The 56,659-nt window shown below is 45.5% G+C and carries 48 protein-coding genes (1 of these 48 running past the window's edge); 28 read left to right on the top strand and 20 right to left on the bottom strand.

Going from position 1 to position 56,659, the window contains the following annotated elements:
* The 3 genes in view from ttcA to S2091_RS03805 are tightly spaced (at most 34 nt apart) and all read right to left on the bottom strand, a layout consistent with a single transcriptional unit that may run on beyond the window.
* A protein-coding gene (gene ttcA, locus S2091_RS03795; protein WP_105530522.1) for a tRNA 2-thiocytidine(32) synthetase TtcA crosses the window boundary here: on the bottom strand, positions 1-28 show its beginning. 893 nt of this gene lie to the left of the window's left edge; the window shows 28 of its 921 coding nt (coding positions 1-28); its start codon is at positions 26-28; its stop codon lies beyond the left edge, outside the window.
* A gap of 4 nt (positions 29-32) precedes the next feature.
* On the bottom strand, positions 33-428 hold the full coding sequence (locus S2091_RS03800) for a dihydroneopterin aldolase (protein ID WP_105530455.1): 396 nt from the start codon (positions 426-428) through the stop codon (positions 33-35).
* Between the two features lie 34 nt (positions 429-462).
* Positions 463-1,251: an SDR family oxidoreductase gene (locus S2091_RS03805; protein WP_105530456.1), complete on the bottom strand. Its 789-nt coding sequence runs from the start codon at positions 1,249-1,251 to the stop codon at positions 463-465.
* A 79-nt stretch (positions 1,252-1,330) separates the two neighbouring features.
* On the opposite strand from S2091_RS03805, the gene S2091_RS03810 reads away from it, so the two are divergent.
* From S2091_RS03810 to S2091_RS03825, 4 genes are all read left to right on the top strand, one after another.
* A complete protein-coding gene (locus tag S2091_RS03810; RefSeq protein ID WP_105530457.1) occupies positions 1,331-2,482 on the top strand; it encodes a class I SAM-dependent methyltransferase in 1,152 nt (383 codons plus the stop codon).
* Positions 2,483-2,509: 27 nt separating this feature from the next.
* Positions 2,510-2,707 (top strand): DUF2905 domain-containing protein, encoded by a 198-nt coding sequence (locus S2091_RS03815; RefSeq protein WP_105530458.1) that lies wholly within the window; start codon positions 2,510-2,512, stop codon positions 2,705-2,707.
* 114 nt (positions 2,708-2,821) lie between these two features.
* Positions 2,822-4,438, top strand: a complete 1,617-nt coding sequence (locus S2091_RS03820; RefSeq protein WP_105530459.1) for a tetratricopeptide repeat-containing response regulator — start codon at positions 2,822-2,824, stop codon at positions 4,436-4,438.
* Between the two features lie 44 nt (positions 4,439-4,482).
* The gene (locus S2091_RS03825; RefSeq protein WP_105530460.1) at positions 4,483-6,063 is read left to right on the top strand and encodes an HDOD domain-containing protein; all 1,581 of its coding nucleotides are present in this window, start codon (positions 4,483-4,485) and stop codon (positions 6,061-6,063) included.
* Between the two features lie 3 nt (positions 6,064-6,066).
* Here S2091_RS03825 and S2091_RS03830 read toward each other — a convergent pair whose 3' ends face one another.
* The 4 genes from S2091_RS03830 to yihA all read right to left on the bottom strand — a co-directional run bounded on the left by S2091_RS03830 (position 6,067) and on the right by yihA (position 9,707).
* Entirely contained in the window at positions 6,067-6,393 is a 327-nt protein-coding gene (locus S2091_RS03830; RefSeq protein WP_105530461.1) for an ArsC/Spx/MgsR family protein, read from the bottom strand.
* Positions 6,390-7,643: a sterol desaturase family protein gene (locus S2091_RS03835; protein ID WP_105530462.1), complete on the bottom strand. Its 1,254-nt coding sequence runs from the start codon at positions 7,641-7,643 to the stop codon at positions 6,390-6,392. The genes S2091_RS03830 and S2091_RS03835 overlap by 4 nt, the downstream gene beginning before the upstream one ends.
* Before the next feature lie 205 nt (positions 7,644-7,848).
* On the bottom strand, positions 7,849-8,865 hold the full coding sequence (gene hemB / locus S2091_RS03840) for a porphobilinogen synthase (protein WP_105530463.1): 1,017 nt from the start codon (positions 8,863-8,865) through the stop codon (positions 7,849-7,851).
* 140 nt (positions 8,866-9,005) lie between these two features.
* Positions 9,006-9,707: a ribosome biogenesis GTP-binding protein YihA/YsxC gene (gene yihA / locus S2091_RS03845; RefSeq protein WP_105530464.1), complete on the bottom strand. Its 702-nt coding sequence runs from the start codon at positions 9,705-9,707 to the stop codon at positions 9,006-9,008.
* A gap of 195 nt (positions 9,708-9,902) precedes the next feature.
* Here yihA and S2091_RS03850 point away from each other — a divergent pair, with 195 nt between their 5' ends.
* From S2091_RS03850 to ccsB, 3 genes are all read left to right on the top strand, one after another.
* Complete coding sequence (locus S2091_RS03850) at positions 9,903-10,556, top strand: c-type cytochrome (protein WP_105530465.1); 654 nt, start codon at positions 9,903-9,905, stop codon at positions 10,554-10,556.
* A 79-nt stretch (positions 10,557-10,635) separates the two neighbouring features.
* Positions 10,636-12,783: a cytochrome c biogenesis protein ResB gene (locus tag S2091_RS03855; RefSeq protein WP_423828227.1), complete on the top strand. Its 2,148-nt coding sequence runs from the start codon at positions 10,636-10,638 to the stop codon at positions 12,781-12,783.
* A gap of 17 nt (positions 12,784-12,800) precedes the next feature.
* Positions 12,801-13,946, top strand: a complete 1,146-nt coding sequence (gene ccsB, locus S2091_RS03860) for a c-type cytochrome biogenesis protein CcsB (protein WP_105530466.1) — start codon at positions 12,801-12,803, stop codon at positions 13,944-13,946.
* Positions 13,947-14,360: 414 nt separating this feature from the next.
* On the opposite strand, the gene S2091_RS03865 is transcribed toward ccsB, so the two are convergent.
* Positions 14,361-15,830 (bottom strand): peptide MFS transporter, encoded by a 1,470-nt coding sequence (locus S2091_RS03865; protein ID WP_207769601.1) that lies wholly within the window; start codon positions 15,828-15,830, stop codon positions 14,361-14,363.
* A gap of 380 nt (positions 15,831-16,210) precedes the next feature.
* Between S2091_RS03865 and msrP the strand changes: the two genes are divergently transcribed.
* From msrP to S2091_RS03880, 3 genes are all read left to right on the top strand, one after another.
* Positions 16,211-17,185, top strand: a complete 975-nt coding sequence (gene msrP / locus S2091_RS03870; RefSeq protein WP_105530467.1) for a protein-methionine-sulfoxide reductase catalytic subunit MsrP — start codon at positions 16,211-16,213, stop codon at positions 17,183-17,185.
* 8 nt (positions 17,186-17,193) lie between these two features.
* Positions 17,194-17,823 carry a protein-methionine-sulfoxide reductase heme-binding subunit MsrQ gene (locus S2091_RS03875; RefSeq protein ID WP_105530468.1) on the top strand — a complete coding sequence of 210 codons (630 nt, stop codon included), beginning with the start codon at positions 17,194-17,196 and terminating at the stop codon, positions 17,821-17,823.
* Positions 17,824-17,905: 82 nt separating this feature from the next.
* Positions 17,906-18,514 carry a 1-acyl-sn-glycerol-3-phosphate acyltransferase gene (locus S2091_RS03880; RefSeq protein ID WP_105530469.1) on the top strand — a complete coding sequence of 203 codons (609 nt, stop codon included), beginning with the start codon at positions 17,906-17,908 and terminating at the stop codon, positions 18,512-18,514.
* Here the strand turns inward: S2091_RS03880 and S2091_RS03885 are convergent.
* Positions 18,511-18,744, bottom strand: a complete 234-nt coding sequence (locus S2091_RS03885; RefSeq protein WP_105530470.1) for a hypothetical protein — start codon at positions 18,742-18,744, stop codon at positions 18,511-18,513. The genes S2091_RS03880 and S2091_RS03885 overlap by 4 nt on opposite strands.
* A 56-nt stretch (positions 18,745-18,800) precedes the next feature.
* On the opposite strand from S2091_RS03885, the gene cyaY reads away from it, so the two are divergent.
* Positions 18,801-19,130 carry an iron donor protein CyaY gene (gene cyaY, locus S2091_RS03890; RefSeq protein WP_105530471.1) on the top strand — a complete coding sequence of 110 codons (330 nt, stop codon included), beginning with the start codon at positions 18,801-18,803 and terminating at the stop codon, positions 19,128-19,130.
* 588 nt (positions 19,131-19,718) lie between these two features.
* On the opposite strand, the gene S2091_RS03900 is transcribed toward cyaY, so the two are convergent.
* Together S2091_RS03900 and S2091_RS03905 are read right to left on the bottom strand one after the other, a co-directional pair.
* On the bottom strand, positions 19,719-22,022 hold the full coding sequence (locus tag S2091_RS03900) for a penicillin-binding protein 1A (protein WP_105530473.1): 2,304 nt from the start codon (positions 22,020-22,022) through the stop codon (positions 19,719-19,721).
* Between the two features lie 83 nt (positions 22,023-22,105).
* Positions 22,106-24,490 (bottom strand): penicillin-binding protein 1A, encoded by a 2,385-nt coding sequence (locus S2091_RS03905; RefSeq protein ID WP_105530474.1) that lies wholly within the window; start codon positions 24,488-24,490, stop codon positions 22,106-22,108.
* 389 nt (positions 24,491-24,879) lie between these two features.
* On the opposite strand from S2091_RS03905, the gene S2091_RS03910 reads away from it, so the two are divergent.
* The 10 genes from S2091_RS03910 to S2091_RS03950 all read left to right on the top strand — a co-directional run bounded on the left by S2091_RS03910 (position 24,880) and on the right by S2091_RS03950 (position 36,449).
* Positions 24,880-25,959 (top strand): pilus assembly protein PilM, encoded by a 1,080-nt coding sequence (locus S2091_RS03910; RefSeq protein WP_105530475.1) that lies wholly within the window; start codon positions 24,880-24,882, stop codon positions 25,957-25,959.
* The gene (locus S2091_RS03915; protein ID WP_105530476.1) at positions 25,959-26,591 is read left to right on the top strand and encodes a PilN domain-containing protein; all 633 of its coding nucleotides are present in this window, start codon (positions 25,959-25,961) and stop codon (positions 26,589-26,591) included. The genes S2091_RS03910 and S2091_RS03915 overlap by 1 nt, the downstream gene beginning before the upstream one ends.
* 34 nt (positions 26,592-26,625) lie before the next feature.
* Positions 26,626-27,273: a type IV pilus inner membrane component PilO gene (locus tag S2091_RS03920; RefSeq protein WP_105530477.1), complete on the top strand. Its 648-nt coding sequence runs from the start codon at positions 26,626-26,628 to the stop codon at positions 27,271-27,273.
* Complete coding sequence (locus tag S2091_RS03925; protein WP_105530478.1) at positions 27,270-27,800, top strand: pilus assembly protein PilP; 531 nt, start codon at positions 27,270-27,272, stop codon at positions 27,798-27,800. The genes S2091_RS03920 and S2091_RS03925 overlap by 4 nt, the downstream gene beginning before the upstream one ends.
* Before the next feature lie 14 nt (positions 27,801-27,814).
* Complete coding sequence (locus S2091_RS03930; RefSeq protein ID WP_105530525.1) at positions 27,815-29,968, top strand: type IV pilus secretin PilQ; 2,154 nt, start codon at positions 27,815-27,817, stop codon at positions 29,966-29,968.
* Positions 29,969-29,986: 18 nt separating this feature from the next.
* A complete protein-coding gene (locus S2091_RS23950) occupies positions 29,987-30,139 on the top strand; it encodes a hypothetical protein (RefSeq protein ID WP_165794900.1) in 153 nt (50 codons plus the stop codon).
* Positions 30,140-30,271: 132 nt separating this feature from the next.
* Positions 30,272-32,908, top strand: a complete 2,637-nt coding sequence (locus S2091_RS03935) for a beta strand repeat-containing protein (protein ID WP_105530479.1) — start codon at positions 30,272-30,274, stop codon at positions 32,906-32,908.
* Between the two features lie 20 nt (positions 32,909-32,928).
* On the top strand, positions 32,929-34,608 hold the full coding sequence (aroKB, locus tag S2091_RS03940; RefSeq protein ID WP_279337136.1) for a bifunctional shikimate kinase/3-dehydroquinate synthase AroKB: 1,680 nt from the start codon (positions 32,929-32,931) through the stop codon (positions 34,606-34,608).
* Positions 34,609-35,745, top strand: coding sequence for a deoxyguanosinetriphosphate triphosphohydrolase (locus S2091_RS03945; RefSeq protein WP_105530481.1), 1,137 nt, complete (start codon positions 34,609-34,611; stop codon positions 35,743-35,745).
* 23 nt (positions 35,746-35,768) lie between these two features.
* Positions 35,769-36,449 carry a DUF4197 domain-containing protein gene (locus tag S2091_RS03950; protein WP_105530482.1) on the top strand — a complete coding sequence of 227 codons (681 nt, stop codon included), beginning with the start codon at positions 35,769-35,771 and terminating at the stop codon, positions 36,447-36,449.
* A 145-nt stretch (positions 36,450-36,594) separates the two neighbouring features.
* On the opposite strand, the gene S2091_RS03955 is transcribed toward S2091_RS03950, so the two are convergent.
* The 8 genes from S2091_RS03955 to S2091_RS03990 all read right to left on the bottom strand — a co-directional run bounded on the left by S2091_RS03955 (position 36,595) and on the right by S2091_RS03990 (position 43,392).
* Entirely contained in the window at positions 36,595-37,689 is a 1,095-nt protein-coding gene (locus tag S2091_RS03955; RefSeq protein ID WP_105530483.1) for an enoyl-CoA hydratase/isomerase family protein, read from the bottom strand.
* A gap of 78 nt (positions 37,690-37,767) precedes the next feature.
* Positions 37,768-38,157 carry a ribosome hibernation-promoting factor, HPF/YfiA family gene (gene hpf, locus S2091_RS03960; RefSeq protein WP_105530484.1) on the bottom strand — a complete coding sequence of 130 codons (390 nt, stop codon included), beginning with the start codon at positions 38,155-38,157 and terminating at the stop codon, positions 37,768-37,770.
* Between the two features lie 103 nt (positions 38,158-38,260).
* A complete protein-coding gene (locus tag S2091_RS03965; protein ID WP_105530485.1) occupies positions 38,261-39,769 on the bottom strand; it encodes an RNA polymerase factor sigma-54 in 1,509 nt (502 codons plus the stop codon).
* Positions 39,770-39,790: 21 nt separating this feature from the next.
* Positions 39,791-40,534, bottom strand: a complete 744-nt coding sequence (gene lptB / locus S2091_RS03970; RefSeq protein WP_105530486.1) for an LPS export ABC transporter ATP-binding protein — start codon at positions 40,532-40,534, stop codon at positions 39,791-39,793.
* Complete coding sequence (lptA, locus tag S2091_RS03975; RefSeq protein ID WP_105530487.1) at positions 40,527-41,165, bottom strand: lipopolysaccharide transport periplasmic protein LptA; 639 nt, start codon at positions 41,163-41,165, stop codon at positions 40,527-40,529. Before lptA ends, lptB begins: the two co-directional genes overlap by 8 nt.
* 20 nt (positions 41,166-41,185) lie before the next feature.
* On the bottom strand, positions 41,186-41,806 hold the full coding sequence (gene lptC, locus S2091_RS03980; RefSeq protein WP_105530488.1) for an LPS export ABC transporter periplasmic protein LptC: 621 nt from the start codon (positions 41,804-41,806) through the stop codon (positions 41,186-41,188).
* 18 nt (positions 41,807-41,824) lie between these two features.
* A complete protein-coding gene (locus S2091_RS03985) occupies positions 41,825-42,361 on the bottom strand; it encodes a KdsC family phosphatase (RefSeq protein WP_105530489.1) in 537 nt (178 codons plus the stop codon).
* Complete coding sequence (locus S2091_RS03990) at positions 42,361-43,392, bottom strand: KpsF/GutQ family sugar-phosphate isomerase (RefSeq protein ID WP_105530490.1); 1,032 nt, start codon at positions 43,390-43,392, stop codon at positions 42,361-42,363. Before S2091_RS03990 ends, S2091_RS03985 begins: the two co-directional genes overlap by 1 nt.
* 99 nt (positions 43,393-43,491) lie before the next feature.
* Between S2091_RS03990 and S2091_RS03995 the strand changes: the two genes are divergently transcribed.
* From S2091_RS03995 to S2091_RS24635, 3 genes are all read left to right on the top strand, one after another.
* A complete protein-coding gene (locus S2091_RS03995; RefSeq protein ID WP_105530491.1) occupies positions 43,492-45,477 on the top strand; it encodes a monovalent cation:proton antiporter family protein in 1,986 nt (661 codons plus the stop codon).
* Between the two features lie 307 nt (positions 45,478-45,784).
* On the top strand, positions 45,785-47,344 hold the full coding sequence (locus S2091_RS24630) for a methyl-accepting chemotaxis protein (RefSeq protein ID WP_105530492.1): 1,560 nt from the start codon (positions 45,785-45,787) through the stop codon (positions 47,342-47,344).
* Positions 47,345-47,465: 121 nt separating this feature from the next.
* Entirely contained in the window at positions 47,466-49,025 is a 1,560-nt protein-coding gene (locus S2091_RS24635) for a methyl-accepting chemotaxis protein (protein WP_105530493.1), read from the top strand.
* A gap of 114 nt (positions 49,026-49,139) precedes the next feature.
* Here the strand turns inward: S2091_RS24635 and uvrA are convergent, their stop codons facing one another.
* Entirely contained in the window at positions 49,140-52,103 is a 2,964-nt protein-coding gene (gene uvrA / locus S2091_RS04010; RefSeq protein ID WP_105530494.1) for an excinuclease ABC subunit UvrA, read from the bottom strand.
* A gap of 329 nt (positions 52,104-52,432) precedes the next feature.
* On the opposite strand from uvrA, the gene ssb reads away from it, so the two are divergent.
* The 4 genes from ssb (at position 52,433) to S2091_RS04035 (ending at position 56,453) form a co-directional block, all read left to right on the top strand.
* Complete coding sequence (ssb, locus tag S2091_RS04015; RefSeq protein WP_105530495.1) at positions 52,433-52,927, top strand: single-stranded DNA-binding protein; 495 nt, start codon at positions 52,433-52,435, stop codon at positions 52,925-52,927.
* 605 nt (positions 52,928-53,532) lie between these two features.
* Positions 53,533-54,807: a site-specific integrase gene (locus tag S2091_RS04020; RefSeq protein WP_105530496.1), complete on the top strand. Its 1,275-nt coding sequence runs from the start codon at positions 53,533-53,535 to the stop codon at positions 54,805-54,807.
* A gap of 272 nt (positions 54,808-55,079) precedes the next feature.
* Positions 55,080-55,658, top strand: coding sequence for a glycosyltransferase (locus S2091_RS04030; protein WP_133166855.1), 579 nt, complete (start codon positions 55,080-55,082; stop codon positions 55,656-55,658).
* Between the two features lie 57 nt (positions 55,659-55,715).
* A complete protein-coding gene (locus tag S2091_RS04035) occupies positions 55,716-56,453 on the top strand; it encodes a radical SAM protein (RefSeq protein ID WP_105530499.1) in 738 nt (245 codons plus the stop codon).
* The last annotated feature ends 206 nt before the right edge of the window (positions 56,454-56,659 follow it).

Below are 56,659 nucleotides of genomic sequence, written 5' to 3' on the forward strand. Positions count from 1 at the left end.
GTTCAGCTGCTGAGAGTGTTGCGTTCATCATTTTATTGCTCTTTAATCTTAAAAATTTCTACGCCGACGCCAGCGCAATCGGGATAGACATCGGGCTTCATGGTGGAGATGCGTACTGCGCGCACTTTAGGGTGCGTCAACATGCTTTTGGCTAACTCATCGCATAGCGTTTCTTGCAAATGAATGTGGCCTTGGGCGATGCGGTTGGCGACTGTTGAGCGCATAAAATCGTAATCCACGACCTCTTCTAATAAATCATGCTGCGGCGTGGATGCTGCTAAGGGAATATATAAATCAATATTAATAAAAACCCGTTGCTCGCCTTTCTTTTCAAAGTCATGCACGCCGATGTTGATGAAGATTTCATAGTCACGTAAAAATAAGCGGCGGCAATCTTGTAATTGCGGGAGAGCTAGGTCGGAATTCATAAAGAGATTAAAAGTGTAAAAGGGTGAATTAGAACTAGTTCGTGTTGACGACATACATCACATCACGTGCTAAGGGAATTAAATGCTGGCCGCCATCTACCGCCAAAATTGTGCCGGTGACGGCGCGCGCAGAAGCCAGGTAATGCACCGCATCAGCAATGTCTTGCGGCGTACTGGACTGACCTAAGGCAGCGTGCTGATGGGTTTTTTCAAAGTTGCGCTGATCTTGATGAATAGACGCCAACGTCGTGCCCGGCGCTACGCCAACTACCCGTACTTTAGGTGCTAAGGCTTGCGCCAACGTGGTGGTCGCGCACTGTAAAGCGGCTTTGGATAAGGTGTAGGATAAAAAATCCGGATTTAAATTAAACAGTTTTTGATCGAGTAAATTCACTACGCAAGTTTGCTGGCCATCTGGCGTCGCATCAAATAACGCTTGGGCCAACAAGACGGGCGCGGCCAGGTTGATGTGCATGTGATGATCAAGCATTGCATGGCTAAAGTTAGCCGCCGTATCTACTTCAAAAGCCGATGCGTTATTGACGACGCATTGGATTGAGCCTAAACCGTTCACTACGCGCTGGACTAGTTTTTTGACTCCGGCTTCGTCAGTTAAATCGCATTGCAGGTAAATGGCGCGACGACCGAGGGCGGTAATTTCAGCCACTAATTCACGCGCTGGCTGTTCTGAATTATTAAAATGTACCGCAATGTCCCAACCACGCTGCGCCAGCGTCAACGCAATGCTGCGGCCAATGCGTACGGCTGCACCGGTGATTAATGCAACGGGCGCTTTTGTCGGCGATAAATTTTGAGTCGTCATGAAGATAAATTTTATGTTTTGCAGTTAATCTTAGATTTAATCTTAGATAATAGGTGAACTTAAATATAACGTGTTAGCAATGCAAAAACTTCAATTACCGCAACCAAGTCCAGAAGCGCAAGCGGCTTCACAGGCTTTACTGGAACTCATCGCACAAGAAATTAGCGCAAATGGCGGCTGGATTTCTTTTGCCCGCTATATGGAATTAGCGCTTTACGCGCCGCAGCTCGGGTATTACACCGGCGGTGCTGCCAAACTAGGTAGCGCGGGCGATTTTACAACCGCACCAGAAATTTCATCGCTGTTTGGTGCTGCTTTAGCCAACTTTGCCTTGCAGGTCTTACCGCAAACGGCCAATCAAATAATGGAATTCGGCGCTGGCACCGGCAAGCTGGCCTTTGATTTATTAACCGAATTGCATCATCAGGCGTCGCCTCCAGAGCGCTATTATATCGTTGAATTATCAGGCGAACTGCGCAGTCGGCAAGAGCAATTACTAAAAGATTTTCCTGAAGTGGTCTGGTTGCAGCAAATGCCTGCGTCATTTTCTGGCTTAATCCTGGGTAATGAAGTGCTGGACGCGATGCCGGTGCAGTTAGTTAAAAAAACGGCATCGGGTTGGAACGAGCTGGGCGTTAGCTGGCAAGCTGGGGCTTTGAAATGGACAGAGCAAGCGTTGGTGGAGTCGGCATTATTGGCGCAAATTCCTGACGAAGAGGCTTTGCCGGTCGGTTATTTAACCGAGTTGCACCCGATTGCCCAAGGATTTATGACCTCGGTTGCGCAGATGCTGAAAGCTGGGGGAGCTGGTATTTCGTTATTTATTGATTACGGTTTTCCCGCCGCAGAATACTATTTACATCAACGTGACCAAGGTACATTGATGTGCCATTACCGGCATCACTCACACACCGAGCCATTTTATTGGCCGGGTTTGCAAGACATCACATCGCATGTCGATTTTAGTGCGATGCAGCATGCGGGTCAGTTAGCTGGTCTGGAGTTGCTGTGTTATACCAGTCAGGCGGGATTTTTGCTGCATGCGGGCATAGGTGATGTGCTGTTACGTACTTCGCCAAGCGATGCAATGCGCTATCTGCCGCAGGCCAATGCCTTACAAAAATTGATTTCACCGGCAGAGATGGGTGAGCTTTTTAAAGTGTTGGCAATGGGCGTGAATGTGACTTTGCCTGAAAAGATACTACAGCAGGACCGTAGCCACCGACTATAAACTAAGAAGCAAACTAAGGAATAAAAAATGATTCGATGGGTATTTGCTATTTTTATCGGCTTGATCGTGTTTTCAGCGCTGCTTCCCTGGCTTGAAAAACTGGGAGTAGGGCGCTTGCCCGGCGACTTACGATTTAAACTTTTCGGACATGTCTTTTGTTTGCCCTTTGCATCGACTATCCTTATATCAATGGTAGTTTTATTGATTGCGAGATTATTAAAATAAAGTTAATAAGACGTCGTCAAATTAGCTAAATTAATTTGGGCAAACTAAGCTAAGTTAATTCAAGCGTAACAACACACCCAACCCAACGCTGCTTTTCGACCAGTCTGGAATGTGATGAGCGAGCTTACTGAAATCAGGGTTTTGTTAATAGAACCGCACTCAGGAATGCGCGCGAGCATCCACAATATGCTCAATTTATGTGGCGTCACCCGAATTGAGCACGGCATTTCTTCCGGGACTGGGCTTAGCAGTATCAAAGCTAAATACTTCGACCTGATTTTGTGTGAATATGAATTGGGCGCCGGTCAGGATGGACAGCAATTGCTGGAAGATATCCGGCATCACAAGTTGGCGCCACTTTCTACTATTTTCATCATGGTCACTGCTGAACGCAGCTACGAAAAAGTAGTGAGTGCGGCTGAATTAGCGCCGAATGATTATTTATTAAAACCGTTTACTCCCGATGGTCTGTTAGATCGCATTACGCGTGCATTAAAAAAACGCGCCAATTTTATGCGCATCTATCAATTAATGGATAACGGAAATTATCCCGGGGCCATCGCCGAGTGTATCGAAAGTGAGGAGCGTCATGAACGCGATCGCGTTGATTTTATGCGGTTGCGTGCCGAGTTGCATATCTTGATGGGCGAGCCAGAATTGGCTGAGCCCGTTTATAAGCAATTAACTGAAATGCGCACTGTTGCTTGGGCGCGTTTAGGTCTTGCCAAAAGTATGCATTTGCAAGGGCGTTATGAGGAAGCTGGCGACATTTTAAAAACGCTGGTGGTAGAAAATGACCGGTATATGGATGCGTTTGATTTACTAGCGAAAAATCATGAGGAAACCGGGCAATTAGAGTCTGCTAAAAACGTGTTGAGTGCCGCGGTAGAAATTTCACCGCATGGTGTGCGGCGGTTACGTAAATTAGGTGAAATCGCGTTAAGCACGGGTGATTTTTCCTGTGCAGAATTGAACCTTAAAAAAGTAGTCAGTAAAGTGAAATACTCTGACTTTAAAGACCCTGAAGATCATGTTAATTTGGTGCAGGCGCTGGTACAAACCGGGAATATTGATCAGGCAAAATCGGTTATACGTGATCTTGAAAAAACCATGCCTGACAAACTCAAAACGGCGGCTTGCAGGGCGATATCAACCGCGTTTATACATGCTAAAAATAATGACCCGCGTTTAGCAGAAGAGCTTATTAATGCCGTTGCGGCCAGCCGGGAAAATATCGGGCTTTCTACTTCGATGAAATTGGGTTTGGCTAAAAACTGTCTGGATAGCAATATGCATGAAGAAGCCAGTGAAGTTATTTTAGAAGTCATGCGCAATTCCACCAATAGCAATGAAATGCAACGCGCCATTGGTGTTTTTGAAAGTGCCGGGCAAGGTGAGTTGGGGAATAAACTGGCTAATCAAAGCCGTGCTGAGGTCATGGAACTGGTGGCTGCCGGAGTGCAAAAAGCGAAAATAGGGGACTACCGTGGTTCTGTCGAGTTGATGTCGGCAGCCGTGAAACAACTGCCGAATAATCCGCAAGTGGTGATGAATGCGGCGTTGGCGTATTTGAAGTATTTGGAGAATCACGGCTGGGAGCAAAAATTGGCTGAGCAAGCCCGTCGCTTGATTGATGCCTCATGTCGATTAGATCCGGCGAATGCTCGTAATGCAGCGTTGCGCAAGTTATATGAAGAATTACAGAAAAAATATGGGATTAGTCGCGGCTAAAACTGGCTTACCTTAACTGGCTTAATTGTGTGAGATGAAATGCAGTGAATAAAAATACTGTACCCGTATTGAATGACCAGCAAGTGCGTCAGCGGCGCGATCAATTGCTGTTTCAAATCAGCACGGATCAGCGCTTGCCAAGTTTGGGAATTGCTATTTCTACGGTGATAAAAATTGCGTCCACAGGAGAAGAATCGGTCAATAAATTAGCCAATTTTATTTTGGCCGATGTAGGGTTAACCAAAGACATCTTAAATCTGGCCAATTCAGTTTCTTATCGAAAATCTCAGGGAACTTCCGTCACCACCATTTCAAAAGCCATCTTCATTTTGGGCTTTGATGTGGTCAAAACCAGCGCGTTAGGTATGCTCATGCTGGAATGTTTTAATGAGCAAGACCAAAGCTTGTATTACGAACTGACGCACTCGTTATGCTCCAGCATTATTGCGCGGGAATGCGTGAGCCGGAGTATGTACCAGGATGCGGAAGAAGCGAGTATTTCCGCATTATTTAAAAATATGGGGCAGGTATTAATATCAGCGCAAGCTCCTGATCTTTATCGGGAAATTATGCAGCCGGTGAAAGACGGCACTGACACACTGCATCATTCTGCAGTACAGCATTTAGGGTGTAGCTTGGCGCATTTTGGGAGCATGGTTCTACAGCAGTGGAATATGCCCGACAGCATTGTGCAAGCAATTGGGGCGTTGCCTTTTGGTGAGATTAAGAAATCCCGGCATAGAAGTGAGTGGGTAAAGCAAGTGGCGGCGTTTAGCTCAGACGCGGCTGAGGTCGTTATGCGCAATACCCAATTTATGCCTGGGAGTACTAAGGAAATTAATTTTGAAAATGAAAAATACACGAAGGAATTAATGCAGCGCTATGGCGCTGCATTGGAATTAGACCCCAAAATATTACCGAGCTGGTTGGATAGGGCGGTAAAAGAAACGGAACAATTAGTGCTCAAACTGGGAATGCGTACGGTGACAGCTAACGCCTCAACCAAAGGCGGTGCAGCAACGAATACCGAAACAGTGTTGCCAGATGATTTGCTGATGTCAAGCGCCACAGAAGTTGAAGATAAACCGAATTACCCTAGCGGTAAACCGCATAATGCGCGTGATTTACTCTTGGCTGGTGTGATGGAAATGACCCAGACTATTTCGACTGGCAAGTTTCAATTAAATGATTTGGTACTGCAATTGCTAGAAATTTTGCATGGAAGTTTAGGGTTCCAGTTTGTGACAGCAAGTTTGAAAGACGTTAAAAGTGAACGTTATGTTGCGCGCATTTCGCTAGGTCAGGATTGGCATAATAAACAAAAAAACTTCAATTTTTCAAGTAAGGGCGCTGGCGATTTATTTCACTTGGCCTTAAAAAATAATGCCGATTTAATGATCGGAGATACCAGTAGTACCAAGATTCATGATCTACGACCAGAGTGGCATTTGACTCATTTCCCCGATGTGAAAAGTTTGATGATTTTGCCCTTGATCGTGAATGGCAAAGCCATTGGTTTAATCTACGCCGACCGGAATTGTGTCGCGCCAGAAGGAGTTCCGCCAGACGAAACTTCCTTGGTTAAAACCATGAAGGGGCAGTTGCTGGCGGCGATGAGTAAGTGAGCATTACTTTAGCAGTGCTTGTATGCTTTCGGGACTTCTTCCTATCACAGCGCGACCTTGGTAGCTGATGATTGGACGTTGTAGTAACTCCGGTTGGGCTAATAAAATTGCACACTGCTGTTCAGGTTCCAGTGCCCCATATTCCCGCACCATATCGCGGCTTTGTTCGCCTAATTGCTTTTGCAGAGCGCGCAACTCATCTAAATTTAACAGCGTTTTTAAATATTCGATCACGCTCAGTGCGAGCTGGTTTTGTTCTGCAAATTGTTGCGTTAGTTCCAATGCGGCGCGTGATTTAGAGCAGCGTGGATTGTGATAAATAGTGATCATGATTTTTGCTGTAAGTTTGAATTCAGATTAGCGCCTTTAAAAAGAACAACCAAACTGAGCAGTGAGCTCATGGTGACAAATAAAACGGCGCCTTGTCCCAGTGCTGGTAAAGCAAACTCACCAAACCAGTTGCCAGTGAACAGCACAAAGCCCGCCGTTAAAATAAGTCGAATTGATTCTAGCCAAAGGTAATTAGAGCGTCTCTCGGTTAAGCCGCCAAGTATCAACAAACCAGCGCCTAACCAAAATCCGTACAGCGCGCAATTGGCAAATGAGATAGTACGGTCAACCGCTAAAAAATGGGTTGTGATGGAAAGTATCAATAAAAATTGAGCGCCGCAATAGCATTTCCAACTGGTAGGTAATACCGGTTCAAAATTAGGGCGATGCAGTATAAACGGCGCATGTGGAAATTGTTGCGCAACATCGGTCGGCTGCCAGCCTGGGTGCTTAAACCAGATACGGATTTTGTCGGTCCAATTTGAAGCGCGTTTGGCGTCACGGATAATCGCTTGATATACCTCAATATTGGCTTTGACCGGATTCCAGCTGCGCAGTGGGCTGCGCGTGCCATACACGACTTTATGCTCGTCCATTTCTTCAATGAAGGTGCCGAATAATCTATCCCATAAAATTAAAATCCCGCCATAATTTTTATCGAGATAAATATCGTTAGTTGCATGATGAACGCGGTGGTTGGATGGCGAAACAAATACGCGGTCAAACCAGCCAAGTTTGCCGATCAGTTCGGTATGCACCCAAAATTGATAGAGTAAATCAATCAAGCTAATGGCGATAAACATTTCAATTGGCACGCCTAATATCGCCAATGGCAAATAGAATATCCACGCAAGGAGTGGGCCAGAACTAGTTTGACGTAAGGCGGTAGTTAAGTTGTAACGTTCGCTTTGATGATGTACGACGTGTGCTGCCCACAGTACCGCGATTTCATGGCCAGAGCGATGCAGCCAGTAATATAAAAAATCATATACCAACAAGCCGGCAACCCACACCCACCACGCATTCGGTAATTTAAACAGCGCAAAATTGTGCGCAACCCAAGCGTAAATGCCGATTAAAAACAGTTTTAAAAATGCTGAAGTGATTTGGCTCAGCATGCCCAAACTCATGCTGTTGATGGTGTCGCTGAAATGGAAATTAGATTTCCCACGTCGAAATGCGATGAACATTTCGATGATAATCAGGAGGATAAAAATCGGTGAAGCAATGGTGATGACTTGCTCTTGCATAAATTTCCTAAGGACAGAAGATTACCGGCACCTGTCACAGCGTATTGCGCAGGCGCTCTTTGTAATTTTTAACGAAACGCCAAGTGGTAATGAGTTACTGAGTAGGGTGGGCACGGTTTTGTGCCCACGCGTTACCTTCGATCAATCATATTCACACATAAATCCACTGTTGATCAACGGTAACGCGTGGGCAAAATTGCCCACCCTACATCTTTATGTTAAGTAAGCGCGCAATATCACGTGCAAAATAAGTCAGCACCCCATCTGCGCCAGCGCGTTTAAAAGACATCATCGCTTCCATCATAGTCTTGTCGTGATCTAGCCAGCCGTTTTGAGCGGCTGCTTTGATCATGGCGTATTCGCCACTGACTTGATACGCGAAGGTAGGTACTTTGAATTCATCTTTAACGCGTCGGACCACATCTAAATAAGGCATGCCGGGCTTAACCATTACCATGTCAGCACCTTCAGCTAAATCAAGCGCAACTTCACGCAGCGCTTCATCGCTATTGGCCGGATCCATTTGATAGGTAGCTTTGCTGCTTTTACCTAAATTACCGGCTGAGCCAACTGCATCGCGGAACGGGCCGTAAAACGCCGAAGCGTATTTAGCTGAATAAGCCATGATACGAGTATGAATATAGTGGTGTGACTCTAAAGCGGTACGAATGGCGCCAATCCGGCCATCCATCATGTCGGATGGCGCAACAATGTCTACGCCGGCTTTGGCATGGGTTAATGCCTGACGCACTAACATGGCACAGGTTTCATCGTTTAACACATAGCCATCGGCATCGATTAAACCATCTTGACCGTGGCTGGTGTAAGGATCTAAAGCAATGTCAGTGAGTACTCCCAATTCAGGGAAGCGGCTTTTTAATTCGTGCACGGCGCGTGGAATCAAGCCATCGGGGTTGGTGGCTTCAATGCCATCGGGCGTCTTTAAACTTGGGTTAATAACGGGGAACAAGGCAATAACCGGAATGCCAAGCGCGACACAATCTTCAGCAACCGTTAATAAAATATCGACTGAAATACGCTCAACCCCCGGCATCGACGCGACGGCCTCACGTTGGTTGACGCCTTCAACAATAAATACGGGATAAATTAAGTCAGATGAAGTGATGGTGTTTTCACGCATTAATGCGCGGGAAAATGCATCTTTACGCATACGGCGCAGGCGAATTGCAGGGAAATTTGAGGGTTTGTGTGAGTGTGGCATAACTATTTGAAAAAAATGATGGAACTTATTTAAATAGCCACACTCATATTTGGCGGATAAGTGATTATCCCCTGCTTCACTTCCCTGAGCGGGCACCTCTATGGTGTTAACCCCCAGTGCATTTATGTACTGGGGTTTTTTTATTCAGCAACGGCAGCATTAACGGTTGGTTCTGGTTCACGATCCAAACCTAACAATTCCCGAATTTTCGCATCGGCTTCTTCGAGGCCCACCCGTTTCAGTGCGGAGAACAGTTGCACGGTATAAGGGAACGGTTGTCCGTTTTCATCCACATAACTGGCTAGCACAGACTGAGTCAGGCGCAAAGCGTTGGTTGAATCATTGCGATTTAATTTATCTGATTTGGCTAATATGCAATGTACCGGACGACCAGTAGGTGCAAACCATTCAAGCATCTGTTTATCTAAATCAGTGAATGGACGACGTGCATCCATAATAAGAATCAATGCGCTAAGTTGATCGCGATTTTTTACATACGCGCCGAGCAATTCATTCCAATGATTTTTGGCCGCTCCCGGTACTTCAGCGTAGCCATAACCAGGTAAATCTACCAGCAAAGCGCGGATTTCTTCCACAATCGTCGGATCTTTACGATGTTGCGCAACATGCGCGCCGCCGATTGAAAAGTAATTAATATGCTGGGTTCGGCCTGGCGTTTTGGACGCAAAGGCTAATTTTTTTTGGTTGCATAAGGTATTAATGGCTGTCGATTTACCGGCATTGGAACGCCCGGCAAAAGCCAGTTCAGGAACTTGCAGATCAGGCAAGTTACGAAGATGGTTAACAGTAGTGAAAAAGCGTGCTTGCCAGAGGATGGACATAAATTGAACCGAAAAATGCTACAAAAAGGGCTAAAGCCTAAGAAAGCTATTGTACAATAACGGGCTATTGAATGTGGATCCATGGTACTAGGTATTTAGTTAGCTCAAGCAATTGGCCCGAATTAAGCAGTTGCGAGCCGAAACATTGGCATAATAATAAATTTCGCTTTTAACTTTCGTCTTCAAGGTGCGTGAATGAACCAAAAATCTTTTCTGAATTCAATACTCATTGCAATGTTGGCATTTTCTACGCTGGCATACGCTGCTGAAGAAAAGACCTTAGTTAAGGCTGATCCCGTAAAAGGTGAGGCGCTCTATACCAATGGCGACGCAACGCGCAACATTATCGCTTGTGTGTCTTGTCACGGTGCGGCAGGTAATTCAACCATTTCACAAAATCCTAAATTAGCTGGTCAGCATGCTGCTTATTTAGCGAAACAACTCGGCAACTTTACGGAACCTTCCCGCAATAACGCGGTGATGACGATGACAGCTAAAGCGTTGAGCCCTGAAGATATTAAAAATGTAACCGCCTACTTAAGCACGCAAGTGACTAAATCAGGCGCGGCTAAAAATAGTGATTTAGTCGAAAAGGGCAAAAAAATCTACCGCTCAGGTATTGCCTCAATTAATGTTCCAGCTTGTGCTGGTTGTCACGGTCCAAATGGTTCCGGCATCCCAGCCTTGTTCCCACGCTTAGCGGCACAGCATCAAGATTACACCGTGGCGCAGTTAACCAATTTCCGTTCTGGTGCGCGTACGAATAGCCCGGAAATGATCGCGATTTCTCATCGTATGTCAGATGAAGAAATTAAAGCAGTGGCTGATTATGTAGCTGGTTTGAAATAATTGCAGTGATTGCTTCTCAGCTATAAGCGGTACACTAAAAGGGTGGCGAATAGCTGCCCTTTTGTTTTTTTAAGACACTATGACAACTGAAACACCTGCCAATACTTCTTCAATGACTGAACCTCCAAGTGAGCAGAATCAGTCGCGTAGCAAAGTTAATCAGTTTGCCGAATTTGTTGAGCTGATTTCATCAATGCGTTTTGCGATCAGCTTATTAAGCCTGATCGCCATTACCTCCATTATCGGTACGGTGCTCAAGCAAAATGAACCGATGCCAAATTACGTGAATCAGTTTGGCCCTTTCTGGTTTGAGGTGTTTCGCCATTTGAGCTTGTACTCGCTATATAGCAGTTGGTGGTTTTTGCTGATTATGACATTCTTGGTGCTTTCCACTAGTTTGTGTCTGATCCGCAATACGCCAAAAATGTTGAAAGACATGCGTAGCTGGCGTGACAATGTACGTGAGCAATCGCTCACTAATTTTGCACACAAAATAGCCTGGAATAGTGCCTTGCCACGCCCTGCATTGGTTGCACAAGTGGTTAAGCAATTAGCGCAGCGCGGCTACAAAATTAAATTGGTCGAAAAAGATAACGCTACGCTGATCACCGCTAAACAAGGTGCAGCGAATAAATTAGGCTATATCTTTGCGCATAGCGCGATTGTGATTATTCTTATTGGTGGCTTGTTAGATTCCGATTTATCTATCCGCTTTGAACAATGGTTTATGGGTAAAGTGCCCTTTGACGGTAACGGGTTGATTAGTCAGATCGACGGTAAACATCGACTCAGTTTGAATAACCCGACCTTTCGCGGTAACACCATGATACCGGAAGGGAAAACCAGCGACGCCGCCATTATTCCGCAAGCGAATGGCGTGTTTATTCAAGATTTACCATTTTCAATTTACCTCAAAAAATTCATTATTGAATTTTATTCAACCGGTATGCCTAAGTTGTTTGCCAGTGAAGTTGAGGTGCAAGATCATGCTACCGGCAAGACTTTTCCCGCCACCATTAAGGTCAATGAGCCGCTGATTTATAAAGGCATCGCGGTTTATCAATCCAGCTTTGAAGATGGTGGTAGTAAGCTACGACTCGCAGCTTACCCAATGGCAGGCAATCATGCCGAGTCGTTTGAGGTAAAGGGCGAAGTAGGCGGAACGACGCCATTAGCTACCGACGATCAATACACAATTGAATGGTCTGGTTTCCGTCCGTTTAACGTGGAAAATATGGCGGCGAATGGGCAAGATTTGCGTGCGGTTGATACTAAGAAAAGTTTTAATCAACAACTTGCCACTAGCCTCGATCAACATTCAGGCTCGGCCGCAAAAGGTATTAATACCAAAGACCTTAAAAATGTGGGCGCCTCAGTACAATATAAATTACGCGATAAAAACGGTCAGGCACGCGAGTTTAATAATTATATGCAGTCGGTAAAAATGGATGATTCCTGGGTATTTTTGGCAGGTGTGCGTGAGTCGCCTTCAGAGCCATTCCGCTATTTACGTATTCCAGCTGACGACGATGATACTGTTCAGGACTGGATGCGTTTGCGTGCTGCATTATTGAACCCTGCACTACGCACCAAAGCAGCGGCAGAATACGCTAATCACGCTTTACCGAATGATGCTGCCGGTATGAAATTACGTGCGCAGTTACAAAGCTCTGCTGAAAAAAGTTTAGCCATTTTCGCTGGCGACGGTAAAGTTGCCGGATTTATGGCAGTGTCACAATTTTTAGAAAAAATTCCGGCTGAAGAGCAAGAAAAAGCGGCAAACGTTTTCATGAAAATTTTAAACGGAAGTTTGTGGGATTTATGGCAAGTGGCGAGGCAACAAGACGGCTTGCCAGTGGTAGATATCAATGAAAAACACGCCCACTTTTTACAGTTAGCCAGTAACGCGTTATCCGATGCATTTTTTTATAACGCACCAGTTTATTTGCAGTTAAAGTCGTATGATGAAGTGAAGGCCAGTGTGCTGCAAGTGACACGTTCACCGGGTAAAAATATTGTGTATTTAGGGTGTGTATTATTGGTACTAGGAATATTTTCGATGTTTTACATACGCGAACGGCGTGTTTGGGTTTGGATTAAAGACCAGCAGGAGGGTTCGGAACAAAGTGCGCACGCACTGTTAGCAATGAGCTCGCAGCGTAAAACGATGGACTTTGAAAAAGAATTCGTTCAATTGAAAACAGAATTACTCAATTCTTCTCATTAAAAGTAACGGAGAAAATGATGGAAATGACCCAAAACTACCAGCCCTACCAAGGTTTTTTTAAGCGCTTAACTGTGCTGGACTGGTTGTACGCAGTCGCTTTATTAACCGCGTCCGGCGTGGCTTTATTGAGATTTAGCCATCACATGGATTACTACGAACAAATCGTACTGGTATTGGCTGCACCGACTTTTGCCTTGTTAGGCTGGAACTGGAAATCGGTGCGCTGGTTAATTGCGGTGCTGGCGCTACTAAGCTGGTGTGCGATTAGCCAATATGGCGGTTCGCTGGAGCTCGCCAACAGTAAATTTTTATTGAAGTATTTGCTGTCTTCGCAATCGGCCATTTTATGGATGAGTTTTTTATTTTTCTTGTCCACGATTTTTTATTGGGGCGGTTTAATCGCGCGTTCCGCACTGGGTTATTCTATCGGATCCATGTTGTGCTGGAGCTCCGTTATTATGGGCTTTACCGGCATGATGGTGCGCTGGTATGAGTCGTATTTACTGGGCGCCGATATTGGCCATATTCCGGTTTCAAATTTATATGAAGTGTTCATTTTATTTGCAATGATCACGGCGCTGTTTTATTTGTATTACGAACATCAGTATAAAACCCGTCAATTGGGGCCGTTTGTGATGTTGGTTATTTCTGCAGCAGTTGGGTTTTTGTTGTGGTACACCGTTAAGCGTGACGCTGCTGAAATTCAACCGTTAGTGCCGGCGTTGCAAAGCTGGTGGATGAAAATTCATGTGCCGGCTAACTTTATTGGTTACGGTACGTTTTCACTGGCAGCGATGGTTGGTGTGGCATATTTAGTTAAATCCAAAGGTTGGTTGGTAGACCGTTTGCCTGCCTTGGAAGTGTTGGATGATGTGATGTATAAAGCGATTACCGTTGGGTTTGCTTTCTTCACTATTGCTACTATTTTAGGTGCGTTGTGGGCGGCGGATGCTTGGGGTGGATATTGGTCTTGGGATCCGAAAGAGACTTGGGCGTTGATTGTTTGGTTGAATTATGCGGCTTGGTTGCACATGAGGTTGATGAAGGGCTTACGTGGGCAAGTGGCGGCTTGGTGGGCGGTTATTGGGTTGTTGGTGACTACCTTTGCGTTTTTGGGTGTGAATATGTTTTTGTCTGGGTTGCATTCTTATGGGACGTTGTAGATAAGTCGCCGGATTGTTGGATTAAAAAATCGCCTTGTTGGCGATTTTTTTTGCTTAATATTTGTTGCTAGCGCAGCCTATTTTAGGCTTGGAGCCGGTGGTAGACCGGTAGCTACTCACTTTTTTTGTCTCGCCAAAAAAGAGTAAGCAAAAAAAGGCGACCACGCTGTTTCGGAAACCCCGATTATTTTACGGATAAATGGGAAAAGTTCGAAACTCGCTACGCTCAAACAGCGAACCTTTCTGATCCATTTATCCGTAAAATAACCGGCCGAACCAGAAGTGGAGGTAGGTCAAAATCAACTTCAACTTCAACTTCAAAAGCAGCATCAACAAGCTTTAATTAGCGTGGTTGACACATTCGTTGACCAAAAAAAATCGCCTTGCTAGGCGATTTTTGGGAGATTTAACTAATTAAGCAACCTCAGGCGCTTCCTTATCCTTGATCAGCTTACGCAGGAATGGTATCAACACTACCAGCACCACGCCAACGGCAACCGTGCCCCAGCCTAATTGGGAGAACAGGTGCGAATAGTCTGCATTGGTTGTCAGGGGTGTGCCTGCCGATGGCTCTGGGATCATGCCGGAGAAATCGCCTGCAAACAGCGACGCTACGCCGGTGATGAGCATCCAGCTTCCCATCATGATGCCTTGGTATTGGCGCGGTGCCATACGGCCGATCATGGCGTAGCCAACAGGGGAAATTAACAGTTCGCCTATGCTTTGTAATACATAGCTTAAGAACAGCCAGAAGAAGGGGACCATGCCTTTATCGTCGGCGAACAAGATGCCTAATGGCAAAGCCAGGAATCCCAAGCCCATTAAAATTAATGACGTAGAAAACTGTTTTGGTACGTCTATATTCCAGCCTTTGGCGCGCAGTCGTACAAATAATGCAGACATTAACGGGCCGCCAAACACGATAGTGACGGTATTGATATTTTGTATCCATTGCGGTGCAACGATGTGTCCCCAAACAACTAAATCCACATTGTTGACGGCAAATAATTGCAAGCCATTCGGCGCCATTTGATATAGAGACCAAAATACCAGGGAGCTCAGCGTGAGTATTAAATACGCCCACATATTATTTTTTTCACGCTTATCTTTATGAATGATGGTGAGGTAAAGCAAGGTGATTGCAACCAATAAGCAGATCGTTTTGACTAAATTCTCAGTCCATTCAGATTGCAATAAATACCAAACAACAGGTACTAAGCCAAGCAAGATCGCTATGCCAGCTATAAAACGTTTTTTATATTCTGTCGGTGTGGCATTGAGTAAAGGTGTGTTTAGGTCGACTAATGATTTCCAGTTGAAACTGGCGAGCACAATGGCCATGAAATTGCCTAAGGTGGCAAAGATAAACAAGCTGGCATAGGACTCGGTGAGTTGGTAATAACCAGCTACGGTAAAGCCGACAAAAAAACCAACGTTCATGCCAGCGTAGTTCCATAAAAACGCTCCTTCGCGGCGAATATCTTCCGGTTTAAAACGTTGCGTCAACATCATGTTGATGCAGGTAACATTGAGGCCACTACCGGTTAAAAAGAGCGCTAGTCCCCAGTAAAAAAGTTCGGTAGAACCTCCGGCGATACAAGCGCATCCGATGACTTGTAACACCATGCCGCCAACAAATAAATTGCGGTTGCTTAAAAAACGTCCACCCAAATAGCCGCCGAATAAATGCAGACCATAGTTAAAAGCACCAAATATACCCATGGCGGCGGCAGCCTTGGCAGTCGAAAAATGTAAATGCTTGCTGGCATAGAGCACTAATGACGAATAAAGTACGGCGAAGCCTAAGGTAGAGAACATTTGGATAAAAAATAGCGCGCCAGCTCCTTGTGGGATGTTGGATAGTTTGCTTTTTAACGATGACACTGGGGGTCTCCTGAGGATTTTAAATAGTCCAACTTTTATGTGCGGCAATTATCCTTAAAAAAGCATTTACCCGCTATCTATTCGTAAAACAATTTTAGTTAAGTATTTACTATACCCTAGTATCTTAATTAATAATTAACGTTTAAGGCAGTAAGCATATTGGGAATAAAATATACTATCAATTTTTTCATATTTTATGTTTCTAATAGCCATTGGATGCGTTAGATATTTTATAAAATATGGGGGAGTATATTAAAAGCAGTAAATCCCGTACTTTTAGACTCTTATTTTAAAAAATCACAATTATTTTCATCCTCGCTGTAAGCTTTCTACTGTGTATCCCGACCAAGCTCTATACCAAGAATCTATCTGGAGTTGCCATGCTTATCCGATCTAAACCCAGCAATATCATTTTGTCTTCAGAAATCACCCCGCGTGAAATTTTTGAAGCACGTCGGCAGTTTATTAAGCAATGCGCTGTGGGAGCAATTGGCAGTGCTGGTTTGCTTGAAATGGCGAATCGTAGCGCTTTTGCCCAGAATCCGGGTGCTCAAAAATTAGCTGCCGCGACTAACAGCAACTATGTGGTGATCGATAATAAAACTGCTTATAAAGACGCAACTACCTACAATAATTACTATGAATTTGGCACCGACAAATCAGAGCCGGCACAATCCGCAGGCAGCTTAAAAACACGCCCTTGGTCAGTAAGTATTGAGGGGGAAATTAACAAGCCGATGAAACTCGATTTAGATAGCTTGATGAAAATAGCGCCGTTGGAAGAACGCATTTATCGGCTGCGTTGCGTCGAAGGTTGGTCGATGGTGATCCCTTGGATTGGTTTTTCACTGTCTAATTTAATCAAAAAAGTGGAGCCAAACAGTAACGCTAAATATATTGAATTCACGACCTTGGCAGATAAAAGCCAAATGCCTGGTTTGCGTGAGGGTGTATTAGACTGGCCGTATGTGGAAGGCTTGCGCATGGATGAGGCAATGCATCCGTTAGCCTTGCTCACTTTTGGGATGTATGGCGAAGTACTGCCGAATCAAAACGGTGCGCCAGTGCGGATGGTGTTGCCATGGAAGTATGGATTTAAATCGCCAAAATCGATCGTCAAAATCCGCTTCACCAACAAGCAACCGAAAACTGCGTGGAATACTACGGCACCACGCGAATACGGTTTTTATTCCAATGTGAATCCCGAAGTAGATCACCCTCGCTGGTCGCAAGCCAGTGAGCGTCGGATTGGTGAGGATGGTTTTTTTACCAAAAAACGTAAAACCTTGATGTTTAATGGCTATAGCGAAGTGGCGTCACTGTATAGCGGTATGGACTTGAAAAAATATTACTAAGCACAATAATGACACCCACTTTAAAACAACAAAGCATCATCAAAGCCAGCCTTTTTGTGGCGGCTCTGCTCCCTTTTCTACGCTTGGTTTTGGCGGTGTTTACCGATCATCTTGGCGCGAATCCGTTGGAATTTATCACCCGTAATACCGGTGACTGGACGCTGTATTTTCTATGCATTACATTAGCCGTAACGCCGCTCCGGCGATTGACGGGTTGGTCCTGGATGGTTAAGTTGAGGCGGATGTTGGGCTTGTATGGATTCTTTTATGCCAGCCTGCATTTCCTGACTTTTTTATGGTTTGATCATTTTTTTGACGTCGCAGAAATGCTGAAAGATGTGGTGAAGCGCCCGTTTATTTTGGTTGGTTTTACGGCATTTATATTGCTGATGCCGTTGGCGCTGACCAGCACGAATAAAATGATTAAAAGAGTCGGGGCCAAGCGTTGGCAGCAATTACATAAATTAATCTACCTGATCGCTTCACTTGGGGTGTTGCATTACTTCTGGATGAAGGCCGGTAAGCATGATTTTAGCCAGCCGGTTTTATTTGGTAGCATTGTCGCAATCCTGTTGTTGCTACGCTTATTTTGGGCGATCCAAAAACGTCAACATGAGCAGCGTTTAAGTGTGGGGTGAAAAACGCTGCACTATATCCATGCGGAAATTTTAAAGGTATCATTTGAAAAAAACAGTACTTTACTAATTCAAATAATGCCTTATGCAGACGCCCATATTTACATCGCAACACGCACCTAACATCTTCTCTAAAATTTCTTTAGCAGCTTTAAATGCATTAGGTTGGACATTACGCTACGACGGGTTGCCGGCCACGCGCGGCGTGATGATTTTTTATCCGCACACCAGCAACTGGGATTTTTTTTACGGCATGCTGACTAAATGGGCGATAGCATTTCCATTGCGATTTCTAGTCAAAGAAAAACTATTTAAAGGCGTGAGTGGATTTTTTATCGGGAGTTTTGTGCGCTATTGGGGCGGCGAGCCGATAGAACGTGGTGTGTCTAGCGGGGCTATCCCGCATTTAGCGCAGCGCATGCAGCAAGCAGACTGGTTTTGGCTGGCGATCACGCCTGAAGGTACGCGCAGTTATACCCCATATTGGCGCAGCGGTTTTTATCATATTGCGCTCACCGCAAAAGTGCCATTAGTGTGCGCATTTATTGATTATCGTCGCAAAGAAATTGGCATTTGCCAAGCGATAGAATTAACGGGTGATGAAGCCGTTGATTTGGCACAAATTCAAATTGCCTACCAAGAAATGCAAGGAAAGCACCCGCAACAGCAGGGTGCGATTGAATTTAAACATTAATCTTTGTTTGGCGGAGTGCTGACTTCCGGAGTAGACGCGGCAGCTTCTGGTTTGATCTCTGAGTCCGCACCGTTCTCGGTGTTTTCTTTTGGTGTGGCTACAGGATATGGGGTTGACACGGCTGGCGGTTTGACTGGCACAACTAACCTGCCTTTTTGTCCGCATGCGCTGATGCAAAACATGATTCCAGCGACAAGCGCGATCCAGCTTAAACGAGAAAAAAACTTCATAGTGGTGATCTCTTAAATTCTTTTACAATGACGGTTTGCGAATCAGGGAGTGTAACATGACCGAAACAGAATTTTTGAGCTTGATCGATGCAACGTTGTCGCAGATTGAAGATGTTTTTGAGGGAGCAGGTCAGCGCGGTGATATCGATGTGGAATGCAGCCGCAATGGCTCTTTATTAGATATTGAATTCCTGCACAATAAATCAAAAATTATTATTAATAGTCAGGCAGCGCTTAGTGAGCTTTGGGTGGCGGCGAAATCGGGCGGGTTTCATTATAAGCACGATGGGCGACAATGGCTTAATACGCGGGATGGTAGTGAGTTGATGGCGGTGTTGGCGGGGATTGCGTTGGAGCAGGGTGGATTGGTGATTGATTTGGGGTGATTTTTTGGGTTATTAAGGATGATTTCATATACTCCCCATATTTTTTGAGATATTTAACGTATCCAATGGGCCTTCCGTTGATTGAATAGTTATTATTTAACGGTATGTAATAAGCTCAATGTAATGAATAGCTTGTATAGCGTGAATTGCATTTGCATGCTGGGGTATTATGAAATTAATCCCCCCCCCTCCCTATTTTATAATTGGTGCCTGATTAATTTTAGATTGCTGGCCGGTGGTAGACCGGCAGCTACTCACTTTTTTTGTCTCGCCAAAAAAGAGTAAGCAAAAAAAGGCGACCACGCTGTTTCGGAAACCCCGTTTGTTTTACGGATAAATGGGAAAAGTTCGAAACTCGCTGCGGCATAAAAGCCTTAGGTACCTGTGGGAGACTTCCCTTGCAAGGGAAGTCCGTTCCGCAAGCGCGGAGCAATGCTCCACGAAACCCTTGCTACACCTCAAACAGCGAACCTTTCTGATCCATTTATCCGTAAAACAAACGGCCGAACCAGAAGTGGAGGCAGGTCAAAAGCAACTGCAACTTCAACATCAAAAGCAACTTCAGCAGTTCCAATCACCAATCTAAATTTACTCAAGAACTGGACTAGCTACTGGCATAGATGCAGCTGCTGGATTGACGCCGATGCTGCGTACGATGGCTGTTGGGGGCTCGGTGTAAGAATAGTCGCCGTCAACTAAGCTGACGGTCGGTGGCACGGGGCGGTCTTCTATCGGCTGATGAAGTAGCGCGGTTTGCATGTAGCTTATCCAGATGGGTAAGGCTAAACCGCCGCCGAATTCGCGGCTGCCCAGATTTTTCGGTTGGTCAAATCCTATCCATGCTACCGCAACAATTCTTGATTGATAGCCGGCAAACCACGCATCATAGGCGTTGTTGGTGGTGCCGGTTTTTCCGGCTAAATCGGGTCGATTTAATACTAAGGCGCGTGATGCGGAGCCGTTTTTGACGACGTTTTTGAGCAGGTTGTCCATCATGAAGGCGTTACCTTCGCTGATGATACGGTTACTTTCCATGCCGGGTTTCGGGACATCGGTTTGATGTAAGACGGTGCCGCTGGCATCGGTTATTTTGCTAATTAAATAGGGTTTGATTTTGTAGCCGCCATTGGCAAACACGGCGTAGGCGGCGGCCATTTGTAATGGTGTTACTGCGCCTGCGCCTAAAGCTAATGGTAAATAAGGTGGGTTTTTATCGGCATCAAAGCCAAACTTCATGGCAAATTCTTGGCCGTAATTGACGCCGATATTTTCTAAAATCTGGATAGATACCATGTTCTTGGATTTAGCTAACGCTTCACGCATGGTAATTGGGCCATCGTATTGGTCATCCGAATTTTTTGGCTCCCAGGCAAGACCGCCGGTTTGCGTTGCATCAAACGTTAACGGCGCATCATTGATGATGGTGGCTGGAGTAAAACCTTTTTCCAGCGATGCAGAATAGATGAACGGCTTAAACGTGGAGCCGGGTTGACGCCATGCTTGGGTAACGTGGTTAAATTGATTGCGTTTAAAATCAAAGCCACCCACTAAGGCGCGAATTGCGCCTGTGTTGGTGTCGGCGGCTACAAAGGCGGACTCAACTTCCGGTAATTGAGTAATGCTCCAATTTTTGCCATCCTGGATGACGCGCAGCACCGCGCCGCGTTTGATTTTAATTTTGCTGGAAGCATTGTTCGCCAAGCCGCTTGCAGCAAACGATAAGCCGCCGCCGGTTATGGTAATTTCTTCACCGCTTGAAGCCACTACAACGACTTTTTTCGGTGTGGATTCCAAGACAACCGCACTTAAAAAATCATCGTTCGCTGGGTAATTTGAAAACGCCGTTTCAATCAATTCGTCGGCGTCGTCTGAGTCGTCAGGCAAATCTAGGTAGGCTTCGGGGCCGCGATAAGCATGGCGTTTTTCATAGTCCATGACGCCTTTGCGTAGCGCAGTGTATGCCGCAATCTGGTCTTCTTTGAGAATAGTCGTATAGACATTGATGCCACGCGTATAGCTGTCTGCCTTAAACTCATCTTGCACTGCTTGACGAGCAAGTTCCGCCACATATTCGGCATGAATGCCAAATTCATTGTTGCTGGTTTTTAGCAGTAATGGCTGTACTTTAGCTTGTTGATATTGGTCTTCAGTGATGTAGTTCAGTTGGCGCATTAATTGCAATACCACCAGCTGTCGGGTTTTTGCGCGCGGGTAATTAGTGATCGGGTTTATTCGCGCTGGCGACTTTGGCAGCCCGGCCAGCATAGCGGCTTCTGCGGGGGTAATATCTTGTAGTTTTTTTCCGAAATAGATTTGTGCTGCTGAAGCAAATCCATAAGCTCGTTGACCTAAATATATCTGGTTCATATACAGCTCCAGAATTTGATCTTTAGTCAGGTTCTTTTCAATTTTATAGGTTAGTAATGCTTCAATAATTTTGCGATGGTAGGTCTGTTCATTGGTCAGAAAAAAATTACGCGCAACTTGTTGGGTAATGGTGGACGCGCCTTGCTTTGGGCCGCCACTAAAATTGGTCATGTTGTGTAGCAGTGCACGAAAATTACCGACAATGTAAATGCCGTTATGTTCGTAAAAATGTTGATCTTCCACTGCTAGTAAAGCCTGTTTCATGATGAGTGGAATATCTTTCAGCGGCGTTACATTACGACGTTCATCGCCAAATTCAGCTAATAAAACCTCGTCGGCAGAAAAAACCCGTAGCGGCATTTTGGGGCGATAGCTGGTGATGGAGTCGAGCTCAGGTAAACTCGGATACAGCAGCGCCACCGTCACAATCGCGGCTACTATTGCGAGGACAAATAAACCTATCGATAGGCGAAGTAAGCCTCTGAGAAAGCGTTTAGTTGAAAGCGGATGAAAAAAATTAATCATGCAAGATGAGTGTAGGAAAAACAATAAAGATACCGCAAAGTAAAGGCAGACTCGGAGTGGAAAATTCTGAGTCTGCCTTTACTTTAATTAGTAGCTGCTGGTGCCGTTGCAGTTGGTTCAGCTCCAACCGGGGCCGTGTTCGGATCTATTGCTTCAGGCGTATCTAATACTTGAACACCGCTGCCAGGAGGATTTTCAACATAAAAATAATCGCCGTCGGCTTGAATAATTCCGTTAGGTACAGCCCGTTCTTCCATTGGGATATTTTTTAATGCGGTTTGCATAAAGCCCATCCAGATCGGGAGCGATAATCCGCCACCGGTTTCGCGGTTGCCTAAATTTTTGGGTTGATCAAAACCCATCCATGCAATGCCGACCAATTTTGCCTGGTAACCTGCAAACCACGCGTCGATGGAATCATTGGTGGTGCCGGTTTTACCCGCTAAATCAGTACGTTTTAATGCCATTGCACGTGCGGCAGTACCGTATCTGACCACGTCTTTGAGCATGCTATCAATGAGGAAAGCATTACGTTCATCGATCACCCGATTTGCTTCATTGCCAGCTAACTCGGGTTTGGTTTCGGAGAGAACTTTGCCGTTGCTGTCGGTGATTTTAGAAATTAAATAAGGGTTAATTTTATAACCGCCATTCGCAAAAACAGAATACGCGCCAGCCATTTGCAGTGGCGTGACCGCACCAGCGCCTAATGCCAAGGTCAGGTAAGGAGGATTTTTATCCGCATCAAAGCCAAAGCGGGTGACATATTGCTGGCCGTACTTAGCGCCAATTTTATTCAAAATCCGAATTGAGATCATGTTTTTGGATTTGGTTAACCCTTTGCGCATGGTCATCAAGCCTTCGTATTTGCTGTCGTAGTTTTTAGGCTCCCAGGCTTGTCCGCCTGTTTGCCCGGCACCAAAAGAAATTGGCGCATCATTAATCATGGTTGCCGGAGACAGTCCTTTTTCTAATGAGGCTGAATAAATGAAGGGCTTGAAGCTTGAGCCTGGCTGACGCCATGCTTGCGTTACATGATTAAATTTATTGCGATTAAAATCAAAGCCGCCAACTAACGCCCGAATCGCGCCGTCTGTGGTGGAGGCCGCCACAAAGGCAGATTCCACTTCAGGCATTTGAGTAATCGACCAGGTTTTATCTTCCAGGCTCACTCGAATGATGGAGCCGCGTATGATCCGGCGTTTTGGTGCGGTGGCTGCAGTCGCAGCGCTTAAGCCACTGGCAGCAAAAGTTAATCCGTTGCCGGTGATGTTGATTTCATCGCCATTTGACATGACCGCACGGACGTTTTTAGGTGTAGCTTCTAACACGACCGCTGCGACGATATCATCGCTGTCAGGATGTTCAGCCAAGGCGCTTTCTATTTCATCCTCTGCATCGGATTTGTCCGCTGGAATCTCCAGATAGCCTTCAGGTCCTCGGTACGCATGTTTTTTTACATAGTCCATCACGCCGCGTCGCAGCGACAAATACGCCGCATCCTGATCCGCCTTGGTAACGGTGGTGTAGACGTTTAAGCCTAAGGTATAGGTTTCTTCTTTGAATTGCTCGTACACCATCTGACGCGCCATTTCGGTGACGTATTCAGCATGTGTGCCATATACGTTCACATTATTGCCGACATGAATTTCTTCATTCTTGGCTTGTTCGTACTGGGCAGGTGTTATGTAGCCTTGTTGCAACATGCGCTGCAAAATAGCTTGTTGACGAATTTTTGCGCGTTTTGGATTAGAAATCGGATTGGAAGCGCCCGGTGCTTTAGGCAAACCTGCCAGCATTGCGGCCTCAGCAATCGTAATGTCTTGTAATTTTTTACCAAAATAGATTTTTGACGCAGAAGCAAAACCATAAGCACGTTGACCCAAATAAATTTGGTTCATGTAAATTTCTAAAATCTGGTCTTTACTCAAATTTTGTTCTATTTTCCAAGCCATTAACACTTCATAAATTTTACGTTTGAAGGTTTGTTCGCTAGAAAGGAAGAAGTTTCGCGCCACCTGTTGTGTGATCGTGGAAGCGCCTTGTTTGCTCCCGCCCATTAAATTATGCAAAGCCGCGCGTGTAATACCTAAATAATCAACGCCACCATGCTCATAGAAGCGATCATCTTCTGTGGCCAGCAAGGTTTTTTTCATGATTTCAGGAATGTCTTTGAGTTGCATGACGCTACGTCGCTCCTCGCCAAATTCTCCGAGTAGAACATTGTCTGCAGAAAATACTCGAAGTGGAATTTTTGGGCGATAACTTGTAATTGAGTCCAAGTCTGGTAAATTGGGATAAGCCAGGGTTAGCGCAAAAACCACAACTAACACCCCGATTAGCGCTATTCCAACCAAAAAAACAACAAAGCCGAGCGCAATGTTAACGGCAGGGTGACGTTTCCGTGCGGAATTGAGAGAATTCGAACGAGCAGCTTTAGATGTGCCTGAGTGAGAGTCTGTTGTCATGCCGATGGAGTCTAATTAAGAGTGACCGTATTATAGCGGTTCAATGCAAATCTACCGAAAATGACGTGTTTAATAGTTTCTAAACGTAAATGTGTTAACAAACCGATGTATTTAAGTAATATTTCATGAGAAATCACTTTACATTGCAAGAGTGTTATTGCTAGCATTTGTGAAGTAAAAAATTTACTGTGAGAAATATTAGTGTGATGCTTTAAATAGTTTCCAAATAGATGGAGGCGACGCAAGTTTGCTACTGCTCCACGGCGTAGCAAATTTATCTGTGGCCTTCGGATAAATTACTATAATAAAAGTTTATTACAAAGAAACTAGTTTAATATTTGGAAAAATTCTATGCGGGGGATGCTTTGGCTTTAGAACTTGGAACATTGATGAGCGATGCACTTGCCAGTCTGACTGGCAAAAAAAACACGCCATTAATTGGAATAGATATTAGCTCCACCAGCATCAAGCTAGTGGAATTGTCCGAGGGCAGCAATAAAGAGTTGCGCCTGGAACGCTATGCATCCGAACCCTTACCGCGCGGCGCTATGTCGGACGGCAATATTGAAAATATTGATCAGGTATCAGAGGCGATCCGGCGGGTTGTGATGAAAAGCGGGACAAAAATTAAAAAAGTCTCGCTGGGCATGCCTTCGGCCGCTGTCATTACCAAAAAAATCATTTTATCGGGAGGTGCATCGGAAGAGCAACTTGAAATGCAAGTTGAATCTGAAGCCAGTCAATATATCCCCTTTGCTTTAGATGAAGTGCGGCTTGATTTCTGTGTCATCGGGCCGGCACCAAACTCGCCTGAAGATGTCGAGGTGATGTTGGCGGCTTCACGCAAAGAAAAAATTGAAGACCGGGTTGCCGTAGCAGAAGCTGCCGGCTTGAAATCTATGGTGATGGATATTGAGTCCTACGCGGCCAGATCGGCAATTTCGCGCGTAATCGCACAATCCGACAATGGCGGTAAAGATAAAATTATTGCCCTGTTTCAGATTGGTGCCAAGATAACCCATATTTCAGTTCTTTTGAATGACCAGACTGTGTATGAGCGTGAGCAGACATTTGGTGGAAATCAATTAACACAAGAAATTGTTCGCAGTTATGGTTTGGCTTTTGAGGAGGCTGAACTCAAGAAGAAAAACGGGGAATTACCAGAGGGTTACGATGAAGATGTATTGAATCCGTTCCTGGAAAGTGCTGCACTTGAAGTGACTAGAGCAATTCAATTCTTCTTTACGTCGACTCCTTACACGCGCATTGATCAAATATATCTGGCAGGCGGTTGTGTGGTTTTACCTGGATTGCTGGATATGATTGCTAGTCGAACTAAAATCTCAACGGCTGTAATTAGCCCCTTCAAAGGCATGGAACTCTCGCCTAATATAAAAGAAAAACAATTGCGCAGTGAGGCACCTTCGTTTCTGGTCGCTTGCGGATTGGCTATGCGGAGGTTTGATTGATGATTAAAATTAATCTATTACCGCATCGGGAAGAGCGACGTAAACAACGCAGAAATGACTTTTATACTTTGCTGGTGTTTGCAAGTATCGTTGCTGTATTGATTTTGCTGCTGGTCGGATTTTACAACGCCAGTCAGATATCTCTCCAAAATCAACAGAACCACTTGATTAAATCTGCCAATGATAAGTTGGATGAAGAAATCAAAGAAATTGCTACCTTAAGAGAAGAAATTGATGGCTTAAAAGCGCGTCAGCAAGCGGTTGAGGATTTGCAGGGTGATCGTAATCAACCGGTTTATTTGCTCTCGGAATTAGTCGCGCAAACGCCTGAAGGTATTTATTTGCGCAGTGTTAAGCAAGATGGTCAGCACATTGTTTTAACTGGTTATGCACAATCCAATGAGCGCGTGTCGGAATACTTGAAAAATTTGGGAAGTCATTCTGATTGGTTAAATAAGCCTGACTTGATCGTGATTAATGCGACTGGCATTGGTCAAGGTAAAGATGCTAAAAAGGTGTTTGATTTTACTGTGAATGTAGCAATCAAACGTCCTCGCGATCAAGAGGCAGCGGGGGCCGCGACGGCTACTCCAGCTATTGCTCCGGCCAATGGTCAGGCGGTAAAGCCATGAGATCATCGATGAAAGAAGTTAAGAAAGAAGCATTATGAAAAGCATGACTGAATTATCAGAGTCATTGTCGGCTCAATTCCGTGATTTAAATGGAATACACCCGGGCTTGTGGCCAATTGCCCCGCGCTTATTGTGCGCGATTGGCACGATGATCGTCGTGTTGGGGGGCGGATGGTATTTTTACTGGAGCGGTCAATTTGATGAATTGAATCGCGGACAGCAAGAAGAAGTGACACTTAAAGAAGGTTACAAAAGCAAAATTCAGCAATCGATTAATCTGGAAGGTCTGCGTAAGCAGAAAGTTCAGGTCGGATTGTTCGTTTCTGCGCTAGAAAAGCAATTACCAAGCAAGGCGGAAATGGATGCGCTTTTGTCAGATATTACCCAAGCTGGTTTGGGTCGCGGTCTTCAAATTGAAATGTTTAAACCAGGGCAGGCAGTGCCTAAAGATTATTACGCTGAGTTACCGATTGACGTCAAAGCGAGTGGAAGTTTTCATGATATGGGTGCTTTTGCAAGTGATGTGGCACACTTGTCACGTATTGTGACTTTAAATAATTTGAATGTGAATACGGGTAAAGATGGCGTGTTAACGTTAGACGTGGTCGCTAAAACTTTCCGCTATTTAGATCCGGAAGAAGTTGCTAGCCAGAAGAAGGCCGCGAAGGGAGCGAAAAAATGAAAAAACTCCTCTGCGTAATGTTATTACCTTTAGGGCTGGCAGCTTGTGGCGAAAGTGGTGAACAAGAAGTTCAACAGTGGATGGATAAAACCAAGCTGGAGACTAAGCCTTCGATAGCGAAGCTGAAGGAACCTAAAGAATTTATTCCTTTTGTTTATGATAAAAAAGACGAAATTGACCCTTTTAATCCCGTTAAATTACAGTCTGCTTTGGCTAAACTGAACCCGGGAAATGGTCATGGCATTAAGCCAGATCTGGATCGGCGGCGCGAGGCTTTAGAGTCCATGCCTTTGGATACCTTAAAAATGGTCGGCACGTTAACCCAAGGTGCTAATCACTACGCGTTGTTATTGGTAGATTCAAAAAGTATTTATCAAGTTAAGGCTGGCAATTACGTAGGTCAAAATTTTGGTCTTGTCACCAAAGTAAATGATGATTCAATAGAGATTAAAGAGATCTATTTAGATAGCGGTGGTGATTGGGCAGAACGTGTCCAAAAGTTAGAGCTGCAGGAGGCAAAAAAATGAGGATGTTAATAAAAATGCGTACAACTAATACTGGGTGGTGTTCCATGTTTCGACTGTTCTTGTTGGTAGGTGCACTTGGTTTAAGCGCACAAGCATCTGCTCAAAGCAATTCGATTGAGCAAGTTACGGCAAGCCAGCAAGGAAGCAATGTGATTGTTAAAGTCACGATGAAAAATCCAATGGACAAAGTGCCCTTAGGATTTTCTACCGCCACGCCAGCGCGAATTGCCATCGATTTTGCTTCGACCAGTAATGAAACAGGTAAATCGAGTGTTGATATTAATATTGGCAATGTACATACTTTAAATATCGTGCAAGCAGGAGATCGCTCACGCTTGGTATTTAATTTAGCTAAACCATTGAACTACGCTAGCGTCGTTGAGAATAATCTATTGGTTATTACCATCGATGGTACGGGTGATGTAGCAACGGCCTTAAACTCAAAAGGTGTTCCTGTAGCACCGCTTCAAGCTAATACCGGCAAGCAGATGTTGCGTGACATTGATTTCCGTAAAGGTATCAATGGCGAGGGACGTATCGTCATTGACTTGCCAAGTAAACAGGTTGGTGTTGATGTGCATCAGCAAGGTAATACTATTGTTGCTGATGTTTTAAAGACAGACTTACCTGAAATATTACGTCGCCGCTTGGATGTAACTGACTTTGGTACCCCAGTTCAAACTATTGAGACCACTGCGCAAGGCGATAACATCCACATGGTGATTACGCCTAAAGGACAATGGGAACATAGCGTGTATCAAAGCGATACGCAATTGGTTATTGAAGTGAAGCCAATTAAGGTGGATCCAAGTAAATTGACGCAAGGTACGCAAGGTTATCGTGGCGAAAAATTATCTTTGAATTTCCAGGATGTTGATGTGCGCTCTTTGTTGCAAGTTATTGCTGAAGTGAGCGGGTTTAGCATCATTACCAGCGATTCTGTTTCTGGTCGTGTCACACTCCGTTTAAAAGATGTTCCTTGGGATCAGGCGCTGGAAATTATTATGCAACAGAAGGGCTTGGACATGCGTAAAAATGGCCCGGTTATTATGGTTGCGCCCAAAGACGAATTGCTGGCTAAAGAAAAATTGGAAGCAGAGCAAAAAGCATCAATTGGCGACTTAGAGCAGTTAAAAACAGAAAGTTTTCAATTAAATTATCAAAAGGTAGCTTCATTCAAAGCAGCTTTTGGTTTAAGTGGTTCCAGCCCTGGTATTCGGATTTTGTCTAAACGCGGTAGTGCCGTAGTGGATGAGCGTACGAATCAAATGTTTGTTACTGATGTGCCATCTCGTTTGGACGCAGTTCGTCAATTGGTTCTCAAGACAGATATTCCATCACGTCAAGTATTAATTGAAGCGCGTTTAGTGGTGGCAACGGATGACTGGAGTAAAAATTTGGGTGCTCAGTTAGGGTTTACTGATTTACGCACCTTACAAGGTGGAACCGCTGGTTTTCCTGTCACTGGTGGTACTAATGCTGCATTAACTGGTACCTATCAAGGTGTTAGTGATCAAACTGCTCAAACTGCTGTCAATCAACGGGCTACGCAAGCATTTACCCAGGCAGGTCAATTCTTTAGCTTACCGGCAGCGCCAATTGGCGGGGTAAATCCTGGTGCTGTGGCCGTGAGTTTGTTTTCATCTGCGGCGAATCGATTCTTGAATATGGAGATATCGGCCTTAGAAGCAGATGGTACGGGTAAAGTTATTTCAAGTCCGCGGCTGGTAACGGCAGATCAAGTTGCCGCTGTTGTGGAGCAAGGAACCGAGTTGCCTTACCAAACGGCGACCAGTAGTGGTGCGACTGCTATTACCTTTCAAAAGGCTAATTTGAGATTGGAAGTTACTCCGCAAATCACCCCGGATGGCAACATTATCTTAGATGTTGAAGTGAATAATGATACTCAAGGTGTTTTAACAACGGCGGGTTATGCCATCAACACGCAACATTTAAAAACTATTGTCATGGTAGATAACGGTGGGACTGTATTGTTAGGTGGTATTTACCAGGAAACTGTACAAAACTCAGAAACAAAAATACCGTTTTTAGGTGACATTCCTATTCTTGGTTATTTATTCAAGACAACGGCTAAAACTAAGAATAAAAGCGAATTGCTCATATTTTTGACACCTAAAATTATTGCAGACCATATAGCTGTACATTAATTAAGAAGAGTTATCAGTATGATTAATTTTAAAAAAAAACTGGCACCGCGTAGTTTGATATATCTATCGTCAGCGGTATTGTTGGTGATACTGAGTGCCTGCGGCGGTGGTCATGGTGGAGGTGGCGCTCCAGTGGGGCCTGGCTCTACTATGGCTGGCACAAGTTTTTAGTGCAGGCATTAAAACCACACTAATCAACATATTGAAACTCACTAAAATAGTGGCAATAATGTTATTTACATTCAAAACCAAAGCTGAACAACCCTCGGCGTAGTAACTGAAAACAACGTATTGGAAAGCAAAATGAAGCTGAATTTAACACCTATTTTTACTGCACGTTACTGGACATTTTTAATGTCGGCTCTGCTGCTGATTATGATAAGCGCCTGCGGTGGGGGTAATGGTTCAGCAGGAACTCCGTTAGGAGGCAGTGGTTCCGGATCCGGCGGTACTGGCGGTACTACGCCGACCACCAACGGTGTGATTACGTTGACGCTTACTAATGCTGGCACAGCTTCTAATACGATACCAAGTAATGGCAGTTTAACTGCCACTGCAAATGTGGTTAATGCCGCTGGCGCTGCAGTTGCGAATACGTTAGTCACATTTACGTTGTCTGGCACGACTACGGCGGTTATAGCGCCTGTATTGACAGCGCTAACCAATAGTTCGGGTAATGCAGTGATTCTTTTGCAGGCAGGTACGACTGCGGGGGCTGGAACATTAACTGCATCGGCCACAGTAGTAGGAACTACAGCAATAACCGGGTCGGCCTCATTTCAAAATCTTAATGGAACAACTCCTGGTGCTAATAGTGTCATTACATTGGCGCTTACTACCGCCGCTGGCACTTCGGCAACGACTATACCGCCTGGCGGAAGCTTAAGCGCTACGGCAACTGTTACTACTGGCGGCGTTGCAGTTCCAAATGCGCTGGTTACCTTTTCCGTTAGCAGTGCGACGGGTTCTTTACCAATTACCACAGCGCTCACAAATAGCGCCGGTATTGCGGTAGTTAGTTTGCAATCAGGTACTGTATCAGGAGCTGGTACGCTTACCGCATCCACTGCAGTTTCGGGCAATACTGCTCCTATAACGAATTCAGTCAACTACACATCTGGCGCCACTGGACCAACAGCATCACCACAAATAGCTATTAGTTTTGCAAGCAGTACCGGCTGTACAGCTAATACAATTACAACATCTTGTCCAATCACGGCTTCGGCAACAGTAACGGATGCTAGCGGTAATCCGGTTGCAAATACGTTAGTGTCATTCTCAAATTCACTTTCAGGAGTTGTTCTTGCACCGTCTGCAGGGATTGTCATTACAAATTCATCAGGCGTGGCAACAGTGACTGTTTCTGCTGCCGGATTGGTAACTTCGGGTCAAGCAGGGTCAGCTGGAAGAGTGAGTGCAACTACCACAATAGCTGGTGTAACCGTTGTCGCAGGACAAAACTATACGTTGGGTAATACGGCAATTACTCTTGTTGGTGTTACTCCAGCCTCCGGTACTGCCAATGTAAGTGCATATGGAACGACCACTATTGCGGTTCAGGTCGATTCAGCTGGTGCAATTTATACAGCACAACCTGTTACCGTGAATTTTGCATCTTCTTGTGCCGCGAATGGCAAAGCAAGCTTGCCAGCTACTGCAACGACAGTGAATGGCGTGGCGCAAGTAACTTATACTGATAATGGTTGCGGTACGACCGATACGGTAACGGCGTCTGTCGCGGGCGTGGCTGCGACGGTAACGATAACGTTGAAGGTGGCAGCACCAACAGCAGCTTCAATCAACTTTGTTGCTGTTAGCCCGACTAGTTCGTCTATCGTGTTGCCAAGTACTGGTGGAGTTGGGCGGACTTCAACTGCTACGTTGACTTTTGAAGTGGTCGATGTAAATGGCAACCCGATTAATGGTGCGGCGGTTAATTTCGCCAATCTTTATGCAAATGCCAATCCTGGAGCGCCAGTCATAGCAACGTTAAATTCGACATCGAGCACGACTGGTAGTAATGGTCAGGTTACTACCACTGTGACAGCAGTTTCTGTCGGCACGTTATCAATTACCGCATCGTTAGTATCAACGCCGTCCATAGCAAGCACATCAAATACGGTGGTTGTTTCTACTGGGCAGCCAACTCAGGCTTCATTCTCGTTGAGTGCCTCTGTGTTTAATATTGAAGGCTGGAGTTATAACGGTATTACGTCAACTCTGACTACCTTTATTGCAGATGCTAATGGTAATCCGGTAGTTAATGGCACTCCGGTGGTGGCGACTACCAACAAGGGTTCGGTTGGAAATAGCAGTGGGGTTTCGGCAGGTTGTACTACAGTAAATGGACAATGTTCTCTGACATTTACTAGTCAAAATCCTCGTGTTGTAGCGCGTACTGCTGTCGGGGTAGCGACAGTGCAGTTTTCTAGTACGAATAACACTACTTTGCCAATAGCAGGGTCGCTCCAGTTATATCTGAGTGGAAGCAGCCCGAATATTTACTACTTCAATGGAACTAATTGGGTGCTGGCAAATAATAATGGAGGAGTTCCGCAAGCTCTATCTACTAATAACTGTTCACAAAATGTTGAGTTTGTGATTACTGATGAAAATGGCAATCCTATGCCTGCTACAACGTCAATTATCGCAACTACTACGCAAACGGGTATTACGATCGGTACACTTTTACCGGGGGCGGTGCCAAATACACCGGTTGGTGGAGGTACTCAGCTAACATTGCCAACAACACCAGCTACTACTGTAAATGGTACGACGGTAGTAATCCCGTACAATCTTTCTGTATCCGCTACAACAGGATCCGCACCGCAATGTTTGGATGGTGGTGGTACTCAAAGTCCATTTAATTTTTCAGTGACAACAACAACACCGCAAGGCGTTACAACATTAACTAACTTTGTTTTAAAATATCCGTCTTAGTAATTAGTCGATTGCATGCATTGGAAACACAAAGTAATATTTTTTTAGTCGGTTTGATGGGCGCGGGCAAGACAACAATTGGCCGCGCCCTGGCAAAAAAACTGAATATGCGCTTTGTGGATTCCGATCACGAAGTGGAAGCGCGCACCGGAGTGGCTATTCCGGTTATCTTTGATATTGAAGGTGAAGCGAGCTTCCGCCAGCGTGAAGCGGATGTGATAAGGGATTTAACCGCGCAAGGCGGTATTGTTTTAGCTACTGGCGGTGGCGCAATTTTAAATGAGCAAAACCGTCAATATCTACACTCCCGAGGCACAGTTATTTATCTGCGCGCTAGCGTTTCGCATATTTTACAGCGCACCAGTCATGATAAAAATCGTCCATTACTACGCACTGCTGACCCGCGCAAAGTGCTCGATGAACTCACTCTGCAACGTGACCCTCTTTACCAAGAAATAGCCCATGTGGTGATTGAAACCGGTCGCCCGAATGTGGCGCATCTGGTGCAAACTATTCTAGTACAATTAGGTTGGCCAATTGCCCCTGCTTCGCGGTTAGCGAAGCCACTCGAGCTAACTTCACAACCGACTATGTCAACACAACCGTCACCAACCTCCCATCTGTTAAAAGTCGCTCTCGGTGAGCGTAGTTACCCGATTTTGATCGCGCCAGACGCGCTCAAACAAGTGGCTAAATACGTACAGTCTAACCGCGTGGTGATCGTTACCAATAGCACTGTTGCGCCGCTGTATCTGGCACGGGTAACTACGTCGCTGGAGACGGTTGGCAAAAAGGTTGAACAGATTATTTTGCCGGATGGTGAAGCGCACAAAAACATGGAAAGCCTGACTTTTATTTTTGATGCCTTGCTGAAAAATAAATGTGACCGTAGAACGACCTTGCTGGCTTTAGGCGGCGGGGTGATAGGCGATATAACCGGCTTTGCTGCGGCGAGTTATATGCGCGGGATTCCTTTTGTGCAAATTCCCACCACTCTTTTGTCGCAAGTCGATTCTTCGGTAGGCGGTAAAACCGGGATTAATCATCCGCTCGGTAAAAATATGATTGGCGCGTTCTATCAGCCGCAAGCGGTTATCGCAGATACCAAATCATTAGCAACGTTGCCGGCCCGAGAATTATCGGCAGGGTTAGCGGAAGTGATTAAATATGGCGCGATTATCGATACCGAATTTTTTACCTGGCTAGAACAAAATTGCCAAAAATTGCGCGCTCATGATGAAGCAGCTTTGGCTTATGCGATTGGCCGTTCTTGCGAAATTAAAGCGGAAGTGGTGCGCTTGGATGAGCGTGAAAGCGGTTTGCGTGCGATTCTTAATTTCGGGCATACATTTGCCCATGCGATTGAATCTGCTCTCGGTTATGGTGCGTGGTTGCATGGCGAAGCGGTTGGCTGCGGTATGGTGATGGCGGCGGATTTGTCATGTCGCCTCGGTTATATTTCTGTTTCTGATAAAGAACGGATTCGCGCCTTAGTTGCGGCGGCTGGTTTGCCGGTACAAGCACCTGATTTAGGCCTGGCTACCTGGCTGGGGTGGATGCAAGTTGATAAGAAAAATGAAGGCGGTCAGATTAAGTTTGTGCTGCTCAAAGTTATGGGGCGTGCCGTGCTTGAATCGGTGCCAGCCAGCGTATTGGAGGCAACATTGCTAGCATGTTGCACATCTTCAGCTGATATTTAAATGGATAAAATTCAGTCGCCATTAGCGCACTATGCAGCACACGATACGCTGCCAGCGCGGCGCATTTTTGACGAATTACCAGCAACGGCACGCAGCGAATTTGGACGTGACCGTGACCGGATTATTCACAGCAGTGCGTTCCGCCGGCTGGAATATAAAACCCAGGTTTTTGTTAATCACGAAGGTGATTTATTTCGTACCCGCTTAACCCACAGTATCGAAGTGGCGCAAATAGCCCGGGCAATTGCCCGTAATTTGCGCTTGAATGAAGATTTAGTTGAAGCGATTTCATTGGCGCATGATCTGGGCCACACACCGTTTGGCCACGCTGGACAAGATGCACTTAATTCATGCATGCAGCCTTATGGTGGTTTCGAGCACAATCTGCAAAGCTTGCGCGTGGTGGATGTGTTGGAAGAGCGTTATGGCAGTTTTGATGGTTTGAATTTAACTTTTGAAACCCGTGAGGGAATTTTAAAACACTGTTCCTTAAAAAATGCCCAGCAATTAGGTGAAATCGGGCAGCGTTTTATAGAGCGCAAGCAACCGAGTTTAGAAGCACAACTGACTAATTTGGCTGATGAAATTGCCTACAACAATCATGATGTCGACGATGGTTTGCGCTCAGGGTTAATGCAGGAAAGTCAGCTAATGGAAGTCGCTTTATATGCACATAATAGGGCGTTAGTTGAAAAAGCTTTTCCTGGTTTAACTGGTCGTCGTGCGATTGCAGAAACAATACGGCGCATGATTAATGCCTTGATTTTGGATTTAATTACCACCTCCGAGCAGCGTATTCTGGCGCAACAACCGCGCAATATTAATGATGTGCGTAACGCGCCACCGCTTATTGCTTTCTCAGATCAGATGCAAGCGCAAGCCACTGAGCTTAAACAATTTTTGCACGTTCAGTTGTACCGACATTATCAAGTGCAGCGCATGACTTCTAAAGCGCGGCGCTGTGTCAGTGAATTATTTAATTTGTTTATGAATGAGCCGGTATTGTTACCGCCGGATTATTTAGTGCACGACAATGAAGCCAAACAAGCACGTAAAATTGCCGACTATATTGCCGGAATGACTGATCGTTATGCGATGCGTGAACACCGACGCTTGTTTGTAATTGACGATATTTAGTGAATAACACTGAGGAGTTTAAAATGAAATTTCGCACAAGTATAGCGGTAGCCGCTTTGGTAAGTAGTTCGGTGTGGGCTGCCTCATTGGCTGATTTGAGTAATACGGAAGCAACCAGTGGTCTACGTGCCGCGCTGGAAAAAGGCGCTGAATCAGCGGTAGGTAAACTCGGCGTTGAGAACGGATTTCTATCGAATGAAAAAGTAAGAATAAGTTTGCCAAGTTCGCTGGATAAAGCCCAATCCATTTTAAGAATGACCGGGCAAGGGCCAAAAATGGACGAACTGATTGTTGCGATGAATCATGCGGCAGAAGCTGCCGTGCCAATGGCTAAACCGCTGCTCATGAACGCGATTAAATCGATGTCGGTAACCGATGCCAAAAATATTTTGAGTGGTGGAGATACGTCGGTGACTGATTTTTTCAGACAAAAAACTTCGGCTCAATTGGCGGAACAATTTCAACCGGTAGTGAAATCAGTAACCGATAAATCCGACTTGTCTGCAAAATATAATAGTTTGATGGGCCCTGCTGCAAAATACGGCGTAGTACCGGCACAGCAAGCTACAGTTGAATCTTATGTGACTGAGCGTGCGGTAGATGGCTTGTTTTTAATGATCGGCGAAGAAGAAAAAGCAATCCGCCAAGACCCGCTTGGTACAGGAAGTAAAATTATCGGGCAGGTTTTTGGTTTGTTGAAGTAATCTTAAAAAGTAGCTAAAAAAATTCATGCAGAGAAAAACAGGGAGGGAGATTTAATATCTCCCTCCCTGTTTTTTTTAGCAATTTTAACGTGGTTAGTGGCTTTGCCGTCGCTAAAAAAGCTATTTTTCTATACGTTTACAGAATCTAGTTTAATTCCCGCAATGGATGCGCGTAGGCTGGCCAAACCTCTGCAAAAAAACTGTTGATCAGCTCAGGGCTGACTTCTTCCAGGCTAGCTGGTTGCCATTTTGGCTGCATATCTTTATCCACCACTAAAGCTCGAACGCCCTCTAAAACTTCACCGTGTTTAAAGCAATGGCGCACCATTGTGCGCTCCATGCGCAGGCATTCGGCCACTGATAACTTCTGGCCGCGCTGTAATTGCTCGAGCGTTACACACATCAGTAATGGTGAACGGGTTTGCATTAGCTTGAATGTTTGTTGTGCAAATGGAGATGGATCTGCCTGCAGCGAGGCCATGATCGCGGCGACGTTATTATGTGAAAAATGTTGATCTAGTGCATTACGATTCGTGGCTAATGGCCCGGCGTTCAGTTGCTGCTGGAACGGAGCTGCAAACTGGCGGATGCTGTCGCGCAGATCGCTGGTGTTGCTTTGTTCGAGTAAAGTCATCAGCGCAGGAATTTGTTCGCTAGGCAAATACACATCGGCTAAATCAGCATAGATGGCATCTGAAGCGTTAATGATTTCACCGCTTAAGCCTAAATACGTCCCGATTTGTCCGGCGCAGCGCGACAGAAAATAACCGCCACCGACATCAGGAAACAAGCCGATATTTACTTCAGGCATCGCCATTTTGGTACGCTCAGTTACGATCCGTAATCGGTTGTCGGGACCAGCTTGCGCAATCCCCATACCACCACCCATGACCACGCCATTTAATAAAGAAACGTAGGGCTTCGGATAATGGTGAATTAAGTAATTCAGTGCATATTCTTCGGTGAAAAAATCTTCTAATAACGCGCTATCGCCAAGCGGCGTCGCTGTGCCAACATCATAAAAAAAGCGAATATCACCGCCAGCGCAAAAAGCCCGTTCATGGCTGCCATGAATAAACACCGCGCGCACGTCGCTACGCTCTTGCCAGTCAAGCAATGTTTGGGTGATGCTGCGTATCATTTCCAGCGATAAGGAGTTTAATGCTTTAGGGCGATTTAGGGTGATGAAGCCGATTTGGTTTTGAACGCGGGTGAGTATGAAATCTGCGAAGTCTGTCATGGTAAATACAAAGTGAGTTGGCGGGGGAAATTAAAAAGGACGCTTGCGCGTCCTGATTTCATGGTGAAGTGAGTAAAGTTACGCGCTAGCTAGAGAGTTGTACGCATTCTCATCTAGTTCTGCATGTTCGGTCAGATGAATGGGCATGTGTTTCACGGGGTCGTGTTTATGGTCTTGGATTTTGTCTTTGTGTTTGATTACTTGACGATCCAGTTTGTCCATAAGTAAGTCAATGGCAGCGTATAGATCTTGTGCCATGCTTTCTACGTGAATATCTTTGCCGGGAACATGAAGATTAATATCGGCTTTATGACGTTTATCCTTCTCTTTGAGCTTATCTACGGTAATGGTAACGGTGATATCAATGACCTGGTCGAAGTGTCGCATGATACGTTCCAGCTTACTTTGAATGTGTTCACGAATTGCTGGAGTTACTTCGAGGTGATGTCCACTGATGGTGATATTCATAAGCGCTCCTATTGTAGTGATGCTTGCTAAATAATAATGATTCAATAATCAGATCTGAACCAACTCTTATTTAACAATGTAAAGCCAAAATACAAGTGATGAGTTACAAAGTTTTACGCAAATTGACTGGAGGTATTTTCAAGGCTTCCCGGTATTTTGCAACAGTACGCCGCGCAATTACCATGCCCTGTTCCCCTAGCATATTTGCGATTTTACTATCTGATAGTGGGGTGGTCTGGTTTTCTGCTCCGATCAGTTGCTTGATGAGTGCTCTAATTGCTGTAGAAGAAGCTTCTCCCCCTGCTTCCGTGGCAACGTGGCTACCAAAGAAATACTTAAGCTCAAACATGCCATGCGGGGTCAACATGTATTTTTGAGTCGTTACACGAGAAATTGTACTCTCATGTAGACCTAGTGTATCAGCAATTTCACGCAAAACAAGTGGACGCATGGCAACTGCGCCGTGGGTAAAAAAGCTGCGTTGTCTTTCTACAATCGCTTCGGAAACACGCAAAATTGTGTCAAATCGCTGGCGCATATTTTTAATCAACCAGCGGGCTTCTTGCAGCTGAGTTTGCAGCGAAGCAGCGTTTTTATGTTGCTTGAGAATGTTGGCATACAAGGAATTAACTTGTAATTTTGGCATAACATCTTGGTTCAGTTGTACCTGCCAACCGAGTCGGGTTTTGATGACGATGACATCCGGGGCAACAAAGTCTACGCGGTCTTTACTAAAACCGCGCCCGGGATGCGGCTCGCATTGCCGGATAACTTCTTGCGCTTCGCGTAAATCCTGATCATCGCAATCCAGCGCTTTTTTGATTTTATTGAAGTCCCGTTGCGCAAATTGCGCTAAATGATCTTGCACAATAATGAGTGCTAAACGTCGGGTAACTAAAGGAATGCGGGGTAAGCGTTTGATCTGTAATGCTAAACATTCGCTGGCAGTGCGTGCGCCGACACCAGCTGGTTCCAGGCTTTGCAACAGGCTGAGGGCGAAGCTTAAATCATCGAGCTCAATACCTAAAGCTTCCGGTAAGGCGGCATGAATTTGCTCTAGCGATTCATCCAGATAGCCATTTTCATCCAAGGCTTCAATGAGCAAGCTCAGTAACGCCGCATCACGTTCGGTGCGGGTACTTAAATTGGCTTGATCCAGCAAGTATTCACGCAGGCTTTGGTCGACTATTTCTAGCTGTGGCCGACCTTCATCATCGTCTTGATTTGCCCGATTTGCTTCGCTCCAGATCGACGATTCATCGCCTTGCGCGCTTTGGTAATCCGATTGATCTGAATCGTTTTCAGACGAATTGTGTGCGTCTTCCGATGCGCCGTTAGCGGTGCTTGCTGACGAATCGCTATTGTTATTAGTGTTGTTGTCGTTGGAGTAGTCCGATTGTGCAGGCTGGTGATTGAGCGCACCATCAGACAATAGCCGGACAGCCAAATCCATCGGATCATCTAACCGTTCCAACAGTGGATTGTCATGCAACATCTGCTCTAACTCTTGATGCAGTTCCAGAGTAGATAATTGCAGTAAACGGATAGATTGCTGAAGCTGCGGCGTCAGTGCTAGATGTTGGGAGGTACGTAACTGCAGGCTCTGTTTCATTGGTATCTAGCTTTTAAACCGTTACATCCGGAAGTGGTCACCCAGATAAACCCGCCGAACCGATTCATTGCTGATGATATCGTCTGGATGGCCACTGGCTAAAACCGCACCTTGATTAATAATATAAGCACGGTCGCAAATGCCGAGAGTTTCACGCACATTATGGTCGGTGATTAAAACGCCGATATTGCGTTCTTTTAAAAACCGTACAATACGTTGAATTTCAATTACGGCAATTGGATCAACACCGGCAAAAGGTTCATCTAGCAATACAAAGCGCGGATTGGTCGCCAGCGCTCTGGCAATTTCTACCCGACGGCGTTCGCCGCCAGATAACGATAAAGCCATGTTTTCGCGGATTTTTTCGATTTGTAATTCACCCAGCAACGTATTCAATCGATCATCGATTGCGTCTTTCGACAAGGGGTTGCCTTGTTCGTCACGTTGCAACTCAAGTACTGCACGAATATTGTCTTCGACTGATAATTTGCGAAATACCGACGCTTCTTGCGGCAGGTAGGACAGCCCAAGTCTGGCGCGCTTATGAATCGGTAAATTAGAAATATCGACGTCATTGAGTTTGATAATGCCGGCGTCCGAGGGAACTAATCCAACGATCATATAAAACGAGGTGGTTTTACCTGCGCCATTAGGCCCCAGCAAACCGACCACTTCACCACTCGTTACATCAATTGATACATCCCTAACCACTTGCCTTGCGCCATAATGTTTTTGCAGACCTTGAACTTGCAAGTGACTATTCATGAGTCACCTCGGGTTTGGTTGCGGGCTTAGGTTCGGTTTTAGAATCTACCTTCGTTTCAACTTTCGGTTCAACCTTAACCGGCGCAGCTTTAGGTTTATCTTCCACGGGATAAATAACTGCATTGGTAAATCCAGCACCCGGTGCGCTAATGCCTTGGAGAGTGTTATTAACTGACATAAAATCAGTACGACTATCGTAGGAAATATAAATCCCAGAACTTTCATGTGTACGTTTTTTGCCATCCAGCAGAACTAATTTTGCCTGGTTAAATAATTTAATTAGTTCCAGAGTATCGTCGTAGACGACTTTATCGGCTTCGCCTTCTGCCCATAAATCTGGCCCGCCGTCACGTTTTTGACGGTAATTGACTAATTTGCCCGGGCCGCTAAATAGGGTTCCAATTTTTCCGCCGTTGGCATCTTCAACCACTTCAAGGCGCGCAGCATTAATAATCAGGGTGCCTTTCACCATGTGTACCGAGCCGGTGTAGACAGTCACTTTTTTATTGCCATCATAGGTTTGTGATTCCGCCGAAATATGCAGCGGTTGTTGGCTGTCGGCTTTTTCCGCATGTGCTGTGCTGATAGCTAGCGACAAGAGTAAAAATGAGAGGGAAAGATGTTTAATCATGGCTTTATTGTTTATTTATTTTAAGGACGTTTCTGATTGGTGCGAGGAGGAACAATGCTATAGACATTGCTTAATATTTGCATTTGTTGCGTGGCATTATTCGCCCTCAATCCGACGCCGGTAGTGATGGTGTCACCAGCAAGAATTCGAACTGGTAAATCGGTTTGCATGGTATTTTTGTCAGGGTAAGCTAATAAATACTCGGTATCTAATTGGAGATGTGCTGAGATATCTGTTTTATGACGATTAACCACTACTTTTTCATAAAGATGCACTTCATTTTCACTCTGATTTGCGATGTTTTTAATGACCCCACGTTCTGAGCGCACTGTCAACGGCGGTTGAGTTGCATCTAAATTAGTCATCACTGGCAAAGTAACGTCGGCATGATCATCGTCCGGATAGTGTATTAATTCGGTCCCAACAATACGGTATTTACTTTGTCCGTTTGGCAGCATTTTGACAAAATTAAAATTATCCACATAATAATCAGGCCGGGTACGCACGGCTTGCGCACCATTTTTATCATTGCTGCGTATGATTTCTAACACCCAATAACTTGCCAGTGAGGCTAGGCCAACAAACATGACCAGCAGCCAAAGCCGCAAATTGTTAGGGGTAAATAAAGCACTTATTTTCATCTTATTTTTATACCGGTTTTATGCCAGATAAGGAGCAAGTGCTGCATCGTATTTATTTTGCGCCCGCAAAATAAAATCGCAAATTTCGCGTACCGCACCTAAACCACCAGCCGCTTTGGTGATGTAATCGGCACGGCTACTCGCTTCAGGATGCGCATTGGGCACGCTTACTGCAAAACCGACTTTAGCAAATAACGGTAAGTCCACAATATCGTCACCCATGAAACCACATTCGTGGGCTGCTACGCCGGTGTCGTTCAATAATTGCGCAAACGTAATGCGTTTATCGTGGTTGCCTTGGTACACATAAGTAATGCCAAGATCGGCCGCACGTTTGTTGACAATCGGTGTTTGACGCGCACTGATGATGGCGGTGGTGATGCCCATTTTTTGTAGTAATTGAATACCTAGGCCGTCGTGCACAAAGAAGCGTTTGATGAGCTCACCTTCCGCGCTGTATTGCATGCTGCCATCGGTTAATACGCCATCCACATCAAAAATCATGATGCGAACTTGCGCTGCTTTTTGCTGGGCGCTGATTTGGTTCTGCGTCATCAAATCACCTTGGCACGAGTCAGATCGTGAATATGCAATGCGCCAACCAGTTTGCCTTCATGATCGGCAACTAACAGCTGATTGATACGATGCGTTTCCATTAATTTAACTGCTTCAACGGCTAATTTATCCGGGCCGATAGTGCGTGGATTTTTGTGCATGACATCGGCAATTTTTATATCGGTGAAATCATGCATGCGCTCTAATAAGCGACGTAAATCACCATCGGTAAACACGCCGAGTAAGTGATTATTCGCGTCCACTACCGCAGTCATGGCAATGCCTTTTTTTGTGATCTCTAATAAGGCTGCTATTAAGCTGCAATCTAATTGAACGGAAGGGATATCTTTACCGGTGCGCATTACATCGCGCACATGGGTCAACAAACGTCGGCCCAATGCGCCACCGGGATGCGAACGGGCAAAATCTTCTTCGCGGAAACCGCTGGCGTCTAAAACCGCCACCGCCAACGCATCGCCTAACGCCAATGTCACGGTGGTGGAAGCGGTTGGCGCTAAATTAAGTGGGCACGCTTCTTTGTCAACATGTGCATTTAAGTGAACGTCTGCCAACTGGGCTAAACGCGATGCCGGGTTGCCGGTAATGGCGATTAACTGCGCGCCCATGCGTTTAATAAGTGGCATGATCGCTAATAGCTCACCGGCTTCACCGGAATAAGAAATAGCGATAAATACGTCATTGGCAGTCACCATGCCAAGGTCGCCATGCGCGGCTTCGGCAGCATGTACAAAGAAAGCAGGCGTTCCGGTTGAGGCAAACGTCGCGGCAATCTTGCGGGCTATATGGCCGGATTTACCGATGCCGGAAACAACGACCCGGCCTTGGCAGTTAAGTAATAAGCCGACAGCAGCGGTAAAGTTACTACCTAAGTTGTCATCGGACTTGGTAGTAAGACGACGATTTAACGCCTGAATCGCGTCAGCTTCAATCGTCAGCGTACTGCTGGCTAATTGTAAGGCGCGGATCGGGTCAAAAGTTGTCTGGGGAGATTTTGTATAGGGTACACTCATAGCCTAAAGTATAAACGAATTCGGAAAGCAAAAAACCTGCCTGATGTAACAAAAGGTGCTTAAAATAAATATAACTCTCGGTATTTTTTGGATAGTTGAATGCAATCAGCCTTAGAAATCACTTTATTATTCCTCGGCGCCTCTGTTTTTGGGGTGGTGATCTTCCGTAAACTACGTTTGCCGCCGATGTTGGGCTATTTAATGGTGGGCGTGGTAATTGGCCCCTATGGCTTTGCATGGGCAGAAAATAGTGTTGCAACGCAAGGTTTTGCCTCGTTTGGTGTGGTGTTTTTGATGTTTTCCATTGGCTTGGAATTTTCTTTGCCGAAATTGAAGTCGATGCGCAGAACCGTGTTTGGGCTGGGATTGGCGCAAGTATTGGTCACAATAATCTCGACCATGCTGGCGGCCTGGCTGTCTTCCCTGATCTTGCCCACGATTTGGCATATCAGCTGGCAAGCCGCATTTGCCCTGGGCGGGGCATTTTCAATGTCATCAACCGCCATCGTCTCCAAAATATTAGTTGAGCGCCTGGAAATTGAAACCATTCATGGACGGCAAATTTTTGGGATTTTGTTATTTCAAGATCTGGCTTTGGTGCCGCTATTAATTATTGCGCCGGCACTGGCAGCGCAAGATGAGCACTTATTACAAACCTTGATCTATGCCATTGCCAAGGCGACATTAGTGTTGGTGTTACTGCTGTTTTTCGGTAAAAAAATAATGCGCGGCTGGTTTAAATTGGTAGTGCTACTGCGTTCGCAAGAGTTATTTATGTTGAACCTGTTACTGATTACTTTAGGCGCAGCGTGGATTACCGAGCGTGCTGGTTTGTCGCTGGCATTGGGTGCGTTTGTGGCGGGGATGTTGATCTCTGAAACCGAATATAAACATCAGGTGGAAGAAGATATTAAATCGTTCCGCGATGTGTTGTTAGGCTTGTTTTTTGTCACGATAGGCATGCTGCTGAATGTGGGATTAGTGGTGGAACATTGGTGGTTGGTGTTGCTGTTGCTGGTGATTCCCGTCGCATTTAAATGCGGTTTAGTGGTGTTGTTGGCCAAATTGTTTGGTGGCTCAACGGGTGTTGCATTGCGTACCGGTTTGGCACTGGCGCAAGCGGGCGAATTCGGTTTTGTGCTGTTAAGTCAAATGAGTCATTTGAATTTGATGAACCCCTTGTTTACGCAACTGGTGTTGGCGTCGATGGTGCTGTCAATGTTGGTTGCGCCGTTCCTGTTGCTGCATAGCGATGCGATTGCGATGAAGTTCTCGCACAGTGACTGGATGCAGCAGTCTTTGGCATTAACCAAAATCGCCAGCCGCGCAATGGGGCAAGACAAGCATGTGCTGATTGCTGGTTTTGGTCGTACCGGGCAAAGTTTGGCGATCTTGTTAAATGAAGAAAAAATCCCGTATCACGCGCTCGATTTAGACCCTGATCGCGTGCAGGCAGCGCAAGCTGCTGGCTCGATTGTGTCGTATGGCGACGCAGCACGGCGCGAGAGTTTAATCGCGGCCGGCATTATGCGTGCCTCGGTGTTAGTGGTAACGCATACCGGTACCGCTTCAGCATTAAAAGTGCTGCATTATGTGAAGGAATTAAATCCTGCTTTGCCGGTGATTGTACGTAGCTATGATGATAGCGATTTAGAAAAACTGCGCGAGGCCGGCGCCACCGAAGTGGTCCCCGACGTGATTGAAGGTAGTTTGATGCTAGCTTCCCATGCGCTGGTTTTACTTGGTGTACCAGTGCGACGTGTGGTGCATCGTGTGCAGCGCGCGCGCGATGATCGCTATGAATCGTTGCGCGGCTATTTTCATGGTGCCAGCGACGCGGTGGATGATGCCGATAACTTGCAGGTACGTTTGCAGCCGATACAGTTAAGTGAAGGCGCTGCGGCAATCGGCAAGTTGATTGCGGAATTGTGTTTGGCTGAGTTGGAGGTGGAAATTATCAGCATGCGGCGCGCTATGCAACGCTTTGAGTTTACGCCTGAAACCCGGCTGGCCTCCGGCGACGTGTTGGTGCTACGCGGAACTACCGAGGTATTAGCGCTTACGGAAGAGCGTTTACTTGGTTAATTAGGGGATTTGTATGTACTCCCCCTTATTTTTTAAATATTTAACGTATGCAGTGGCTCTTAGCTAGATAAAAAAGCCATTTCTTTGCGGTATGTATTTACCCCAATATAAAATCAAATCAATAGCTCGGAATAGTAAAACCTATGCTGGGGTATTTTGAATCTAAAAAGCCAACTCTGCCGATAAAGACGTTGACAAGCTCAATCCCGCTGCTAATCTAAAATTTAACAATTAAATTGTTGTATTCACTAGCTCAGCATTGCTAGCGGAACTACTTCTATGCCATTCCGTCAACGGCGAGATCGTCATGCATAAATTAATGAATTCTTTCCAAATTCGCACACGTTTATTGCTGATCAATGCGTTGATTTTGATCGGCGTTGCATTGATGACGATGGTTTCGCTATATAGCTTGCGTGCTTCAATGATGGAGGAGCGCAGCGCCAAAATAGTGAGCGTGATCGATAGCGCTACTTCAGTGGTGAACCATTTTCATCAATTGCAACAAGAAGGCAAGCTGACGGAAGCACAAGCCAAGGAGCAGGCATTGGGGGTATTGCGCGCAGTGAAGTATGAAGGAAGCAACTACGTATTTATTTATGATACGGACGGTATGAAGCTAGCGCCTATGCCTGCGCCGGAAATGGCAGGAAAATCATTTAAAGACCTCAAAGACAGCACCGGCAAATATTTTATTCAAGAAATGCTCGATGATGCGCAAAGTAAAGGATTTGGCTTTGTGGCTTATCAATTTCCCAAAGCAGGGCAAACGGAAGAATTACCTAAGCTTTCTTATATAAGCTATTTCACCGACTGGAAATGGATGCTGGGTACCGGTGTGTATATAGACGACGTGAACCATAAATTTTACGCATCAGCACGTACCAATGTGGGCATGGGCATCGCCATGCTCATCGTCATCAGTTTTATTACAGTGATGATTAGCCGTGGCATTCTGGGGCAACTCGGTGGCGAGCCTAACTATGCCGTTGAAGTGGTGACGCAAGTGGCGCAAGGTAATTTAACTATGCGGGCTAATTTACATCCGACCGATAAAACCAGTTTGTTAGCGCAGCTGCAAAGGATGATAGAGGAATTACGTCAGCTTCTTTTGCTGGTACGTAATGCATCCGAGTCTATTGATTCTGCCGCCACCGAAATTGCGCAGGGTAATTTAGATTTGTCCGGGCGTACCGAAAGTCAGTCGGCCAGCCTCGAAGAAACCGCCTCCTCGATGAATCAGTTGACTTCAACGGTGCGGCAAAATTCTGAAAGCGCGCGTCAGGCCAGTGACTTGGCGCACACTGCATCTAAAGTCGCGATTCACGGTGGTTCGGTGGTGAGGAATGTTGTGGTAACGATGGAGTCCATCAAGAACAGTTCCAGTAAAATTGTCGACATCATCAGTGTTATTGATAGCATCGCTTTTCAAACTAATATTTTGGCACTGAATGCCGCAGTGGAAGCGGCACGCGCTGGTGAACAAGGGCGAGGCTTTGCGGTCGTGGCGTCTGAAGTACGCGCCTTGGCGCACCGCTCTGCGGCGGCGGCTAAAGAAATTAAAGAACTAATTCAGCAATCGGTGGAAAATATTCAATCTGGCGCAACGCTGGTGGACGATGCGGGCAAGGCGATGGATGAAATTGTAAATAGCGTCAAATCCGTAACAGAAATCATGACGGAAATTGCGCAAGCTTCAAAAGAACAAACTCAAGGCATTGAACAGGTAAATAGTGCGATCGCAGAAATGGAAGGCGTTACCCAGCAAAATGCGGCCTTGGTGGAAGAGGCAGCAGCGGCCGCGCAAAGCATGCGCGATCAGTCTCGTTCGCTGGTGGAAAGCGTCAATACATTCCGGCTGGAATGAAGAGTTGTTTTAGCATTTCAGTACTCCTCTAGACAAAGTGGAAACGAAAACGGTATTGAGATGGCACTTCTGATCGCACAATGCGCTTCTCTATGCCACGTCAATCAAAGGCGAGATCGCTATGCATAAGTTAATGGATTCGTTTCAAATCCGCACGCGCTTGTTGCTGATCAATGCGCTGATTTTGATCGGCGTGGCATTGATAACGATGGTTTCGCTGTACAGCTTGCGTTCTTCGATGATAGAGGAACGCAGCGCCAAAATAGTTAGCGTGATTGATAGTGCGACTAGCGTGCTGGGGCATTTCAATCGGCTACAGCAAGAAGGCAAACTCACTGAGGCACAAGCCAAGCAGCAAGCATTGGAGGTGTTGCGCACGATTCGCTATGAAAAAACAAATTACGTGTTTATTTATGATGTGGACGGTATAAAAGTATTGCAGCCGCCCGCGCCAGAAACAGAAGGTAAGCCATTCAAAGACGTTAAAGACAGCCACGGTAAACTCTTCGTCCAAGAAATGCTTGATGATGCGCAGAACCGGGGGCATGGTTTTGTTTCCTATCAATTTCCTAAGCCGGGACAAGCGGCCGATTTCCCCAAACTTTCCTACGTCAATTATTTCGCTGATTGGAAATGGACAATAGGAACCGGCGTTTATATGGACGATGTGGATAAAAAATTTTACTCGTCGGCGCGGGCGAATGTGGGTATGGGCATCGCCATGCTAATCATCATTAGTTTTATCACGGTCATGATTAGTCGCGGGATTCTTCGTCAACTCGGTGGTGAACCTAACTATGCAGTGGAAGTGGTGACGCAAGTGGCGCAAGGTAATTTGACTATACGTGCCAATTTACATCTGACCGATAAAACTAGTTTGTTAGCGCAGTTGCAAAGGATGATAGAGGAACTGCGTCAGCTTCTTTTGCAGGTACGTAATGCATCCGAGTCTATCGATTCTGCTGCGACTGAAATCGCGCAGGGTAATTTAGATTTGTCCGGACGAACCGAAAGTCAGTCGGCCAGCCTCGAAGAAACCGCCTCCTCGATGAATCAGCTCACTTCAACGGTGCGGCAAAATTCAGAAAGCGCGCGTCAGGCTAGTGACTTGGCGCACACCGCATCTAAAGTTGCGATTCACGGTGGTTCGGTGGTGAAGAATGTTGTGGTAACGATGGAGTCCATCAAGAACAGTTCCAGCAAAATTGTCGACATCATCAGTGTCATCGACAGCATCGCTTTTCAAACTAATATTCTGGCGCTGAATGCCGCAGTGGAAGCGGCACGCGCGGGTGAGCAAGGGCGAGGCTTTGCGGTGGTGGCGTCTGAAGTGCGCGCCTTGGCGCACCGCTCTGCGGCAGCTGCTAAAGAAATTAAAGAGCTAATTCAGCATTCGGTGGAGAATATTCAGTCTGGCGCAACGCTGGTGGACGATGCGGGTAAAGCGATGGATGAGATTGTAAATAGCGTCAAATCAGTGACGGAAATCATGACGGAAATTGCGCAAGCCTCGAAAGAACAAACGCAAGGCATTGAGCAGGTGAATAGTGCGATTTCTGAAATGGAAGGTGTTACCCAGCAAAATGCGGCCTTGGTGGAAGAAGCTGCAGCGGCCGCACAAAGCATGCGTGATCAGTCACGCTCGCTGGTGGACAGTGTGAATACATTCCGTTTGGAATGAGAGAAAATACGGCATAGAATGCTGTGCTTGGTAAGTTGGGCTAGCGATTTACCAGCCCAACATTTTTCATCAATTGTTGGGTTGGCAGTGCTTTAGCCAAACCTACGAATTCACTTAACCTAACAACGGCAATAAATATTTCCCAGTAACGCTAGCCGGATTATTCGCCACTTGTTCCGGCGTACCTGTTGCAATAATCTGCCCGCCGCCTGCGCCGCCTTCCGGTCCTAAATCAATCAACCAATCCGCGGTTTTAATCACATCCAAATTGTGTTCAATGATGACCACCGTGTTGCCTTGATCGCGCAAACGGTGAATGACCTTCAACAGTAAATCGATATCGTGGAAATGCAAACCGGTAGTCGGTTCATCCAAAATATACAAAGTGCGGCCAGTGTCGCGTTTGGATAATTCCAGCGACAATTTAACCCTCTGCGCTTCACCACCAGACAAGGTAGTGGCACTTTGACCGAGGCGAATATAACCCAGGCCAACATCCAACAGGGTTTGTAATTTACGCGCAATCAGCGGCACCACGCTAAAGAATTGATGTGCTTCTTCTACCGTCATGCCCAGCACTTCCTGAATGTTTTTTCCCTTGTAGTGCACTTCCAACGTTTCGCGGTTGTAGCGTTTGCCGTGGCAGACATCGCACGGCACATACACGTCGGGTAAAAAGTGCATTTCGACTTTAATAACGCCGTCGCCCTGACATGCTTCGCAGCGTCCGCCTTTAACGTTAAAAGAAAAACGTCCTGCGCTATATCCACGTTCTTTGGCGGAAGGAACGGTGGAAAATAAATCGCGTATCGGTGTGAATAAACCGGTGTACGTAGCAGGGTTTGAGCGCGGTGTACGACCGATCGGGCCTTGGTCAACCGAGATCACTTTATCAAAATGATTAAAGCCGCTAATGCTTTCATGCGCAGCCGGTTCAGCGTGTGAACCGTAAATATGATGCGCGGTGGCGAGGTATAAAGTGTCGTTGATTAAGGTCGATTTGCCTGAGCCGGAAACTCCGGTGACGCAGGTTAATAAGCCGACTGGCAAATTCAGCGTAACGCCTTTTAAATTATTGCCGGTCGCACCGCTGATGGTGAACAATTTTTCCGCATCAAATTGGGTGCGTGTTTTAGGTACTGCGATTTTTTTGGTGCCGTTTAAATATTGCGCGGTGAGTGACCGCGGGTTACTTAAAATATCTTCCAGCGTGCCCGCGGCAATAACTTCACCGCCGTGCACGCCAGCGCCCAAGCCCATGTCAATTACATAGTCGGCACAACGGATCGCATCCTCATCGTGTTCAACCACCAACACGCTATTGCCGATGTCGCGCAGATGTTGCAGTGTGCCGATTAAGCGGTCATTGTCGCGTTGATGCAGGCCGATGGACGGCTCATCCAACACATACATTACGCCAGTCAGGCCGGAGCCGATTTGTGACGCTAAACGTATCCGCTGCGCTTCGCCGCCGGACAAGGTATCTGAGCTGCGATCCAGCGATAAATAATCAAGGCCGACATTGTTTAAAAATTTAAGGCGTGATGCGATTTCCTTGATGATGCGGTCAGCAATTTCTTTTTTAGCGCCGGTTAATTCCAGCGTTTCAAAGAATGCCAAGGCTTTGCGTAACGGTAGCGCACTCACTTCGTAAATCGAGCTTTCTTGTGCGCCGTTACCGACTTTGACAAACCGCGCTTCCACTCGCAGGCGTGCACCATGGCAGGCCGGGCATTCTTTTTCATTAATGAATTTGGCTAATTCTTCTTTAACCGCCATCGAATCCGTTTCGCGATAACGGCGCTGCAAATTCGTTACTACGCCTTCAAAACTGTGCTCACGAATAACCGTCTTACCTTTTTCATTAATATAGGTAAACGGGATGTGCTGCTTGCCGGAACCATACAAAATAACTTGTTGCGCGGCTTCGGGTAATTGTTCAAACGGCGTATCAATATCGAATTCATAAAACGCCGCCAGATTGGACAGCATTTGGAAATAAAACTGATTGCGTCGGTCCCAGCCTTTTACTGCGCCGGAAGCCAGCGATAAATTCGGGAAGGCGACGATGCGTTTCGGATCAAAAAATTCAATGTGACCTAAGCCATCGCATTCAGGGCAGGCACCCATTGGATTGTTAAACGAAAATAAGCGCGGCTCTAATTCTTGCAATGAATAACCGCAAGTTGGACAGGCAAATTTATTCGAATACAGATGTTCTTTATCGCTATCCATTTCTACCGCAATGGCACGACCTTCGGCCAGACGCAAGGCAGTCTCGAACGATTCTGCCAAACGTTGTTTGATATCGGCTTTAACTTTAATCCGGTCAACTACTACAGAAATAGTGTGTTTCTCGGTTTTTTTTAGCTTGGGTAAATCATCAATTTCAACAATCTTAGGCGCTGCGGTACCGCTTTGCAGGCGGAAGCGCACAAAACCTTGCGCTTGCATTTGTTCAAAGAAATCAACGTGCTCACCTTTGCGATTCGCCACAACTGGAGCCAAAATCATCAGGCGAGTATCTTCCGGCATCGCTAAAACCAAATCCACCATTTGCGAAACAGATTGCGCCGCTAGTGGGTTTTCAGGATGATCAGGGCAATACGGCGTACCTACGCGCGCATACAGCAAGCGCAAATAATCGTGAATTTCCGTGACGGTACCGACGGTAGAGCGCGGATTGTGCGAAGTGGCTTTTTGCTCAATCGAAATGGCTGGCGATAAACCTTCAATCAAATCCACATCGGGTTTTTCCATTAACTGTAAAAATTGCCGCGCATACGCCGACAAAGATTCTACGTAACGGCGCTGACCTTCTGCGTATAAGGTATCAAACGCCAGCGACGACTTGCCCGAACCGGACAAGCCGGTAATCACCACGAGTTGATTACGCGGCAGATCAAGGCTGATGTTTTTTAAATTATGTGTTCGTGCGCCGCGCACCCGGATTTGATCACGGGAGTCGTGGGTAGCGAGAGTAGTGGGGGCAGTCTTAGGCGGATTTTTCAGCTTGGCAGGCGTTTTTGCCTTAGCGCTGCTGACTATGCCGGTGTCTTTGGTGGAGTTTTTGCTCATTTTACTCATTGTGAAAGATGGCCAAACCAGCCAACCTGATACTATATCGGGTTTCGCTAATCCTCACCAAAACTTTGTAGGCTTCTTGAGTGAAGTTGCGTGAGTTGGCATGTTTGACTGAATATTAATTTTGTTAATATTTCCAGTTTGTGCTAAAACCGGATTGATCTGTATTTGCAGTCTCAGCCGTTTTATGTGGGGTCTTCTGGCTTATAATCGCATCCACTGTATAAAATCGCGTCGGTCGCAAAAACGGATTCAGCACGAGATTGGCGCCGCCGCAATGAACTAATTATTAAGTAACTAACACGTAAGACACTGGAGAAACCATGGCATCTGTTAATAAAGTCATCATTTTGGGTAATTTGGGCCGCGACCCAGAAACACGTTACATGCCGAGCGGCGATGCAATGACCACAATATCTATCGCCACCACTGATAGCTGGAAAGATAAAGCCAGCGGCGAGAAAAAAGAAACTACTGAATGGCACCGCGTTACCTTCTTCGGCAAATTAGCCGAAATCGCAGGTCAATACCTTAAAAAAGGTTCGTCAGTCTACGTTGAAGGCAGCTTACGCACACGTAAATATACCGACAAAGACGGTATAGAAAAATATGCCACGGACATCAAGGCAGACAGCATGCAAATGCTAGGCGGCCGACCAGGTGCCGGAAGTATGGATGACGGTTACGATTCCCAACCAAGTATGCAAAATTCCGCTCCGGCACCACGTCAAAGTGCGCCGGCAGCGCAGCCGCAACAACGGCCGGCATCACGTCCAGCGCCGAATTTTTCGGACATGGATGACGATATTCCGTTCTGAGACATACCTGCGATATAGACTGTAAAGTTTTACCCCTAAAGCCCTGATTATTCAGGGCTTTTTTTATTCTCATCAAAAAATAATGTAAATTTTTGATGAGTAGCTATTAGGTAAAGTAGGACATTAATAAATGTAAAGTTTCAGTCGAAGCTTCATCCAAATTTTACTGATCTACTGTGTTGGGGCGAGTTTTGGATTTATTTTTTCATTTTATCTATTCATTTCTTTCCCATGAAAGCTGTATAGGTTTCAAGGGTGGAGCGTAGCGGAACCCTTCCCTCAAGACTGTCGGTCTGTTTTATTTGAAATAGGGCACAGCAAATGTTACCCAGCATTTATTAAGCTAACAATCTACGGTAATGAATCAGTCAATTGATTGTGCTTAAATAAATTTCTTGTTGCAAATATCGTAGATAATATCGTTTATAAACAATGACTTGCAATTTTAATGCGTATTCGATAATGTGTTGGCGGAGCCTGGAATAAAGCGAATTTTGGTTGTGTATAAAATAACTATTTAGCCTTGATTAAATTAAAATCAAGAGCGAATTTTATTGAGTAAGGTATCCATAAATCGAATTATTGGAATTTTGAATGGATTGTTCATGCCTTCTTGCAATTGCAAAATTAAAAGCTTTGTGATGAAAAATGGTGAGCGGTATTGCTTACTGGTCAGCAAAGCATCTGGATTGCCATATTACTATCCCAATCTTTTCTTGATCACACAGGTAAGAAATCGGTCATTGTCGACCGCTGCGATGGAATCAACGTTAGCTTCGCTCAACGTATTGATGGCGTTTAATGAAAAATCCAATGTAGACATTGAAGTGAGATTTTTGAAGCGCCTTTTCTTGCAGCCTAATGAGATGGATGCAATACGTGACTATTGTCAGTTAAATTTTTCTGGGCCACGCGATTCTGCAGCGTCGAAAAATGTATTGCAATTACCAAACCAGAATCGGCAACGAAAGAAGCGGGTTATTCGAACAACTGATCGGGCGAGCACCTACAATCGTTTAACTCATATTGCCCACTATTCAAAATGGCTCGCAGAGACTTTGTTATCGACAAATACAGATAAACATACAACGCTTGAAATCGAAAAAATGTATTCGGGACTAAAAGCGCGGCGGCCTCCAAAAAAATGCTGCAACCAGGCGGAATCCGAGGAAGGGTTGAGCAGAGAGCAGATCGATGTTTTACTTGAAGTTGTTCAACCTGGGTCGGAACGAAATCCATTCCACGATCCTGCCATCCAGGTTCGTAATCAAGTAATTATTTTACTTTTGCTTTACCTGGGAATTCGAGGTGGCGAATTGTTGAATATTAGAGTAAGGGATATTTCGTTTTCAAATAATCAGATCGTGATTGCAAGACGGGCCGATGATAAATCCGATCCTAGGATTGATCAGCCACTAGTAAAAACACTCGATAGACGAATCCCTATGAAACCGACACTCGTAAGTGAGATTCATAACTATATTCTCCATCACAGAAACAAAGTTCCCAGAGCAAGGAAGCACGATTATTTGTTCATTACGCATAAAGCTGGGCCTACGCAGGGTCAACCGATGTCGCGCTCTGCGTACGAAAAATTGATCGCTTTGATCGCAAAGTCGTCACCAGAGCTTTCCATTCTAAGAGGGCATGGATTGCGACACACGTGGAACGATAGTTTCTCCAGGTTGATGGATGAAATGGAAAATCCACCATCTCCTGAAATGCAGGAACAGCAGCGCTCGTACCTTCAAGGCTGGAAATCAGGATCAGGGAGCGCCGCCATATATACCAAGCGCCATATCAAAATCAGGGCTTTAGAGGCCGGGCTACAACTTCAAGAACGTATGTCAATAATTCCAAAGAATCTAAAAAATGACTAGGCAAAATCAAACTAATTCTAATCGCCATACTCAAGTAAATTACCCAATCTCAATCAAGTCCATTAAGTTGCATAAGTCGCGTAATGGATATGAATTTAATGAGGATGATCCATACTGGATTTTAAATAAAAACATCACTGTCAATGTTTGTAACGTCCGTGATAAATTGGATGAAGAATTTAAACAAGGTTTTACATTAACACTAGTGAACTACGCGAAATTTTTGTCCGCTGCACACACCGCTAATATTGGGCAGAGAATGAACGAGTTGCTTGTCAGCCTGTGATTATATTGGCTCTCTATATGCATTGCCCGCAACGACAACCTCATCCGCTATTCAATGGCAAGGTAAGGCAACCCACCGGATATTTGCTTATCTCCGGCCGAGTATGGCCGCCTGCGAAGCCATCTTGACTGCATTGCAGTCGCTGGATGCCGAGGTGATCTGTGCCGTACCCGGAATCTCTTCTGAATGGAAAGCACGCTATAACCGCTTGCGCATTTTTGACCACCCCGTTGATTTACAGCCGCTCTTATCTCATGCTGATTTGGCTATTACTTACGGTGCCGGAACCATCGCTACCGCACTACTAGCAGGCGTGCCTGTCATGTTAGTGCCGCAAATGGCCGAGCAATATTTGGCAGGGTTGCCTCTGGAAAGAATGGGCGCAGGCTTGATGTTGCGGGAGCAGCAATCCATAGAGCAATGCGCCAGCCTTATCAACACTCTGCTCACAATGCCCAGCTACCGTCAGGCTGCGCAGGCCTTTGCACAGCGCTATGCAAATTTTAGTACAGAGCAAGCTTGCCAACGGCTTTGGAGTGCGATGAAGGTTAAGCTTGAAAATTAATATTAGCCACTGTCATTCAATGACATTTAGCAAGCCCTACTCATTTTATGATTACTAATGAACGTTCAAATTGAAGTCACGACCCGCTGTAATTTTGATTGTTTTTATTGTGCTGGACGTGACATGGAGCAGAAAGACATGACGATGGAACATTATCTTAAGATCATGGATAGTCATGTGCATCGTTATGGAATTCCCGCTCAAGTATCACTACAAGGTGAAGGCGAACCTACGCTTAATCACGATTTTTTTAACATGGCAGCGCATGTTCGTCGTATTGGATCTGAACCAACCACTATCACAAACGGTAGCTATAAATATCCAGAACATTTTGCACAAAGTTTTAAAAAAATCGGAATTAGTTTGGATACGTTGGATCCGGCTGAAGCCAGCCGTGTTGGACGTCATAACTTGGCGCGGGTGTTGGAATTTATCGAGTCAGTTTCTTCTTTTTTGGAGGTAACGATTTTTACTGTCGCTATCTCACCTTCTTTTCATGCGGTAGCTGCATGGTGTCAGCAACGCGGGCTTAAGCATATCGTTCAGCCCCTGCAGTCAAAGCCGGATTATAACTACCGCTATCCACAGCATGTCGTCGTTCATCCACGACCTTCGTTATATCAATGTGCTTATTTACAGCAGGATTTGATGCGGTATTACGCGATTGATAGTGGCGAATTTCCCTGTTGCTTTATTAAAGATGCTCGTCATTACGTGTCGATTGCCGATTTAAAACAGCAATTAGCCAACAAACAAATTCCGGCTAGTTGTAGCGGTTGTAAGGAGTTGAAATGAATATTAATTTACGGAAGTTTTGCAGTGCAAAAATAGTTCAAGTCAAAATGCCCTAAATAGGGCATAGCCTCACTTTGCAAAGTTCTATAAGATTGCAAAATCAAAAAGTGCTATAAAAAATTAAATTGTTAATTTGAAATTTTTTGTGACTACAAAACAATATAGTACCTAGCATCACAATTTAAAGTTCTACAAGATCATAAATC

Source organism: Solimicrobium silvestre (genome assembly GCF_002976435.1).
Taxonomy (GTDB): domain Bacteria; phylum Pseudomonadota; class Gammaproteobacteria; order Burkholderiales; family Burkholderiaceae_D; genus Solimicrobium; species Solimicrobium silvestre.

Bases quoted from the DNA above. Each gene is read 5' to 3' on its own strand.
- S2091_RS03800 (WP_105530455.1), bottom strand. From the start codon at position 428: ATGAATTCCGACCTAGCTCTCCCGCAATTACAAGATTGCCGCCGCTTA.
- S2091_RS03805 (WP_105530456.1), bottom strand. From the start codon at position 1,251: ATGACGACTCAAAATTTATCGCCGACAAAAGCGCCCGTTGCATTAATC.
- S2091_RS03810 (WP_105530457.1), top strand. From the start codon at position 1,331: ATGCAAAAACTTCAATTACCGCAACCAAGTCCAGAAGCGCAAGCGGCT.
- S2091_RS03815 (WP_105530458.1), top strand. From the start codon at position 2,510: ATGATTCGATGGGTATTTGCTATTTTTATCGGCTTGATCGTGTTTTCA.
- S2091_RS03820 (WP_105530459.1), top strand. From the start codon at position 2,822: ATGAGCGAGCTTACTGAAATCAGGGTTTTGTTAATAGAACCGCACTCA.
- S2091_RS03830 (WP_105530461.1), bottom strand. From the start codon at position 6,393: ATGATCACTATTTATCACAATCCACGCTGCTCTAAATCACGCGCCGCA.
- S2091_RS03835 (WP_105530462.1), bottom strand. From the start codon at position 7,643: ATGCAAGAGCAAGTCATCACCATTGCTTCACCGATTTTTATCCTCCTG.
- hemB (WP_105530463.1), bottom strand. From the start codon at position 8,865: ATGCCACACTCACACAAACCCTCAAATTTCCCTGCAATTCGCCTGCGC.
- yihA (WP_105530464.1), bottom strand. From the start codon at position 9,707: ATGTCCATCCTCTGGCAAGCACGCTTTTTCACTACTGTTAACCATCTT.
- S2091_RS03850 (WP_105530465.1), top strand. From the start codon at position 9,903: ATGAACCAAAAATCTTTTCTGAATTCAATACTCATTGCAATGTTGGCA.
- S2091_RS03855 (WP_423828227.1), top strand. From the start codon at position 10,636: ATGACAACTGAAACACCTGCCAATACTTCTTCAATGACTGAACCTCCA.
- ccsB (WP_105530466.1), top strand. From the start codon at position 12,801: ATGGAAATGACCCAAAACTACCAGCCCTACCAAGGTTTTTTTAAGCGC.
- msrP (WP_105530467.1), top strand. From the start codon at position 16,211: ATGCTTATCCGATCTAAACCCAGCAATATCATTTTGTCTTCAGAAATC.
- S2091_RS03875 (WP_105530468.1), top strand. From the start codon at position 17,194: ATGACACCCACTTTAAAACAACAAAGCATCATCAAAGCCAGCCTTTTT.
- S2091_RS03880 (WP_105530469.1), top strand. From the start codon at position 17,906: ATGCAGACGCCCATATTTACATCGCAACACGCACCTAACATCTTCTCT.
- S2091_RS03885 (WP_105530470.1), bottom strand. From the start codon at position 18,744: ATGAAGTTTTTTTCTCGTTTAAGCTGGATCGCGCTTGTCGCTGGAATC.
- cyaY (WP_105530471.1), top strand. From the start codon at position 18,801: ATGACCGAAACAGAATTTTTGAGCTTGATCGATGCAACGTTGTCGCAG.
- S2091_RS03900 (WP_105530473.1), bottom strand. From the start codon at position 22,022: ATGATTAATTTTTTTCATCCGCTTTCAACTAAACGCTTTCTCAGAGGC.
- S2091_RS03905 (WP_105530474.1), bottom strand. From the start codon at position 24,490: ATGACAACAGACTCTCACTCAGGCACATCTAAAGCTGCTCGTTCGAAT.
- S2091_RS03910 (WP_105530475.1), top strand. From the start codon at position 24,880: ATGAGCGATGCACTTGCCAGTCTGACTGGCAAAAAAAACACGCCATTA.
- S2091_RS03915 (WP_105530476.1), top strand. From the start codon at position 25,959: ATGATTAAAATTAATCTATTACCGCATCGGGAAGAGCGACGTAAACAA.
- S2091_RS03920 (WP_105530477.1), top strand. From the start codon at position 26,626: ATGAAAAGCATGACTGAATTATCAGAGTCATTGTCGGCTCAATTCCGT.
- S2091_RS03925 (WP_105530478.1), top strand. From the start codon at position 27,270: ATGAAAAAACTCCTCTGCGTAATGTTATTACCTTTAGGGCTGGCAGCT.
- S2091_RS03930 (WP_105530525.1), top strand. From the start codon at position 27,815: ATGCGTACAACTAATACTGGGTGGTGTTCCATGTTTCGACTGTTCTTG.
- S2091_RS23950 (WP_165794900.1), top strand. From the start codon at position 29,987: ATGATTAATTTTAAAAAAAAACTGGCACCGCGTAGTTTGATATATCTA.
- S2091_RS03935 (WP_105530479.1), top strand. From the start codon at position 30,272: ATGAAGCTGAATTTAACACCTATTTTTACTGCACGTTACTGGACATTT.
- S2091_RS03945 (WP_105530481.1), top strand. From the start codon at position 34,609: ATGGATAAAATTCAGTCGCCATTAGCGCACTATGCAGCACACGATACG.
- S2091_RS03950 (WP_105530482.1), top strand. From the start codon at position 35,769: ATGAAATTTCGCACAAGTATAGCGGTAGCCGCTTTGGTAAGTAGTTCG.
- S2091_RS03955 (WP_105530483.1), bottom strand. From the start codon at position 37,689: ATGACAGACTTCGCAGATTTCATACTCACCCGCGTTCAAAACCAAATC.
- hpf (WP_105530484.1), bottom strand. From the start codon at position 38,157: ATGAATATCACCATCAGTGGACATCACCTCGAAGTAACTCCAGCAATT.
- S2091_RS03965 (WP_105530485.1), bottom strand. From the start codon at position 39,769: ATGAAACAGAGCCTGCAGTTACGTACCTCCCAACATCTAGCACTGACG.
- lptB (WP_105530486.1), bottom strand. From the start codon at position 40,534: ATGAATAGTCACTTGCAAGTTCAAGGTCTGCAAAAACATTATGGCGCA.
- lptA (WP_105530487.1), bottom strand. From the start codon at position 41,165: ATGATTAAACATCTTTCCCTCTCATTTTTACTCTTGTCGCTAGCTATC.
- lptC (WP_105530488.1), bottom strand. From the start codon at position 41,806: ATGAAAATAAGTGCTTTATTTACCCCTAACAATTTGCGGCTTTGGCTG.
- S2091_RS03985 (WP_105530489.1), bottom strand. From the start codon at position 42,361: ATGACGCAGAACCAAATCAGCGCCCAGCAAAAAGCAGCGCAAGTTCGC.
- S2091_RS03990 (WP_105530490.1), bottom strand. From the start codon at position 43,392: ATGAGTGTACCCTATACAAAATCTCCCCAGACAACTTTTGACCCGATC.
- S2091_RS03995 (WP_105530491.1), top strand. From the start codon at position 43,492: ATGCAATCAGCCTTAGAAATCACTTTATTATTCCTCGGCGCCTCTGTT.
- S2091_RS24630 (WP_105530492.1), top strand. From the start codon at position 45,785: ATGCATAAATTAATGAATTCTTTCCAAATTCGCACACGTTTATTGCTG.
- S2091_RS24635 (WP_105530493.1), top strand. From the start codon at position 47,466: ATGCATAAGTTAATGGATTCGTTTCAAATCCGCACGCGCTTGTTGCTG.
- uvrA (WP_105530494.1), bottom strand. From the start codon at position 52,103: ATGAGCAAAAACTCCACCAAAGACACCGGCATAGTCAGCAGCGCTAAG.
- ssb (WP_105530495.1), top strand. From the start codon at position 52,433: ATGGCATCTGTTAATAAAGTCATCATTTTGGGTAATTTGGGCCGCGAC.
- S2091_RS04020 (WP_105530496.1), top strand. From the start codon at position 53,533: ATGCCTTCTTGCAATTGCAAAATTAAAAGCTTTGTGATGAAAAATGGT.
- S2091_RS04035 (WP_105530499.1), top strand. From the start codon at position 55,716: ATGAACGTTCAAATTGAAGTCACGACCCGCTGTAATTTTGATTGTTTT.